Below are 57,671 nucleotides of genomic sequence, written 5' to 3'. Positions count from 1 at the left end.
GTTGTTCATCCACCAGTTCTGGCACATTCCCTTTCCGCCGCCGGACATCCTACAACTGTTGCCGTCGAGGACGAACGAGGCGGTGCTGCGCGGGATGCTCGGCAACGATCTCGTCGAATTTCAGATCGAGCGCTACGTCGCGAACTTCATCGATTGCGTCGCCCGCTTCGTGCCCGAGGCGCGCATCGACCGCGCGACCCAGGTCGTGCACTTTCGCGATCGCGCGGTGCACATCGGCGCGTTTCCAATCAGCATCGACGTCGCCCATTTCGAGGAAATGGCCGGCTCGCCGGCGAGCCGCGCGCTCAGCAAGACGCTGCGCGCGCGCCACGCGCCGACGCGCCAGCTGGGTGTCTGCGTCGACCGGATCGACTACACGAAGGGAATTCTCGAACGCATCCGCGCGCTCGACACGCTGTGGACCGAGTCGGCCGAGCTGCGCGAACAGTTCACGTTCATCTTCGTGTGTACGCCGTCGCGCAGCGACGTCCCGGCGTACACGACGCTCGAGCGCGACGTCGTCGACGCGGTGACGTCGATCAACGCCCGCTTCGGCAATCCGCACTGGACGCCGATCGTGCTGATCAGCGAAAACGTCGACGCGGACCTTCTCGCCGCCGTATATCGCGCCGGCGACATGTGCATCGTCTCCTCGCTACAGGACGGCATGAATCTCGTCGCGAAGGAGTTCGTAGCCTGCCAGCTCGACGAGCGCGGCGTCCTCTTGTTGAGCCGGTTCACCGGTTCAGCGGAAGAGATCGACGGCGCCGTGCTGATCAATCCGTTCAACATCGACGGTTTCGTCGCGGCGATCCGGTCGGCGCTGTCCATGTCCCCCGAGGAGAGGCGGCGACGTATGCATCGCATGCGGCGACAGCTTCACAACTCGACCATCTTTGATTGGCTCGAGTCGATTCTCGAGCGTTCCGCCCAGATCATGGGGCTCTGGCCCCAGCCCGAACCCGCGTAAACGATGACAACCCCCGCGCTGCCCGTTCCCATGGATCTCGCGGCGCGCCTAGTTGGAACTCCGCTGCTGTTGTTGCTCGACATCGATGGCACGCTCACGCCGATTGCCGCGACGCCGGCCGCGGCAGTCGTGTCAGAGCACGCACGCGACTCACTCGATGAGCTGACAGTCGCGGGCGGCGTGCACGTCGCCATCGTCACCGGCCGTTCCGTCGAGGACGCGCGACGACTCGTGGGCGTGACGGGCGCGTGGTACATCGGGAATCATGGCATCGAGGCCGCGGCACCCGGTGAAGAACCAAACGTCCCGGGCGAAGTCGCCCAGTTTCGTCATCCGGTGGAGGTCGCGGCGGCACGTCTCGCCCAACTGATTCGCGGCGTCCCCGGAACGATCCTCGAAAACAAGAGGTGGACGCTCAGCGTCCATTACCGGCTGGCCGAGCGCGACGCGCTCCCTGAGCTCGGACACCGCGTGCGGAAGATCGCGCGCGAGCTCGAGCTCGATGTCACCGGCGGCAAAGAGGTTTTCGAGCTCCGCCCGCCCGTTCGGATCAACAAGGGCACCGCCGCTGTCGCGTTGGCCATGCGACTGGGCGCGCTGAACCACGGCGCATCCATACTGTGCGCCGGCGACGATGAGACGGACGAAGACATGCTCCGCGCCGTGCGTGGGCGCGCGCCCACGTCCGTGACGGTCGCCGTCGAACCGGTGCTGCACGCCCGGCCGACGTCCGCCGAGTTTTTCGTCGGATCGCCGAAGGAGATGTTGGAGTTGCTGGACGCCGTGCTTGCGTTGCGCACCGCCGCCGCTCGTCGCGCCTGACTACTTCTTCTTTTTCACCGGCTTCGCCGCTTTGGCCGGCTTCTCGGCTTTCACCGGCTTGACCGCTTTCGGCTTCGCGACCGGAACGGCGGCCTTGGGCGCCGCGGTCCTCGCGGGCGGCGGTGCGGCCGATTTGTTCGTCCCGCTCGGTGCGCCAGGCTTCGCCACGCTCGGGTGAGAGACCGCCGGCGTTTTGCTAATCGGTCTCGCGTAGGGAGCCGCGTGCGCCGCCGCTGATCGCGCGGCGGCTTCCGCTTTGGCGACGGCGGCGCGTTCGGCCGCGAGCTTGGTCGCCGTTGCCTTTCCCTTTTCGCCCGGCGATTTCTTTTCGTGGGCGGCTTCGGCTTCACGGATCAGCCGCTCGCCTTCTTCGGGAGTCATCTGCCCGCGACGTACCATGTATTGAACGAGGTCGCGCGCGCTTTCGATGGCGAATCCCGCGATTCCGGCGGCGCCGCCAATGACGCCCTTCATCGCCGCGGAGACTTTCGTCCCTGCTTCCTGGCTGATCGCCTGAGCTCGTTCCGCCAGCTCCGCCACCGTATCGCGGACGTCCATGCGATGTCCGGGCGCGCGACGAACCGCGGGGAAAGGCGCGTTCGGATCGGAGGGTTCGCCCGGCTGCGATGGATGCGGTTTTTCCGCCATAACAGTGACGTGTCCGTGAGGATCGAGCAGGCGGGCGAGTCGATGATCCGCGAGACTGCTCGTTGTCGCGCGCGGTTAGGCGCGCTAACTTCGGCAGCCGGGGCTTAGAACGGCGGAAGTATATGATTTTGCGTTAGCTATGCAAGACAGGTTCGACCGTACTGAAAGCTGGGCCATCGTCCGCCAGCACTTCCTGTTCGATTGAACCATCTTATAGCTAGTAACACGACACTCACGCGACAGTAATGCTCTCCGGAATCAAAGTTCTGGACCTTACGCGTGTCCTCGCCGGCCCGCTTTGCACCATGCTGCTCGGGGATCTTGGGGCCGACGTCATCAAGGTCGAAAAGCCTGGATCAGGCGATGAGTCGCGGACCTGGGGCCCCCCGTTCGACGCCGAAGGCCGAAGCGCCTACTACCTCAGTATCAATAGAAACAAGCTCGGACTGGCCGCCGACCTCAACCAAGACGCTGGGCGCGAAGACGTCGAGCGGTTGCTCGCGGAAGCCGACGTCGTGGTAGACAACTTCCTCCCGGGTGTCCTCGACCGGCGCGGGCTGGGGGCGGCCGAGTGGTGTGAGCGGAGGCCGGAGCTCATTTGGTGCACGGTGACAGGGTTCGGTCCGGGTACTCGCCGGCCGGGCTACGATTTCGTGGCGCAAGCCGAAAGCGGGTGGATGGCGATCACGGGAGAACCGGACGGCGACCCGATGAAAGCGGGCGTCGCCCTGGCCGACGTGCTTGCGGGAAAGGACGCGACGATCGCCGTCCTCGCGGCGCTGGTCCGCCGCGGAATGACGGGGAAGGGCGCTCGGCTCTCGATCTCTCTCATCGATTCAGCGCGCGCCGCGCTGGTGAACGTCGCCCAGAACTCACTCGTCACGGGTCACGAGGCTCGGCGCTGGGGAAACGCGCACGCGAATTTGGTTCCTTATCAGATGTTTCGGGCGGCGGACCGGCCGATTGTCATCGCGGTGGGCAGCGACGCCCAGTGGGTCGGGTGCGCGCGCGCGCTGGGGCTCGATCGTTTTGCCGACGATCCTTCGATGTCGACCAACGCGGGTCGACTCCGGCAGCGGGAACGGATCGTCGCCGCATTCGCCGAGCAGTTGGCGACGCAGCCCGCGGCGCATTGGGGCAGGCGTCTGGACCGCGCGGGCGTGCCGAACGGAGTCGTTCGAACGGTTCTCGAGTCGCTGCGCGACACAAACGCTTCGGCGCTCACCGGCGTGTCGCCGAGCGTGCCGGGGCGAGTGAGATACCCTCCTCCCGCTCTTGGTGAACATTCCGGTATTATTCGGCGCTTCGGCTGGGATGTGTTCAAAAACGTTACACCCTTGCCGGCCGACGGCGCATCGTCGTGATACAGCCGAAGCTTGATTACAGAGTCTCGCGACTTTACCCGCGAGAATTCGTTGCAACCCTTTGTTACCCTTGCCGAGGTGCTTCGTCTTGATCACGTGGCGACCCTTCTGGAGCAGCGAAGCGGAGCTCGCGCACTGTCCGAAGCGCGGCAACCGAATTACTCTGTTGTCGTGAAGACGACGGAGGCGGTTCTGCGGGCTGATCAAACCGTCGTTGATCAGGAAAACACTGATCAACTCGTGATCCAGCGTGTTCTGGCCGGCAACCGGGACGCGTTCAAGATCCTGATCACGCGATACAGCGATCCGCTGTACCGACATGCGCTTTGCATGACGGGAAGCCCCGACGTTGCCGAAGACATCCTGCAGCTCAGCTTCATCAAAGCGTACCAACACCTCGCGGAGGTGCGCGGACGTTTCGATGCTTGGGTATTCAGGATAGTCGCGAACGGCTGCAAGGATTGGCTCAAAAACATTCGTCGGTCTCACCTGAGCTACGACGAAGACGACCAGCCTTCTGCCTATGCGACGCCCGATGAAGAGTTGGATCGGACGGAGCTGCGCAGTGATCTGGACCGCGCGTTGACGACGCTTCCCGCGTCGCTTCGCGAGGCATTCGTGATGAAGCACGTCGAAGGCCGCTCCTACGAGGAGATGGCCGACCTACTCGGTACCACAGTTGGAGCGCTTAAGATGCGCGTTCATCGTGCGCGCGAGGCACTCCAGGCACTCTTAGAGGAGAAGTACGCTTAATGATTGACGATCTCCGCTCCGACGACGGCCTCAGCGGGTTCGACGGACACTTTCACGATCGCGCGCGGCGACGCACCGAAGAGGAGCGTCCACTCGCCGATAGAGAGGTGCCGCTGGGTCATCAGGAAACCGATGCTCGTGTGCTCGCTCCGGCCGTGCACGCGTGGCTAGATGGAGAATTGCCCGAAGCAAGCGTGCGGAAGGGCGAAACCGGTCGCGACGTCGAGTTCTGGAAGCAGATCAACGTCGAGGTCGAGCGCCGTCGCCGCATGCGCACCCCGGCGTACGTCGAAGCGCGCATCATGGATGCGCTGCCCCAGACGGCCCCGGTCGTGATCACGCCATGGTACCGCCGCGAGTTCGTCGTGACGCCCAAGTTCGCGCTCACGACCGCGACCGCCATCGTCGTGGTTGCCGCCGCGGTGACGATCACCGTAATGATGATCGCGCGCTGACGGTCCAATCCGTTCCCGAACGAAAGGCCGGCCCACTCGGGCCGGCCTTTCTCTTTTGTAAGGGCCGACCTCGGACTACCGAACCCGCGTCCAGGTATGCAGTTTGCTCGGCGGGCTCATGTAGCATGCTCGCCCGAATGGCGGCTTTTCGTCCGGGTTTCGCGGGGGCTGAATGTCCCAGGAAGAGCGATTCGAGCAGTTGCTTCGCGAATTTCAGCGCGTCGGCGTCGATCCGAACGCGCTCAGTGCCGGGCTCGCCGTCAGCGAGAACGACGTCCGCCAAGTGCTGGCGGCGCTGCCGGACGGTGCGGGACCGACGGCATTTCTTCACCGCCTTCGCGTCGTCATGACGCAAGCCTCCAAGCAATAGATTCTCCGACGTGAGGTCGATCACCCGTCGAGCCGCGACACGCGCGTGGCTGGTCGCGAGCGTTTTGGCGCACGCGCTCGTGCTGGCGACACCCGCAATCGCCACGGCGCGCGCCCAGCGCGCGCCCGATTCCAGCTTCGCCGCGCTCGTCGCGCGGCTGTCCGAGAGCGCCGGCTACTTCGATTCGGACAACATCATCTCGAACGAGGAGTCGTATCTCCAAATCACGACTCAGCTCGCGAAAGTCGGCACGCACGGCGGCGTCTACGTCGGCGTCGGACCCGATCAGAACTTTTCGTACGTCGCGCTGATCCGGCCGTCGATCGCGTTCATGCTCGACATCCGGCGCGACAACCTGCTCGAGCATCTGCTCTTCAAGTCGCTGTTCGCGCTTTCGCGTAATCGAATGGAGTTCCTCTGCCGCCTGTTCGGGAAGCCCGTTCCGTCCGACGTCGACAAATGGACGGGCCGCCAGATCGGCTCCATCGTCGCGTACCTGGACCGCGCCGGGACCGATTCCGCCGCCGTCGCCGAGACGCGCCGGCTGAGCAACGAGCGGATCACGAGCTACGCCGTCCCGCTCGACTCGCACGACCGCGCGATGATCGACCGCTATCGCAGCGAATTCATCGCCGACGGTCTCGACACGCGCTACTCGAGCATCGGCCGCAACAATCGGATGGACTATCCGACGTTCCGGCAGCTCATGCTCGCCACCGACCGCACCGGCCGCGCGGCGAGCTACCTCGCCGAGGAAGAGCCGTTTCACTTCGTGCGATCGATGGAAGCGCGCGATCTGATCGTGCCCGTCGTGGGCAACGTCGCCGGCGACAGGGCAATCAAGGCGATCGGCCAGTACGCCACCGAACACCATCTCACCATCTCCGCGTTCTACCTCTCGAACGTCGAGCAATACCTCTTGGGCCGTGACGGCGGCTTCGAGGACTGGGCCCGGAACGTCGTGGCGCTGCCGCGAGACAGCGCCAGCGTGATCATTCGCAGCTATTTCGGGCGACTCGGCATGGTCCATCCCCTGTACGTGCCCGGCCCCGGAAACATCAGCACGTCGATGATCGAGACGATCGACTCGTTCGCCAAGCGCTACGCCGGCGGCGAGGTGCGCGGCTACGCGGATCTGGTGTTCGGCGGCTACGTGAAGCCATGACGCACCCGACACCGTCCGGCGGGGGTGGGGACGCGAGCGCGAGAATTCTGTCGTTGGGGGATTCGTACACGATCGGAGAGTCGGTGTCGTCGGACGACCGGTGGCCCGTCGTCCTCGCGTCGATCCTTCGCGCGCACGGCACCGATGTCGCCGATCCGCAGATCATCGCGCGCACCGCGTGGACGACACGCGATCTGGGAGCGGCGATCGACGAAGCGCGCCCGCGCGGGCCGTTCGACCTGGTCACGCTGCTCATCGGCGTGAACGACCAGTACCGCGGACGCTCTCCCGAGGAATACCGGCCGCAGTTTCGGCTGGTGCTGAGCCGCGCGATGACCCAAGCCGGAAAACGCCCCGAATCGGTCATCGTCATCTCGATCCCCGATTGGGGCGTCACTCCCTACGCCCAGGGTCGAGACCGGCGCAAAATCGCTATGGAAATCGACGCGTTCAACGCCGTCAACCACGACGAAGCCTTGGCCGCCGGAACGCACTACGCCGACATCACCGCGCTGTCTCGTCTCGCGGGCGCGAATCGGGGTCTGGTCGCCGCGGACGGACTCCACCCCTCGGCCGCGATGTACGTGCAGTGGGCCCACGCCATTTTTCCGCTGGCCGTGGAGATTCTCAGCCACCGGGACACCCCCCCCCCGCCGCCCCCGCCGGCGGCCCCGCCCCAGCGCTGAGTCTTTTCATCCGCCGCGCCGGCGCGCATGTTGTTAACAACTTCGAATTGGCGGACACATGCGGCGCGTGGCGCTGTTGATTCTGCTCGGCGGGTGCGCGAGCTCCGGCAGCACTCCCGAAGGGTACAATCCAAAACCGGCGGTCATCTACGCCGGCGATCAATCGAACGCGCGGCTGGAGGCCGAGAGGCCCCATCCGTCGACGGTGACCATCGCGGCCGATCCCGCCATCGTGTGGGCGGCCGCCAAGCAGGCGTACGCCTCGCTCGAGATTCCCCTGGGCATCGAGAATCCGACCGCCCATACGCTCGGCAATCAGAATTTCTATAAGTCCCGCACCTTGGCCGGCGAGTCGATGACGCTCTTCGTCGACTGCGGCCAGGGAATGACCGGCGCCAAGGCGGCGAGCTACCGCATCTACATGTCGCTCATCACCAACGTCTCGGGCGACGGAAAGGGCGGCACCACCGTACAGGTCACGTTCAGCGCGCTGGGGCAGGACGTGACGGAAGGAAGCACCGACCGCATCCCGTGCGGTTCAACCGGCCACCTCGAGCAGCTCGTGCTCGACAAGACCAAAGCGGGAGTGGCGCTTCGTTAGCGCGACGTTCGATAGCCCGGGCCGCGCAGCGCACGGCCGGGCGTGGCGCCGGTGTGCTTGCCGTCGCGCAGCACCTGGACGCCGTTGACCCACACGTCGCGCACGCCGACCGACAGCTGCTTCGGCTGCTCGTAGGTCGCGCGGTCGGCGATCGTCGCCGGATCGAACACGACGACGTCGGCGTACATGCCGGGCTTCAGCAATCCGCGGTCGTTGATCGACAGCCGCGTCGCGACGGCTGACGTCATTTTTCGCACGGCGTCCTCGAGCGGAATCACCTTCTCGTCGCGCACGTACTTGCCGAGGATGCGCGGGTAGTTGCCGAACGTGCGCGGGTGCACGAGCGCGCGAACGCTATCCGGGTCGGGGCCGCCGGCATCCGTTCCGATCTTCATCCACGGCTGCCGCAGCTGGAGCTTGACGTTGTCTTCGCTCATCAGAAAGTACGTCGTCTCCACGCGACTGTGCTCACTGAGGATGAGATCCATCGCCGCGTCGAGATAGTCCTCGTTCTTCAGTCGCGCGATTTCATCGAGCCGCTTGCCGATGTACTGCTGGTTCTCCGGCTTGCGCAGATTGGTGATCAACACGCCGCTCGGCGACGCGAGCTCGCAGAGGTTCTCCCACTCGCTCGTCGGATGCGCCACTTCTTCGTGGATCTTCGCGCGGATCTCGGCGCTCGCGAGGTTGTCGAACAGCTTGCCCTCGGCCGAATACGACGGCGGCAGGCACGACGAGAGACCCGTCGCGCCGGCAGTGTACGGGTACATGTTCGCTTGCACGTCGATCCCCGCGGCGCGCGCCGAATCGATCTTGGCGATCATCGGCGCTTCCTTGCTCCAGTTGCGGGTGCCGGCCGCCTTGAGATGGTAGATCTCGCCCGGCACGCCGCCGTCGCGCGAAATACGAATGACCTCGTCGACCGCCTCGAGGAGATGGTCGGCCTCGGACCGCATGTGCGAGATGTAGACACCGCCGTACGGCGACATCGCCTTCGATTCTTCGACCAGCTCCTCGGTCGTCGCGAACGTGTTGGGCGGATAGATCAGCGCGCTCGCCATGCCGAACGCGCCGTCTTCCATCGCGCGCCGCACCGCCGCGCGCATCGAGTCGAGCGTGGCGCCCGTCGCCGCGCCCATGCGCTCCGCCATCCCGTATTGCCGAATCGTGCCGGCGCCGACGAACGACCCGACGTTCTGCGAGATGCCGTGCGCCTGCATCGCGCTCAGCCATGCGTCGAACCCGTGCGGCTGCGCGAAACGCCGCTGAAGCTCGCTCGCGTCGGGCGGAAGATTCGCTGGATTCAATGGGGCGGGGGTCGAGCCCTCGCCGAGGATTCCCGTCGTGACGCCCTGCGTGATCTTGCCGAGTTGGCGGCCGTCGCCGAGCAGCAGTTGGCCGCCCGATTGATCCTGAATGTCGATGAAGCCCGGGGCCACGATCATGTTCCGCGCGTCGACGCGTGTCGCAGCGGACGCGTTGTGCAGGAGTCCGCGCGGCATGACCGCGGCGATCCGGTCGCCGCGAATTCCCACGTCGCCGTAGAACCACGCGGCGCCTGTTCCGTCGACGACGCGTCCGTTCTCGATGATGACGTCGAACCGCTCGCCCGGCACCGGGGTTGGATTCGTCGTCGGATGTGTGCACGCCGAGAGAGCCAGCGTCGCGGCTGCGGAGAGAGCGATCGCTTTCATTTTCATCGAGAGGGCTGGGGCCGCGTCAGAGCGGCAGGCGAGACAACGTGAGCGCGACGCCGTCGCGGTAGAAATCGGGGATGCGCGCTTCCTGCTTGAAGCCGTGATGCCTGAGCAGCGCCACGACGGTGCCGAGCGCGGGATCGTCGGGGAGCTCGGCCAGGAGATAGGTCGCCCCGTCGGCGCGGGCGGCGTCGGCGACGGCCTTCAGCAGCCGGTCGCCCACGTCCTCGGAATCGACGCCCGGCGCCAACACGGCGACGTGCAGCCGCATGCCGTGCGCGGTGCCGGCGATCGGACCGAACAGCGCGAGTCCGGCAACCGTTCCGTCGCGCGCGATGACGAGCGCTTTGTGCTCAGGATCATGACCGCGCTCGGCGAGTGCGAGCACTTCGATCGCGCGATCGATGTATGGCGTGACGCCCAACGCACCCATGAGAAGGGTGCGTGTTCCCTGCGAGTCCTCGGGAAGCAGCGGGCGCGGCGCGAGCGCGAAGTAGCCGGTCACGACCTCAGATCTGCAACGCGCGCCCGAGCGTCGCAAGCGCCGCTTCCTTCGTTACCTCGGACAGGGTGGGGTGCGCGTGGATCGTGACCCCGATGTCCTCCGACGACGCCCGGTACTCGAACCCGAGCACGACCTCGGCGATGAGTTCCGATGCGCTTGGTCCCACCATGTGGGCGCCGAGCAGCTCGTCGGTCTTGGCGTCGGCGACGAACTTCACGAAGCCAGCCGTTTCGCCCATCGAACGCGCGCGTCCGTTGGCCGAGAATGGGAACTTGCCGGTCCGGTAGTCGCGGCCGCTCTCTTTGACTTGCCGTTCTGTAAGGCCGACGGCGGCGATCTCGGGCCAGGTGTAGACGACGTTCGGGATCGCCTTGTAATGCATGTGCGACGGCTGCCCCGCGATGACTTCCGCCGCGACGACGCCTTCGTGCTCGGCTTTGTGGGCGAGCATGAGACCGGGGACGCAGTCACCGATCGCGTAGACGTTGGGAAGGTTCGTGTGCAGCTGATCGTCGACCAGGATTTCGCCGCGCTTGCCGACGTCGAGCCCCAGCGTTTTGACGTCGATTCCGTTCGTCGACGGCCGGCGTCCGACGGAGACGAGGACGTGATCGCCCTCGATCCGTTCACGCTTTCCGTCGCGCTCGACTTCGATGAAGGCGCCGTTTTCCGTCGCGCCGCCGTTCACGACTTTCGTGTTGGTCCGAATGTCGAGCCCCTGCTTCCGGAAGACGCGCTCGGATTCTTTGATGACGTCGTCGTCCATGCCGGGGAGGATGGTCGGCATGAGCTCGACGATGGTGACCTTCGCGCCGAGGCGGTTCCAGACGGAGCCCAGCTCGAGGCCGATCACGCCGCCGCCGACGACGACGAGGTGGTCGGGGACTTTCGGGATCGTGAGGGCGCCGACGTTCGAGAGGATCCGCGTTTCGTCGAATTTGAGGAAGGGGAGCTCGATCGGTACGGAGCCGGTGGCAATGATGACGTTCTTTGCCTGGTACGTGGCGATTTTTTCAGCGGGGGGGCCCCCCGCCGCCCCCGCGCCGGCCGACTCCACCTCAACGACATTCCCCGCCCGCAACACTCCGCGCCCCTTCGCCCACGTGATCTTGTTCTTGCGAAACAGGAACTCGACGCCGCGCGTGTTTTGCCGCACCACCTCGTCCTTGCGGCTCAGCATCGTCGCGAGGTCCAGCGTCAGGTCGCCGACCCCGATCCCGTGGGCGGCCGCCGCGTGCTTCATGAAATCGAAGTGCTCCGTCGACGTCAGCAGCGCCTTGGACGGAATGCACCCGACGTTCACGCATGTACCACCAAGCGTCTTGTCCATCTCGACGCACACGGTGGAAAGCCCGAGCTGCGCGGCCCGGATCGCGGCGGTGTATCCGCCCGGTCCACCGCCGATGATCACCACATCCGCGGGCGTCGGTCCGGCCGCGGTCGCATTCGATGACGTGCCCATGTCGATCAACTCACCAGCATCGATGCCGGATCTTCCATCAGCTCCTTCACACGCACGAGGAACTGCACCGCGTGCTGGCCCTCGATGATCCGGTGGTCGTACGAGAGCGCGACATACATCATCGGGCGAATCTCGACCTTGCCGTTGATCGCCACCGGGCGATCCTGCGTCTTGTGCAGGCCGAGGATTGCCACCTGGGGGTAGTTGATGATCGGCGTCGAGATGAGTGAGCCGAACACACCGCCGTTGGTGATCGTGAACGTGCCGCCGGTCAGGTCTTCCATCGTCAGCTTCGTGTCACGCGCGCGCTTCGCCAGTTCTCCGATCTCGCGCGACACTTCGACCATGCCCTTCCGGTCGGCGTCCTTGATGTTCGGCACGACGAGCCCCGCGTCGACCGCCACGGCGATCCCCATGTTCACGTAGTGACGGTAGACGATGGTGTCGCCGTCGACGAGCGCGTTCACGGTTGGGAATTGCTCGAGCGCGATGCACGCCGCCTTCACGAAGAACGGCATGAACGAGAGCTTCACGCCGTGTTCCTTCTCGACGCGTTCCTTCAGCCGTTCACGGAGCGAGACGACGGTCGACATGTCGATCTCGTTGAACGTCGTCAGGTGTGCGGTGGCCTGCTGCGACTGGAGAAGATTTTCCGCGATGCGCTTGCGGCGCGTCGTCATCTTCTCGCGCGTTTCGCGCTGTCCCCCTCCGGTCGCGCGTCCGTCGCCCACTCCCGGTAACACCGCGCTCGGCGCGGTCGGCCGAACGACGTCCACCTGCGGCTGTTGCATCGGCTGCGGGCGCGGCGCGGGCGGCGGCGGTTGCTCCGCGCGCTCGATCACGTCGGGCTTGCTGACGACTCCACCACGTCCCGTCCCCTGAACTGTTGAGACGTCGATGCCTCGCTCGGCGGCCACGCGTTGGGCCGCGGGCGACACCCTGACGTCCTGCGCCGCGGGTGCCTTGGGTGGAGCGGGAGCCGCGGGCGGAGGTGCTGCCTTTGGCGGGCTCGCCGACGCGGCGGAAGCCGCTGCGGGAGCCGCTGCGGGGGCCGCCTTCGCCTGCGGAGAGGGGGCCGCCGCCGCGGCCGTTGTGGGCACGGCGTTCTCATCGATCTCGGCCAGAAAATCGTCAACCTTGACCACGTCCCCCTCCGCGTGCGCGCGTTTCGTCAGCACGCCGGCCATCATCGCGGGGACTTCGACCGTGATTTTGTCCGTGTCGAGCTCGACCAACGTCTCACCGACCGCGACCGGATCGCCCTCGTTCTTCAACCAGCGCGATACCGTTGCCTCAGTGATCGATTCACCCAGCGGAGGAACTTTGATGGCGGTCATGCGGTGGACACGGGACGGTGGAACTAACTTGACGGACGGCTTCAATATAACGCCGTCTATTACCGACCCTTCTGCATGCGCGCGCTGACGATCTCGGCACACGGCGGACTCGATCGCATCGAGGTGCGCAGCGATCTCGCGCCGCCGGAGATCCAGCGGCCGGCCGACGTGCGCATTCGCGTCCGATCGGTTGGGCTCAACCACCTCGATCTCTTCGTCGTCGAGGGCCTGCCGGGCGTGACGATCAAACCGCCCTGGATTCTCGGTGGCGACGCCTACGGCGTCGTCGAGTCGGTCGGCGACGCGGTGAAGTCGGTCGTGCCTGGCGATCACGTGGTCGTGAACGCGGGCTTGAGCGATCGCACATGCGAGTACTGTCGCGCCGGCGAGCAGCCGCTGTGTCCGCGCTTTGGGTTGCTCGGCGAACATCATCCCGGGACGCTCGCCGAGCTGCTGGTGGTGCCCGACACGAACGTTCGATCGATTCCGCCGACAAGCGCGCCGGCCGAGGCGGGCGCGTTCACGCTGGCCGCGCTCACCGCGTGGCGCATGGTCGTGACTCGGGCGAGGGTGCAGCGTGGGGAGAACGTGTTGATCTGGGGCATCGGCGGCGGCGTCGCGCTGGCGGCGTTGCAGATCTGCAAGCAAATCGGGGCGCGCGTGTGGGCCGTCTCGTCGAGCGACGAGAAGCTCGAACGCGCCGCGACGCTCGGGGCCGACGAGCTGCTGAATCGCGAGCACGCCGAGGTGGGACGCACCGTTCGCGAGCGCACCGGCAAGCGCGGCATCGACGTCGTCATCGACAATGTCGGAAAGGACACGTGGTCGCAGTCGCTGTTCGCTCTCGGGCGCCGCGGGCGTCTCGTGACCTGCGGAGCTACGTCGGGGCCGATCGTCGAGACCGACGTGCGGCGCCTCTTCTGGAATCAGTGGTCGATCCTCGGGTCGACGATGGGCAACGACGACGAGTTCGACGCGGTGGTCGCGGAGTTTCGCGCCGGCCGGCTGCCGCCGGTCATCGACAGCGAGTTCTCTCTCGACGACGGGCGCGCGGCGTTCGAGCGTCTGGGCGCCCCGGCGCGCTTCGGAAAGGTCGTGGTGCACGTCTCGTGACCGACCAGTCGGCCCGCTTTGACCCGGAAGAAGAGCGCGTCCTTCGCGCGCGGTTCGCGGCCGGCGAACCTCTCGTCTGCCCACGCGACGGCGCCACGATGACGGCCCGCAAAATCGGCGGTGGGTCGTTCGGACTCGGCTACGCCCGAAGCCGCGAATGGCTGATCTGTCCTGAGTGCCGCCGGAGCGTCCTCTTCGACGTAAAACGCGGCACGCGAAACTGAGGCGTCGGCGCGCGCAAAAGGCCGCTCTCTCGCCGTGACCGGTCCACCGGTCCGACGGTCTCCCCGTCCACCCTTTCGTGACGGCCGAGTCGGCTCCCGGTAGATTGGTAGCGCCAATGCCACAACCCCAGCAACCGGACACCTCGAACCTCAGCGACCGACTCCACGGCGCGGTGAGCGACCTTCTCGGTCAAACCGTGCCCGCGATGTTCGGCGCGCTGGTGATTCTCTTCGCCGGCTATCTCCTGGCGAAGCTGCTCGAGAAGGCCGTCGAAAAAGGGCTGCGCAAGATTCGGTTGAACCAGCTGCTCGTGCGCGGCGGGGTGATCCAGGCCGTCGAGCGCTCGGGCACGCACGTGAATCCCGTGCGTGTGCTGGCGAATCTCGTTTTCTGGCTCGTGATGTTCACGGTGATCCTGCTCGCGGCGAAGGCGCTCGGGCTCGACTCGCTGGCCAACGTCGTCTCGACGCTCGTGAGCTACATCCCGAGCGTGATCGCGGCGATCGTGATCATCCTCGTCGGCATCGTGCTCGGCGGATTCGTCGGCGGTTTGATCGCGGCGTCGGCCGGCGCCGTGCACGGCGGCCGCGCGCTCGCCCGGCTCGGACGCGGGGGCGTCATCGTCCTCGCGATCTTCATGGCGCTGCAGCAGCTCGGCATCGCCACCGACATCGTCACGACTGCGTTCGCGATTCTGTTCGGCGCGATCGCGTTCGCGCTCGCTTTGGCGTTCGGGCTTGGCAACCGCGACCTCGCCGCCGAGATCACGCGCGAATGGTACGAGCGCTATCGTCGCGAGCGGGCCGAGGCGATGGCGCGCGAGCGCGAGGAGAACGCGGAAGGCGAGGCGGAAATTCGCGCCGAAGAGGCGGCGGAACGGGCCCGGAAGACGCCGCAGGTGAATCAGGCCGTGCCGCCGAACGAACCGAAGAGCTGACGCTCGGCGGTCCGTCGCTGGCGCCCCTCTCTCGACCCGCAAAACCGAGCGACGGTCCATCCGAGTAAGTCGTTGTGCTCGAACGGCTTATGGGACACGCGGCGCGTTGATTTTCGCAGGGTGTTCGGGTAGCTTTCAGAGTCTCCCGAAAAGCCCCTGACATCGCGCCGTCGCTGTTCGTTTCGACGGTCGAAACCGCCTACCGGCCCGCACGGTTTTCCATGACCGCTCCGAACAATCGCGAACGCATTCTTCCGCGCCTGATCGACGACGAGATCAAAGAGTCGTTCATCAACTACTCGATGAGCGTCATTGTATCGCGCGCGCTCCCCGACGTGCGCGACGGTCTCAAGCCGGTGCATCGGCGCGTGTTGTACTCGATGTGGGAGAACGGGCTCGTACCCGGACGTCCGTACAAGAAGTGCGCGACGGTCGTCGGCGACGTGTTGGGCAAGTATCACCCGCACGGCGACTCGTCGGTGTACGACGCGCTCGTTCGGATGGTGCAGGATTTCTCGCTGCGCTATCCGCTGATCGACGGCCAGGGCAACTTCGGCTCGGTCGAAGGCGACGGCGCGGCGGCGTACCGCTACACCGAGTCGCGCCTGATGGCGCTGGCGTTGGAGCTCGTCGCCGACATCGACAAGAACACGGTCAACTTCGGACCGACGTTCGACGACTCGGACACCGAGCCGAGCGTGCTCCCCGCGGGAATGCCGAACCTGATCGTGAACGGGTCGTCGGGGATCGCGGTCGGCATGGCGACGAACATTCCGCCGCACAACCTGCGCGAGATCGTCACCGCGATCATCCATCTCATCGACAACCCCGAGGCGACGCCGGCCGACCTTCGCAAGTTCATCAAGGGTCCCGACTTCCCGACCGGCGCCTACATCTACGGCCGCGCGGGCGTCAAGGACTACTTCGATACCGGACGCGGACGCATCGTCATGCGCGCCCGCGCGGTGATCGAGGAGAAGGAATCCTCGAACAAATCGCAGATCGTCGTCACCGAAATCCCGTATCAGGTGAACAGCGCGAAGCTCGTCGAGAACATCGCCGAGCTGGTGCGCGACAAAAAGCTCGAGGGCATCTCCGACCTTCGGAACGAGTCGAACAAGGAAGGGATGCGCATCGTCATCGAGCTGAAGCGCGACGCGATTCCGCGCGTGGTGCTGAACCAGTTGTACAAGCACACCGCGATGCAGTCGACGTTCGGCGTGATCATGCTCGCGCTGGTTCCCGACGCGCAGACGGGCAGCCTCGTGCCGAAGGTGATGCCGGTCAAGGAATGCCTCGAGCATTACATCACGCACCGCCACGAAGTCATCGTTCGCCGAACGCAGTTCGACCTCGACAAGGCACTCGAGCGCGAGCACATCCTCGAGGGGCTCAAGATCGCCGTCGACAGTATCGACGCGGTCATCAAGGTCATTCGCGGCGCGTCGGACACGCCGGTCGCCAACACGCAGCTCCAGAAGCGCTTCAAGCTCACCGAGCGTCAGGCCGAGGCGATCCTCAACATGCGCCTCGCCAAGCTCACCGGTCTCGAGATCGAGAAGCTGGACGAGGAGCTGAAGGAAGTGCGCGCCGTCATCAAGGACCTGCGCGCGCTGCTCGACTCGCGCGACAAGCGGATGAGGGTGCTCAAGGACGAGCTCACGGAGATCGCCAAGAAATTCGGCGACGAGCGACGCACCGAAATTACGAGCGACGAAGGTGAATTCACGATCGAAGATCTCATCGCCGAAGAGGAGATGGTCGTCACCATCTCGCACTCCGGCTACATCAAGCGCACCTCGGTCTCGACCTACAAGCGCCAGCGGCGGGGCGGACGCGGCAACAACGGCGCGACGCTCAAGGACGAGGACTTCATCGAGCACCTGTTCATCGCGTCGACGCACGACTACGTGCTGATCTTCACCGACGACGGGCGCTGTTTCTGGCTCAAGGTTCACGAGATCCCGCAGGCGGGACGCGCCGCCAAGGGCAAGCCGATCGTCAACATGATCAACGTGTCCCCCGACACGACGGTCTCGGCCCTCGTGACCGTGCGCGACTTCCCCGAAGATCAGTTCCTGCTCTTCGCCACCAAGCTCGGAACGGTGAAGAAGACGTCGCTGGCGCAATACTCGAATCCCCGTGCCACCGGCATCAAGGCGATCAAGATCGACGCCGGCGACGAGCTGATCGACGTCCAGGTGACCAGCGGGACGAACGACATCGTCCTCGCCACCCAGCATGGCCTGTCGATCCGGTTCCACGAGCAGGACGCCCGTGAGATGGGACGCGATACGACCGGAGTGAAAGGCATCGAGCTGGCCAAGGACGACCGGCTCATCGGTATGGTCGTCATCAAGCGCGAGGCGAACCTGCTGGTCGTCACCGAGCGAGGGATGGGCAAATGTTCGCCCATTGACGAGTACCGCGTCCAGAAACGCGGTGGCAAAGGAATTATCACCGTCCACCGCACCGACAAGACCGGCGACGCCGTCTCGATCAAAGAAGTTTTGCCGGACGACGAATTGATGCTCATCACCAAGCAGGGAATCGCCATCCGCATGCCGGTCAAGGGCATCCGGGTCGCGGGACGCAACACGCAGGGCGTTCGGCTGGTCAATCTGGATGCCGACGATCTGGTGATGGACGTCGCGCGCGTCGTCCCGGACGACGACGAGGAAGCCGGCGAGGACGCCGAGACCGCGATCATCGGCGGCTCGGACGCCGAATAACCCCGGCCCGCGAGAAGCGCGCGCATGACAGCGCGAAAAGTGCGTGGAACAACTCGTTCCACGCACTTTAGCTTTCCCCGATACAACCTCATCCGTAGCTTACACGACCCGGCGACGAATCCGTGATCACAACGCAGTTGGTCGGTCTCGACGAGATCCAGGAAGCCGCGCGAGTCCTCGCGCCGGCGATCGTGCGCACGCCGCTGCTTCGTGCCGAAGCAGTCGCAGAAAAAACCGGCGCGCCGGTGTGGGTCAAACCCGAAATGCTGCAGCGCGGCGGCGCGTTCAAGTTCCGCGGCGCGTTCAATTTCCTGTCGCAGCTCGATCCGCACGCACGCGAGCGCGGCGTCGTCGCGCCGTCGTCGGGCAACCACGCGCAAGCGGTCGCGCTGGCGGCGAAGATCTACGGCGTGCCGGCGACCGTCGTCATGCCGACGACCGTCACACCCGCGAAACGCGCCGGCGCCGAGCGACTCGGCGCGCGCGTCGTACTCGCGGGAAAGACGACGACGGATCGGCTCGAGCGGGCCAAAGAGCTCGTCGCGGAGGAAGGGATCACGCTCGTGCCGCCGTACGACCATCCGTGGATCATCGCGGGGCAGGGCACGGTCGGCCTCGAGATCGCCGAGGATCTCCACGACGTGGACACGGTGCTCGTTCCCGTCGGCGGGGGCGGATTCAGCGCCGGCGTCAGTGCCGCGATCAAGCTCACGCTGCCGAACGCGCGCGTGATCGGCGTCGAGCCGACGAGCGCGCCGAAGCTCACGCGCGCGCGTGAAGCCGGCCACCCGGTGCGCATCGAGCACACCGGCGGCCTCGCTGACGGACTGCTCTCGATCCAGATCGGCACGCTGACGTTCGCGCACCATGAGCGCTTTCTCGACGACGTCGTCACGATCGACGACTCGGCGCTGCGCGGCGCGATGCGGCTGCTGATCGACCGATTGAAGCTCGTCGTCGAGCCGAGCGGCGCCATCACGGTGGCGGCACTGCTCGAGGGAAAGGTCAAGCCGCGAGGCGGTGGCGCGACGGTCGCCGTCTTGAGCGGCGGCAACATCGAGTGGGAAGGACTGCGTGAGCTCCTCGGGTGATACGCCCCCCCCCGTTCACGCCACGCCGAAAGGCTCGCGCGTCGTCGTCGCCGAGCGTGATCCGGTCGTTGCCGGCACGATCTCGTGGCTGCTTCGCGAGCATGGGTTCTCCGTCTCGACGGCCACCGATCGCGCCGAACTGTTCAAGCTGATCGAAGACGCCGCGCCCGATCTCATCGTTCTCGACGGGAGCGTGGCGCAGCGCGACGTCGGCGTGTTGTCCGACCTCCGCGCCGACGAACGATGCAACGACGTGCGTGTCGTCGTCACGACGCCATGGCCCGCCGCCAACGCCGACGAAGGACTTCCGCTCGGCGCCGACGATTGGGTGAGCAAGCCGCTCCGCGTCCCCGAATTGCTCGGCCGCGTTCGGACGCAGCTGCGAGCAAGCGACCAGCTTCGCGCGGCGCGCTCGGCGCTACAGGACACGACCATCGAGTTGGAGCGTGTCCGTGAAGACGCGGCCAACAATCGCCGTCTCGTCGAGATCCTCCACGAGATCACCGGCGAGCTCGCGGCGTCGGAGATCTACCGCGTCCTCGCGCGCCGCATCGCGCGCGCGCTCGGACTGCCCCGTTGCGTGATTCTCCTGGCGCGTCCGAATGAAGCGACCGGGATGCTCGCCGCGGCGCAGGGCGAAACGGTTCAAGGTCCCGAGGTTCGGCTCGAGCTCTACCCGGAGGTGGCGACCGCGATCTCCTCGGGAAGATCGCTGCTGATCGAGGATGGACGCGGCCACCCGCTCTTCCAAAAGCTCGCCGGCGTGCCGGGCGCCAGCCGTGAAGGCACGCGCGCCGAGATCCGGTCGTCGGCCGCCGTTCCGTTCGCGATTGACCGCTGGCGTTCGGGCGCACTGCTTCTGCGGACGCTGCGCGAAGAGCGCGCGCTCAACGCGGAAGACGTTTCGTTCGTCGAGGCGGTCATCCGCGCCGCCGTCGCGGTCATCCGCCGCGCGCAGGCGCTCGAGACTACACGGGCCGAGAATCGTCGGCTCGAGGCGCTCGCGACGACGGATCCGCTGACGCGCATGCTCAACCGACGTGCGCTCCTCGATCGCCTCACCGCCGAATGCGACCGCGCCCGCCGCTATGATTCGTCGCTCGCGCTCTTGCTGGTCGACATCGACCACTTCAAGGAAATCAACGACACCGCGGGGCACCTCGCCGGCGACAGCGTGCTGCGCCAGTTGGGCGCGCTGCTCGCCGACGCGATGCGCAAGGTCGACGTGCTCGCCCGGTACGGCGGTGAGGAGTTCGTGGCGATGCTTCCGGAGACGTCGATGGACGGCGCGGCCGTGTTCGCCGAGCGTTTGCGGGAACGAATCGCGGCCCAGGTGTTCGACATCGGGGGGCAGCGGTCGGTGCGGCTCACGGTGAGCATCGGGCTGGCTACGTTTCCCTCGTCCGGAGTGGCGTCGACCGACGACCTGTTCGCGCGGGCCGACGAAGCGCTCTATCGCGCGAAATCAGGCGGGAGGAACCAAGTCAGAACGTGAAGAAGCGCTGTCCGAACTGCGGCCGCGAATACGGCGACGAAGCGAACTTCTGCACGCGCGATGGGACGCGGCTCGTCGTGCCGACGCCGGCGACGCCGGAGCTCGTCGGCCTGATCCTCGACGACCGCTACGAGGTCCAGCGCAAGCTCGGCGAAGGCGGGATGGGCCTCGTCTATCTCGCGGCCGACAAGACGACCGGCGAGACCGTCGCGATCAAGGTTCTGACGCGGGGCTTGGGCCGCGACCCCAAAGCGATGGTGCGCCTGCGCCGCGAAGCGGCGTACGGCATGCGCCTCGCCCACCCGAACATCTGCCACATTATCAGGCTTGGTCAGACTCAGGACGGCGCGACTTATATCGTTATGCCATACGTCGACGGGGAAGTACTGGTTGAGCGGACGCACCGGCTCGGGCAGATTCCGCTCGACGAAGCCGTTCGGCTCGTGAACGACATGGCCGCCGGTCTCCAAGCGGCGCACGACAACGGCATCGTGCACCGCGACCTCAAGCCCGAGAACGTGATGGTGCGCACCGGCAACGGCGGTGTACACGCGGTCGTGATGGATTTCGGTTTGGCGAAAGCGCACACCGCCGGTAAAGAGCTCGAGAAGCTCACCGCGACCGGTATCGTGCTTGGCACGCCCGAGTTCATGAGCCCGGAGCAACTCCGCGGCAAGGAGCTCGACCGCCGGTCCGACGTCTACGCGCTCGGACTCGTCGCGTACGAGATGCTCACCGGCAAGCTGCCCTTCGAGGGCCGAACGCAGCAAGCGCTGATGATCGCGCGGCTCAAGCAGGATCCCACGCCGCTCTACGAGTCGCGCCCCGATCTCAAGTTTCCCCGCCAGGTGAACATCGTGCTCGACAAGGCGATGCGCCGAGAGCCGGCGGAGCGTTACCAGACGGCGGTCGATTTCGCGAAGGCGTTCGCCGCGGCGGCGAGCGAACCCCGATGAGGCGCGCCGGCGAATGATGACTCGGGCGAAGCTCGTGGGCGCGTTCGCCGCGGCGATCTGCGGCGGCGCCGCCACGCGAGCGGCGTCTGCGCAAACCGCCGCGTACCGCCCAGGATTTCACGTTCGCCACTACGACATCACGCTCGACGTCCCCGATTCGGGCGCGAAGATCCACGCGGATGCTACGCTCACCATTGAGCGCACGGCGCCGCGCGACACGCTCGTCTTGGACCTGCTCGATCTCACCGTCGCTCGCGTCGTCGTGAATGGCCGCGGCGCGGTCTTTCGCCAGACGGCGGAGTCAGTCGTCGTCGTGTTGCCGAACGCGAAAGTCGGAGACACGACGCTCGTCGAGGTCGAGTACGGCGGGGCCGTGACCGACGGACTCATCGCGCGGCACGACAGCGCGGGACGGTGGACGTATTTCGGCGACAACTGGCCGAACCGCGCGCGGCATTGGATTCCGAGCCTCGATCATCCGAGCGACAAAGCCACCGTCACGTGGCGCGTGCGCGTTTCTCCCCGCCAGAACGTCGTCGCGAACGGCGCGTTGGTGTCGACGCGGCCGCTGGCCGACGCTCGTGACGGCCAGCGCACGGAGTGGGTATGGCGCGAGTCGCAGCCCATTCCGGTCTACCTGATGGTGATCGCCGCGGCGCCGCTCGATCGGTACGACTTGGGCCAGACGGCGTGTGGATTGGGTTTCGACAAAAAGTGCGTTCCACAGTTCGTGTACACCGCGCCCGAGCAGAGCAAGACGATGCCAGGCCCGTTCGCGCGCGCCGGCGACATCGTCGCGTTGTTCTCGCGGCTCGTCGGTCCGTTCCCGTACGAGAAGCTCGCCCACTTGCAATCGTCGACGCGCTACGGCGGCATGGAGAACGCGAGCGAGATCTTCTACGCGGACGGTGCCTTTCGCCGCGGCACGATGAACGACGAGCTCATCGCGCACGAGACCGCGCACCAGTGGTTCGGCGACGCCGTGACCGAACGACGGTGGCCGGACGTTTGGCTCTCCGAAGGATTCGCGACCTACTTCTCGGCGCTCTGGGTGCGTGAAGCGCGCGGCGACTCGGCGTTCCGCACGCGCATGCGCGCCATTCGGACCACCGTGCTGCGGGATTCGGTGTCCGTGACGCGACGCCCCGTGATCGACACGATCGAGACCGCGCTCATTCAGCTGCTGAATCGCAACAGCTACGAAAAGGGCGGCTTCGTCCTGCACATGCTTCGCTCGCAGCTCGGCGACTCGGCGTTCTTCCGTGCGCTGCGCGCTTATTACGCCGACCATCGAAACTCGACGGCGCTTACGGCCGACTTGCAGGCGGCGATGGAGACCGCGTCGGGGCAGAAGCTCGACTGGTTCTTCGACCAGTGGCTGCGCCGCCCAGGCTACCCGGAGATCGACGCGCGCTGGCGATACGACACGCAGACGCACGAAGCCGTGATCGACGTGCGGCAAGCGTCTCGCTTCGGCGCGTACCGGGTGCCGCTCCTCATCGGCGTCGTGGACTCCCTGGGCGGCGAGCACCGGGCAATGCTCCCACTTCCGGCGGATACCGAGGTACATTCGATCCGCATCGGCTCACCGACGACGCCGTCGGCGGTGCTGCTGGATCCGAACGTCACGCTCCTCGCCTCCATGCGAGTCACCCCATCCTCGCAGCGCTGATCGACGTCGCACGAGCGCGTCAAGCGCGCGCGATCGCGTCGCTCTTCCTGCCGCTCTGCGCGGCGCCGCCGCTCGGCGCGCAGGTGCTGCGCGTGCCCGATTCGCTGCTCGCGGCGGGCAACTTGGCTCGGGCTGAATCGGCATACTATGCCGCCACGCGAGCGCGGCCGCGCGATCCGGTCGCCCGTTGGGCACTCGGTCGCTTTCTCGTCCAGCGCGGCGCGACGAGAGTCGGAGCGACGCTGCTCGAAGAGTCGCTGCAATTCGGCGGCGACCCGGTCCTCGTCGGCCGAGAGCTCGCGCGCGCCTATCTGACGGCCGGCGAGTTCGCGCCGCTCGCCGCGCTGCCGGCCGCCTCGCCTGCCCAGCGTGAGCGTGCGCGCTGGTTGACCGCGCACGAGCCTCGGATCATCGCGCCGGACTCGGTCATCGCGATGCCGCTCGCGCGTAGCGACGACTCGACCACGCTCGGCGGCATCGCGGCGCGCGTCAACGGCGTTGCGCTCGTCCTGTCGCTCAGTTCCCAGGCGCAGGGGATCGTCGTGTCGCGCGCGGCCATGGGAGATCGACGCCTTCGAACGTTCGCGGGCGGGGCCGACTCCACCGTCAATGCGGACCTGCTCGCCGTGGCGGACAGCGTGAGCATCGGCCGCCTGACGATGCTCAATCAGCCGGTCACGCTGGCGACCCTGCCGCCGGGAGCCCAGGGTTTGATCGGACTGTCGGCGCTCGGCCGTTTCGCGGCGGCGCTGGACGCCAAGACAGCGGTTCTCTCGCTCCGGGCAGACGGTACTGCGCGAGGAGATTCGCCCGGCGAACGGTTGCCGACCCTCGACCAGCCGATCGGCGTATCGGTGCTGGTTGCGGGCGCCTGGATCGGCTCGCCGGTCGACGTGGCGCGGCTGCTGCGAAATCGAGGTTGGGTGTTCGACGCCAAGCGGGGAACGCTGATCGTCGAGCGGTAGGGGCGCGTTAGCTTTCTGTCCCTCCCCCCCCAATCCCGATTCAAACGGAGCTTTCCTCGACGATGCGAATGCTCGTGCTGGGCGCAGGGCTACAGGGTTCGGCCTGCGCGTACGACCTGCTTCAGGATCCCGACGTCAAAGAGGTTCGCCTCGCAGACCACCACACCGGGCATTTGCCTGAGTTTCTCGCGCCCTTTTCGGGACCGCGGCTTCTCCCGACGACGCTCGACGTACGTGACCACGCAGCCGTTATCGGCGCGATGCGACAGTGCGACGCGGTAATGAGCGCGATTCCCTACTACTTCAACTACGACATGGCGCGCCTCGCGGTCGAGGCCGGTGTGCATTTCTGCGATCTGGGCGGCAACACCGAGATCGTGTTCAAGCAAAAAGAGCTCGACACCTACGCCAAGGAAAAGCGCGTCACCGTCGTCCCCGACTGCGGTCTCGCCCCGGGGATGGTGAACATCCTGGCGCAGCACGGCATCGAGCAGCTCGACCACGTGGACTCGGTGAAGATCTTCGTCGGCGGGCTTCCCCAGCATCCGGAGCCGCCGCTCAACTACATGCTCGTGTACTCCCTCGAGGGAGCGCTCGACTACTACACGACGCTCTCCTGGGTGCTGCGGAACGGCAAGCGCACGCAGGTGAAGGCGCTCTCGGAGCGCGAGCCGGTGAGGTTCGATCAGGTCGGCGAGCTCGAGGCCTTTCACACGGCCGGCGGACTGTCGACGATGGCCTTCCGGTACGAGGGGAAGATCCCCGCGATGGAGTACAAGACGCTCCGCTACCCCGGACACGCGCAGATCATGGAGAACATCCGCTCGCTCGGGCTGCTCGACACCGAGCCGGTGGAGGTGAAAGGCGTACGGATCTCCCCGCGCGATGCGTTTATCGCCGTCGTCCAGCCGAAGCTCACCAAGCCGAAGGGGCACGACCTCGTCGCATTACGAGTCGTGGTGAGCGGCTCCAACAATGGCACGAAGGCGAGCAAGTCGTTCGAGCTCGTCGATCGCTACGACGAGAAGCGCGGCGTGAGCGCGATGATGCGCACCACGGGCTACTCGCTGTCGATCACGGGATTGATGCAGGTGCGCGGACAGATCACGCCTCCCGGCGTGTGCACGCCCGACGAATGCGTCCCCGCGACGACCTACATCAGCGAGCTACGAAAGCGCGGAGTCGAGATCAAGGAGTCCTGACCGGTCACGGGTGTACCGGCCAAGCGGCCCACCGGCCTACTTCCTCACGAACTCCGCCATCGTCGCGCCGATCTGGTCCATCGCCGTCTTCGCGTTCCAGCGATCGGCGCCGTTGTAGATCAGCGAGAAGGCCAGCACCTCGCCGTTCTTGGCCGTCACGAAACCGCCAAGCGCGGCGACGGTGTTCGTCGTGCCGGTTTTCGCGTGGAGGTTTCCTCGCGCCGGCGTCCCGCGCGCGCGCCGCTTGAGCGTGCCCGACTCGCCGTCGACGGGCAGCGCCGCGTGGAACACGGGGCCCCAATCCGCGCGGTGCGCGTACGAGAGAAGGTCGACCATCGAGCGCGGCGTGACGTGGTCGAGTAGCGAGAGGCCGCTGCCGTCCGACACGTCCACCACCGATCCGTTGATCCCGACCTTTCGCGTCATGAACTCGCGAAGATTCGTGAGCCCCGTCTCGGCTGAGCCGGGCTGATTCGTCGCCGAGTGCGCCGCGGCGCGGAAAAGAAGCTCGGCGACCACGTTGATGCTCTCGCGGTCCATCTCGCCGATGATCTGGCCGAGCGGCGGAGAGGCGATCGCCGCGACCTCGACGGCGCCGTCGGGCGTGGCGCCCAACCGAGTCTGTCCGTCGACGGTGATTCCCTGCTTCCGAAGCGACGCGCGCAGCGCGCCGACCACGAAGAGCGGCGGATTGTCCACGACGAGCGAGTATTTGAGCGGGCCGGAACGCGAGCCGATCGTTCCGCGCACGCTGATCGATCCGTCGTTCTGCCGCACGGCGCTGATCCGTCCGCCGCTGCCGCCCACCACGCGAACGTTGTTCTCGACGGGGATCGTCGTGGTCGCCGGCTCGAGGGTCACGACGGCCTTGCCGCCGCTCGGTTCCACGGCGACCCACACGAGATTCTCGTTCAGCGAAAGCGCCGACACGCGCGCAGCGTACGACGCGCCGAGGTAACTGGTCTTCCATCCTTCGGGAACGAGTTTGTCGTCGAACGCGGTCGCGTCGCCGACGAGATCGCCGCGGATGTGCTTGATGCCGGCCGACGCGATCTCGGCCGCGAGCGCGTCCATCGGATTCTGGTCGTGCCAGAAGCGTGTGCTGAGCGACGGATCGCCGACGCCGCGCAGGTACAGGTTTCCGCCGACCGAGCCATCGCTCTCGACGGGCGCGTCGCGAAGCACCGGCGTCTTGAAGCGGAAGTCGGGTCCGAACCGGTCGAGCGCGACCGCCGACGTGTACATCTTGAGCGTCGACGCCGGCTGAAGCATCGCATCGGCGTTCTGCGAGAAGAGCGTGTCGCCTTTCGTGAGCGACACGATGATCGCTCCCCACGTGCCGCCGCGAGTGTGGCTGGCCAGCGAATTGGCGACGGCGGAGGCCAACTGGTCGCTGCCGACGGTCGCCGTCCACGCCGGCTTCGAGGGCTTTTTCGCGGATGGCTTCGCCGCTCGCTTCGACTTCTTGGTCGACGGCGCCGCCGTGATGGCGGCGAACGACGACGATCCCACCGATCCGGTCTGCGCTTCCGCGGCGTACGGCAGGCCCGCGGCGACTACGGCAGCCGCGAGCACGATTCGCTTCACCAATTGCATCGACACGCCGCCGGAGATCGAGAGTCGGGCATTAGACCTTGAAGAAGATTTGCTTTCGGTAGAGCACGTAGAGCAGCGCGTAAAACATCAGGACGAACGTGATCGCGAAAGCCAACGACGCATTCACCGGCGAGAGCCAAGAGGCGAACGCCACTTGGTAGATCGCCGTCTCGAGCGGCACCGACTTGCCCTGGTAGTTCACGTAGATCACTGAATAGATGAAGCGTGCCACCAGGGCGGACCCGGCGAACGCCACCATCGGATTCATGCCGTATATGACGAACGGTTTCGTCCATCGCTTCAGGCCATTCACATCGACGAGCCACATGATCGTGGCGAGCGAAACGCAGGCCATGCCGGCGGTGAACACTACGTAGGAACTGGTCCAGATGCTCTTATTGATCGCGAAGACCCAGTTCCAGACGAGCCCGACCATCATCCCGAGCGCGCCGGCGCCGAAGAGTCCGTTGAGCCGGTCCACTAGCGGCCGCTTCGTCCCGATCCACTGTCCCGCCAGGTTGCCGAGCATCGCGGTCGCGATCGCCGGGAGAGTGGAGAGAATTCCCTCCGGGTCCCAGGTCAGGCTGTTCACCCACGTGTGATTGCCGAGCCCGAATCGAGACCAGTCGAGGAAGAAGCGGTCCCACCACGCCGCCATCGTCCGCGGCCCGTCGTTGAGCGTGAGATAGCCCATCACGCCGCTGTCCGGTACCGGGATGAGAGTCATCACCGCCCAGTAACCGAACAGGAGCACGCCGATCGTGATGATCTGCCGCTTCACCGTTCGGTTCTGCGTGAGCAGCGCGCCCACCATGTACGCCAACCCGATGCGCTGCAGCACGCCCATGATTCGCCAGTGGTACAGGCGGTCGACGACGCGCTGCAGGAACGTCGGGTCGGCGATGCCGTCGACCTGACCCCACGTAAAGAACGGGGAACCGTTGATCAGGAAGCCGATCAGAAAGATGAGTAGGCCGCGCCGAATGATTTGGCGGCGGATCGCCGCATCGTCGTCGCCGCGCACCCGTCGCGATGTCAGCGAGAGGTGCGTCGTGACGCCGACGATGAACAGGAAGAACGGGAAGATGAGATCGGTCGGCGTCCAGCCGTTCCACGCCGCATGCTCGAGCGGCGGATAGATCGCGCTCCACGTGCCGGGGTCGTTCACGAGGAGCATCCCCGCGATGGTAAGACCGCGGAACACGTCGAGCGACAGCAGCCGCTCGCGAGCCGCCTTCGCCGTCCGGGACTTCTCGGGTGCGCGCGCGCTCTGCCCTCCGGGCGGCTCTTGGGAAGCCGGACGGTTATCGCGCTCGGACGTGGTTTTTGTGGATGGGGGCGGCTGAACGGTCGTGGCCACGTGCACCGTCCTGTTGGAAGGAATGCGAAGCGAGCCGCCAGGCGCGTGAGCGCGTGAGACCCATCACTACAGACTAGTATCCTACCACCGAGGTATCGGGAAAGAGCCCTTCATAGCCTCGGATTCTAGCGAATCAGGCCGTGTGCCAGTCGACCTGCGCTCCCGCCCGACTCTCCACACCATCTCGCTGCTGCCAGCGGAAAAACACCACCGAGATGACGGAGTAGAAGAAGAGTCCCCCTGGGATCCACATGATGAGCCCGCCGATCATTTGGTCGCTCATCGGTGTGATCCCCCAGACGCGCGGCGCGGACGCGTAGAGCGGATACAGCACCGAATCGGCGTAGGCGATGTACACCGACACGATCGCCATTGGGATGCTCATCAGGAACAGGTAGAGCATCTGGCCGGGGTAACTGAGCCGCGGCAGCTCCGGTAGCGGGCTGAGAACCGGCCACCACATTATCACGGACGCCGCCAGAAACATCAAATGCTGGAAGATGTGCACCGGGTGGTGCGCCAGCGCGTAGTTGTAGAGCGGTGGCAGGTGCCATCCGGCGAGGACGACGTTGAAGAGCGCGAAGCAGCGGGTGGGTTTGGTGAGCCATCGCGCCGCGGCGCCGACGCCGCGGACTCCGAGGGCCGGGCGGAGCATCTCGCCGGTCACGCCCATCAGCATCAACGGCGCGACGACCAGCGCGAGCATCAGATGCTGCACCATGTGCGCGCTGAACAGATACGAATCGCTCAGGTCGTGCAGCCAGCCGTTCAGCGAAAAGAACATCACGGCGAGCGCGCCGTGAAAAGCCAGTCGGCGCGGCTGCTGCATGGAGCCGGGCGATACGTAGCGGCGCGCGGCCCATTCGTAGACGATCGCCAACCCGGCGATGCCGACGACCGTGCTCGGGTGCACCGAGAAGCTCTTGAGAGAAAGCCGCGCCCCGACGTGAAGGAGCGCGGCTATCGGGAAAGACATCGTCATCCGACCATCGTCCTGCCTCGGGGGGGGGCTTACTTGCCCGAGAACTTCGCGAAGAGGAAGAGCAGCGAAATGAGCGTGGCCATCGCGATCGTCAGCGGGCCGGTGAACAGCGCGCGGAAAATCTTGTGGTCGTACTTGAGGTGCATGTAGAACATCACGACGATCGTGAACTTGGCGACCGACATGATGAGCAGCGTGGGGACGAACAGCGGCGTCTTCGAGAACGGCGTGTAGTAGACCCACACCTCGGCGATCGTGATGACCGTGAGGATGAGCGCTACCCACTTGTATTCCTTCCACGTCGGGTGCTCGTGCACCTCGCCCATCGCGTGGACGTCGACGTCGGCGTTGGTGTGGGTGAACGTGTCGTCGTTGGACATGTGAATCTCCGGCGCGCCCTATTTGATGAGATAGACGAGAGTGAAGATCGCGATCCAGACGACGTCGACGAAGTGCCAATACAGCGCCGAGATGTCGACGAGGAGCGCGTCCTTCGGTCCGAGCCCGCGCCTGACGTCGATCGCGAACAGCGTGAGCAGCCACAGCACGCCGGCCGTCACGTGCGCGCCGTGGAAACCGGTGAGCGTGAAGAACGACGAGCCGAACAAGTTGGTGCGGATCGTCAGCCCTTCGTGCACGAACGACGTGAACTCGAACGCCTGGTAGCCGAGGAACGTGGCGCCGGCGATGGCGGTGGCCATCAGCCAGAACTTGGACGATCCGCGGATGCCCGAGTAGCCCGGTTTGCCCTTGTTCTCCACGGCCTCGAGCGCGAGCACCATGAACAGCGACGACATGAGCAGCACGAACGTCGACTGCGAGGTCACCGGGATGTTGAGGATCGCGTTCAGATGCGTCGCGCAGCGCGGCGGATCGCACGCCTCGTGCGGGAACGGCCCGACGATGCTGCGGCCCTTGTAGATCAGGTACGTCGAGATGAGCGACGCGAACAGCATGCACTCGGATCCGATGAACGCCCAGATCGCGATCTTGCGGTGATCGAGCCCGGTGCTGGTCGGCGGATGCGCGTGAGTAGCGACGGCAGTGGCCATGTGTGAGTTCAGGTCGAATCGGCGGCGCGGCGGAAGCGCGTCACGCGTGATGGGGTTCGAGGGGAGCGGTCAGCCACGAGTAGAGGAACGCGGTCATCGTGGAGGCGCACACGATCACGCCGATGATCGCTTCCCGCGTCATGTTCTCGTGGATCAGCACGAGGCTGCCGAACATCAACGTCATGAAGAGCGCGACGAAGAGCGGCTTGATCGTCGGGTAGGGAATCGGAATCCCCAGCTCTTCGGCCGTCTTGAGCGAGACCTTCGTCGACGCCTGCTTGGCGTTCGGATTGACGCCGCCTTCCGGCGTTCCGGCGCTCATGTGGTCGTGCATCGACCCCACACGTCGGCCGGCCACCTCGATGTCGCTGCGTTCGTCGCCGTGCCGGCTGTGCGGCACCTCGGCGACGAGCCCGGGCGCCTTGACGTCCCACAGCGGATAGCGCGACGTCACGGTCGGGATCGTGGCGAAGTTGTATTCCGGCGGCGGCGACGGGATCGACCACTCGAGCGTGCCACCGCCCCACGGATCGTTCCCGGCGAGCTCGCCGCTCTTGCGGCTCTTGAGGATGTTATAAACGCCGATGAGCGCCGCGGCCAGCTGGATGAACGCGCCGATCGTGGCCAACAGGTTGAAAATTTCCCAACCCTGTCCGGCGTCGTAGCGATAGATGCGCCGCGGCATCCCGTACAGACCCGACCAGTGCATTGGCATGAACGTCAGGTTGACGCCGATGAACGTCAGCCAGAACTGCCAGTTGCCGATCTTCTCGCTCATCATCCGGCCGGTGATCTTCGGGAAGTAGTAGTAGATCCCGCCCGAGAGACCCATCATCGAACCGGCGACGAGCACGTAGTGGAAGTGCGCGACGATGAAGTAGGTGTCGGTCTGCTGCAGGTCGGCCGGCGGCGACGCGTGCATCACGCCCGAGATCCCGCCGATCACGAACAAGCCGACCAGCGAGATCGCGTACTTCATCGCCACCGTGAAGCGCAGGTTGCCGCCCCACATCGTGAAGATCCAGTTGAAGATCTTCACGCCCGTCGGAATGGCGATCAGCATGGTCGTAATCGCGAACACGGAATCCGGGATCGGACCCATGCCGACCGCGAACATATGGTGCGCCCACACGCCGAAGCCGAGGAACGCGATCAGGATTCCGGAATACACCATGACCGGATACCCAAAGATCGGCTTGCGGCTGAACGTCGGCAGGATCTCGGACACCAGACCGAACGCCGGCAGGATCAGGATGTAGACCTCCGGATGCCCGAAGATCCAGAACAGGTGCTGCCAGAGGAGCGGGTCGGCGCCCGCCTGCATCGTGTAGAAGTTCGTCCCGAAGAACCGGTCGAACTGCAGGAAGACGAGCGCGATCGTGATGACGGGGAACGCCAGCACGAGCAGGAACTGCACGACGAACGCCATCCACGTGAACATCGGCATGCGCATCAGGTTCATTCCCGGCGCGCGCATGTTGATGATCGTCGTGATGAAGTTGAACGCCGCGGCGAGCGACGACACGCCGAGGATCTGGAGGCCGAGCATCCAGAAGTCGATGTTCAGGCCGGGCGAGTACGCCATCGTCGTGAGCGGCGCGTAGCCGAACCAGCCGCCGTTCGGCGCCATGCCGAACAGCCACGACGAATTCATGAACAACGAGCCGAACAGGTACACCCAGTAGCTGAACGCGTTGAGCCGCGGAAACGCGACGTCGCGCGCGCCGATCTGCAGCGGGATCAGGAAGTTGAAGAACGCCGCCGACAGCGGCATGACGACGAGGAAGATCATCGTCGTGCCGTGCATCGTGAACAGCTGGTTGAACGTCTCGGCCGACACCGCCGTGCCGTTCGGTCCCTTCAGCTGCCAGCGCATGATCAACGCTTCGAGGCCGCCGACGCCGAACCAGGCGAGCGCGGTGTACATGTAAAGCGCGCCGATCCGCTTGTGATCGACGGTGGTGAGCCAGCTCCAGAGACCGCTCTTCGACGCCTCTCCGGCGTGAGCGTAGGCTGGGCTGACGGCGGCGGTTGCCATTTCCTCTATGCCTCCGAGTTCCGCGTTCGTTATTTCAGAGTTTGGAGATACGCGACGATGTCGGCGATCTGCTGGTCGCTCAGCTTGACCAGCGACATCGTCTTCATCCGCGGGTCATACTGGCCCGCCCCGAGCACCGGCATGATCGAGCCCGGCTTCATCGCTTCGGCGTTCTTGATCCACCGCGCGAGGTGCTGCGGGTCGTTCGGATAGAGTCCCGCGGCGATCGTCGTCCGAGTCGCGATGTGAGTGAGGTTCGGACCGATCACGCCGACCATCGACGGCACGCCATTGATCATGTGGCAACCGAGGCACGTGCCGGCGCCGACCATCAGCTTCGCGCCGTTCGCCGCGTCACCTTTGCCGAGCAGATTGTCGTCGAACGTGAGACCGGCGGGGATCGGCGTCTGCGGCACCCCCTCCGGCGGAATCTGCTCGCGCGGGAACGAGATGAACCCCGCCTGGAGCACTTGCGTCGGCGCCGTGGGCTGCGGGGCGGCGGCATTGGCCGTTGCCGCATTCGCGGAGGGCGCGCCGGCGGCTGCCTTGGTCGCTGGCGGAGTCGCGCCCGGCGCCGGCGTGGCCGGAATCGTCGGAGCGGGAGGCTGCGAGCCGGCTGCCGGCTCCGCTTGATGCTTCGCCCAGCTGTCGAAATCGGCAGGGTTCACCACGAACGCCTTGAACCGCATGTTCGCGTGGCTCGCGCCGCAATACTCGACGCACGCGCCGTTGAACGCGGCGGCGGCCGTCGAATCGGGCGTGTACCACAGGTAGTTCGTGTGATCGGTGACCGCGTGCGCCACGACCGGCATCACGTCGCGCTTTCCGGAGAGCGCCGGCACCCAGAACGAGTGGATGACGTCCGCGGATCGCAGGCTGAAATTGACCGTCCGCCCGAGCGGCAGATACACCTCGTTCGCCGTGACGACGTTGTACTGCGGATACCGGAACTCCCACCACCACTGGTGGCCGATGACCTCGACCTGGAGCGCGTCGGACCGAGCCGGCGCCTGCGTCTTGAAGATCGTCGTTATCGTCGGAATGCCGATGATCACCAGGATCAGGAGCGGGACGACGGTCCAGGTGATTTCCAGCGCCGTGTTGCCGTGCACGTGTTCCGGCTCGGCCTGACCCGGACGCTTGCGATACTTGACGAGGGTGTAGACGAGAATCGCTTCGACGAGGACGAAGACGATGCTCCCGGCCCAGATCAGAATTCTGAAAAGGAAATCGACGTCCCGATTGACGTCCGTCCGCTGATGAAAGATCGAATCGGGATGGTTCTGGCCACACGCGGCGAACAACGCCACGAGGCCGACCGTCAGCGCGGCCGCACCCGCTTTGCGGATGCCCGGCCGGCGCAGGCGGGCAAGAAAAGGCATGTCGTGTCCTTGTACCGGCGTTCTGAGCTCGCCGCCCGACCAGCGGCAACGCGCTCGATCGAAATTGTTTGGGTGGAGCAAGCGGGAACCTACCGGCTCGCAGGGGTCAAATCAAGCGAGTAAATGCCCGACTAGACGCTGATTGCACAGCAGGTTACGCGTCGCGCGCGCGCTCTAGTGCGCCCTCTCCGGCCCCGCGTCGTCAGGCTTGTCGCCGTCCTTCACCTGATGCCGTTCCTTCGTCTGCGTCATGGCGATCTCGAGCGCTTGTTTGATCTGCGCCACGCCTTCGCGCAGCGCGCGCACGCGCTGGTTCTCGCTGGATCCGCGGCTCGCCGCCAAATTCAGCGACGTCACTTGCTCCGACACCATGCCGAACTGGGCCTTCAAGTTCGCGGCGAGCGTCGGCAGCTGACGCCGAATGTTCATCGAAAAGACCGATGCCGGCTGATTGCGCTTCACCGCGATCGCGTACTGCTCGACGATGCCGTGGATCCGCTGCACGTGCAGCAGCGCTTCGTCGAGCGTTTTCATCTTGATGAGCCCAGCGGAGTCGAGGCGAAGGCCGGCCATCCGATACTCTCGCTCGGCTAGAGACGGCCGCCGGTCATCGACTCGGGGTCGAGCACCCGGTCGAGTTGCTCGCGGGTGAGCAGGCCGCGCGACATGACGACGTCGTACACCCCTCGGCCGGACTCCAAAGCCTCTTTGGCGACGGCCGACGCCTGCTCGTAGCCGATCGCCGGCAGGAGCGCCGTCACGATTCCTATGGAATGCTCGACGAACTGGCGCATGCGCGCCGGATTCGCCGTGATCCCCGTGACGCAACGCTCGCGCAGAACCGTGCACGCGTTCTTCATCGTCTCGATGCTGCGCAGCAGGCGATACGCGATCACCGGCTCGAATACGTTGAGTTGCAGTTGTCCGGCCTCAGCCGCGAGCGTCACGGTGACGTCGCCGCCGATCACGTCGAAGCACACTTGGTTCACGACCTCGGGGATCACCGGGTTCACTTTTCCCGGCATGATCGACGATCCCGGCTGCATCGGCGGCAAGTTGATCTCGCCGAGTCCCGCACGCGGGCCCGAGCTCAAGAGGCGAAGATCATTGCAGATTTTCGAAAGCTTCACGGCGCAGCGCTTGAGCACCCCCGACATTTGTACGAACGCGCCCGTGTCCGACGTCGCTTCCACGAGATCGGGCGCCGTGATCAGCGCCAGTCCTGTGATCCGCGACAACTCTCGGCGAATCGTTTCCGCGTAGCGCGGCGGCGTCGTGATTCCCGTACCGATCGCCGTCGCGCCCATGTTGATCTCGCGGATCAGCGCCTGCGCTTCACCCAGCCGGTCCACGTCCTCCTGCATCGTGTGACCGAACGCGGCGAATTCCTGACCGAGCGTCATGGGGACGGCGTCCTGCAGCTGCGTGCGTCCCATTTTCACGAAAGCCGAGAATTCGCTGCCTTTGGCGAGGAACGCGTCGACCAATTTCCGCATCGACTCGCGCAGTTCTTCGATCGCGTCGTGCAGCGCCAGCTTGACGGCGGTCGGGTAGACGTCGTTCGTCGACTGGCTGAGGTTGACGTGGGTGTTCGGGTGTACGCTCGCGTAGTTGCCGCGCTCCTTGCCCATCAGCTCGAGCGCGCGATTGGCGATGACTTCGTTCGCGTTCATGTTCGTCGACGTCCCCGCGCCGCCTTGGATCATGTCGACGACGAAATGCTCGTGATGCCGCCCCGCGCGAATCTCCTGCGCGGCACGCTTGATCGGATCGGCGATCGACGCGTCGAGCAGCCCGAGCTCCGCGTTCGCCCCCGCCGCCGCCTCTTTGACCGCCGCCAGCGCCTGGATCAGCGCCGGGAATTCTCGCAGGGCGATCCCGGTGATCGGAAAGTTCTCGAGCGCGCGCAGGGTCTGAACGCCGTAGAGCGCGTCCTCGGGCACCTCGCGCTCGCCGAGCAGGTCGTGCTCCTTGCGCGTCCGCGATCCGGTGAAACCCAGCGTGCGCTTGTGCCCGACGAGCGTCGCATCGGTCGCCGCGAGCCGCTGCGAGATCGATCTCGCCGCGCGCCCCACGAGCGCGGCATACAGCGCGGGCTGCTCCTTCACCATCTCCTGTACCTGCGCGATGGTGAGTTGATACGCCTCCGTCCGCTGCAACGTCCGCGCGCTCGTCCCGTGCGGCAGATCGTCGAGCAACAGCCCTTCGCCGAGCGCCTGGCCGGCTCCGAGCGTCACGAGCCGCACCGGCTTTCCATTCATCCCCTTCTCGATCGCCACGGCGCCCGAGACGAGGATCGACATGAAGTCGCGCGCCGACCCTTCATGAAAGAGCACCGCGTCGGCTTCATATGTGACGGGCGCGACGACCTTGGCGAGCTGATGGATCGCCGAGTCGGTGAGCCCCTCGAGGAACTGGGTCTGGCGCAGTCGGTCGCGGACGGTGGCTGACATTGTCGGTCAAGATAACTCACCGCTGTGACCGCCGCGTCGCAAAAGACGCAACGACGTTCTGGCTGACGCCTCCGCGCTCCAAGCGCCGTCGCATTGACGACCGCACCCCATCACCGCCCGCGCTCGCGCGGCGGCGTGGCACGTAACTCCACGCTGGCGCCGGCGCGAACGAGGAGTCGGATCAGCCGCTCGAGCGAGAATCGATCGAGCGGGCCGCGACGCAGCTCGCGGATCCGCTCGCGTTCCACGCCGATGAGAGCCGCGGCCTCGCGGGTGCTCCATCGTTCGATGATGGGAACGAGCGCGGATGGGAACGAGCGCGCGCGCCGCGTGCTGCTTCAGGGCCGGGATCGGGTCTGCATGCTTCACGAGGAAACGCTGGCTCGCCATCCGGTCGAAGCGTGTCATCGTTTTCGTCCGCGCGAGCTCAGTTGAGCGCGACCAAGCGAGTCTCACGCGCACGACTCCGCCTCGGTCCGGCGCAACCAGAGCGTCGCGCGGTTGGCCCGCGTGCCTGCGCGAGCGTATCATTGAAGCGCTTGCCACTGACTCCTCGTCGGAGACCGATGATGACCGTCTCGCGTCGTGACTTTCTCGGTGCCGGTGCCGCGGCTGCCGCCGGCCTTGCGCTTCCCAACCTCGCCGAGGCGATGCCGCGCATCGTCGTGCGCGACCGAGCGGCCCTGCCCACGGAACCCTTCGCGGGTCGACCCGTCATCATCTCCGCCGCAAACGGGTTCGACAAAGACCCGAGCGGCAAGCAGGGAATCAAGGTCGCGTACGACATGATGACGGGCGGCGCCGACCCCCTCGACTCGATCGTGGCCGGCGTGCAGATCGTCGAGCTCAATCCGAACGACCAATCCGTCGGACTCGGCGGTCTTCCGAACGAAGAAGGCGTCGTGCAGCTCGACGCCAGTTGCATGCACGGGCCGACGAAGCGCGCCGGTGCCGTCGGTTGTCTCGAGGACGTCGCCGAGGCGGCCGCGGTCGCGAAGGCGGTCCTGGACAACACGGACCACATCTTCCTCGTCGGCGCCGGCGCCAAGAAGTTCGCGCTCGAGTTGGGGTTCAAGGAGCGCAACCTCCTCACCGAGCAGAGCAGACAGGACTGGCTCCGCTGGAAGTCGCGCCTCAACCCGAACGATGCGTGGCTCGATCAAGGCACGAAGCCGCCCATCCGGCCGGCGCGGCAGGATGACGAGCACGCGAGCAATGCGCACATCGAGTACGACCGATACGGCATTCCGCACACGTATGGCACGATCAACATGAACGCCGTCACGGCGGGCGGAGACATTGCGTCGTGCACGACGACCAGCGGGCTGTCGTGGAAGATCCCGGGGCGCGTCGGCGATTCGCCGATCATCGGGGCGGGGCAGTACTGCGACAACGAAGTCGGCGCCGCCGGCTCGACGGGCCGCGGTGAAGCGAACATCAAGGTGTGCGGCGCGTTCCTGGCCGTGGAATTCATGCGGCAGGGGATGTCGCCCCAGCAGGCGCTCATGAAGGTCATGGAGCGCGTGATCGCGATGACCGAGAAGCGGCTCCTCGCCGACAACGGCAAGCCCTTCTTCCAACTTCAGTACTACGCGGTAAACAAGAAGGGCGAGTACGCGGGCGCCTGCTGCTACGAGGGCTCCAAGTTCGCCGTTGCCGACGCGAACGGCGCTCGTCTCGAAGAGTGCGCCTACATGTACAAGAAGTCGGAGCAGCCTACACCGGCGCTCAGCGGCGTGATGATCAAGCCGTAACGCCTTCGGCGGCGGGGGGCGAAATGCGCGAGATCCGCGGGATTCGCGGTCTCGCGTGGCTGGTCGTCGTCTCCATCGCCCTCTTCCAAGCGTACGCGCAACGATACGTCGTCGGACCGGACGGCGTCGCCTACCTCGACCTGAGCGACGCCGTGGTCGCCGGACATTGGTCCGGCCTCGTGAATCTCTATTGGAGTCCGCTCTACCCGCTCCTCGTCGGGTTGGCTCGGCTCGTCACGCGCGCGTCGCCCGCCGGCGAGGTGGCGCTGATGCACGCCGTGAACGCCGCGGCGTTTCTCGCGACGTTCGCCGCCTACGAGTACTTCCTGTCGCCGATTCTGCGCCTCGCCGCCGGGACGCGCCATTCTTTGTTGGGCGGTCGATGGGGGTGCCCGGTCGCCTACGGTTTGTTCATCTGCGTCGCGTTCACGTTGACGCCGATCGAGCTCACGACACCCGACCTGCTCGCCGCCGCCAGCATTTTTACCGCGTTCGGCGCGCTGCTTCGGTTGCGAACCTCGCCGAATGACGCCGTCGCAGCCTTGGTCTTGGGCGGCGGCCTCGGACTCGGCGGACTCGCGAAGTCGTTCCTGATTCCGTGGGCGATCGTGTGCTTCGTCGTCCTCGCGGTCGCGCTCCGTGGAAAAGGATTCAAGGCGCTCGTGAGCGCAGGCGTCGTCTGGCTCGTGTTCGTCGGCCCATGGATGGCGCTGCTTTCGCGCGCCGCGGGGCGGGTCACCTTCGGAGACACCGGGCGGCTCACGTACGCATGGTTCGTGAACAACCGCGACACGCCATCGCTGGGCGGCGTGCCGATGGGTGCGCGCACGGCAAGAACCGAGGCGATCCTCCCGCAAACGGGAGTCACCGGCGACGCGCCGGGGACCGACCCGATGTGGTTCGATCCCGAACGGTGGAGCGGTGGCCTCAAGGCGCAATTCGACGTGCATGATCAAGTGGCGTCGCTGCTGACGTCCGGTCGGTTCTACGTCGAGAATCTCGCGCCTTTTCTCTTTTTAATTCTGTTAATCGCCGTCGCTCCTGCCCGGTCGCGGCGCGATGCATGGCGCCTTGGATGGATCGTGCTCGTCCCGGCGGCGGCGGGAATGTTCGGCTATGCGATGGTGCTCGTGACGGCGCGCTACTTCATGCCGTTCGTTCTCGTGGGAACGCTCGTGCTTCTGGCCACGCTCCCCGTGCCGCGACGCGTGCATCCGCTCGCGCTGTTCATCGGACTCGCGATTCCGATCGCGCTCGAGTCGATCGACGACCGCAGCGCGGTCGCTCTCGCCCTCGTCGTGTCCATCGTCGGAGCGATGGTCGCCGGCGGCGCGCTCGGACCCCTGGATCGATGGACCGGCGGACGCAAACTCGTATGGGCGCTCGGGGTGCTCCTCGCCGCCGGCCTTACGCACGTGATTCTTCCCGCCGCCTTCCCCGGCGTTCTCATGCTCGGCGGCGCCGCCCTCACCGCCGTGCTCTGGGCAATGTCTCGCGCGGCGGTCCGGACCTGCCACACCGTGCGGTTCGCCCGCGGAGCCAGCGCAGCGCTTGCGCTGGTGATCTCGACGCTGCTCCTACTGCGTTTCGCCGGCCGCCTCGGCGACGACCGCGCCGCTCTCGATCGGGCCGCGTCTCCGCGTTGGGGGAATCTCTCGGCGAACATCGCCGCCGACCTCGCCACGCGTGGCATCGGTCCCGGAACGCGCATCGCCGTGATCGGCCCGCACGCCGACTCGTACTGGGCGCGGACCGGCCGCCTCAAGATCGTCGCCAGCGTCCCGCGGCCGGTGGCCCCGAAGTTCTGGCGCCTGTCGCGTGCCGGCCAAGATTCTCTGCTGTTCGCCTTCGCCGCCGCAGGCGCGCAAGTCGCGATCGCATCGGTCGGCCCCGATTCCACTCTGCCGCCGCCCGACAGCAGCTGGACTCCCGTCCGCTATCGCGGCTGGATCCGCCCTCTCGTCGCGCCTCGTTGATCTTTGCGTTCCGCACCGTAATCGCGGCCGGACTCGGGCTGGTACGATGAGCCGGCATCTACGAAACGATACGGCGGCAGATCTCGCGGAAGAAGCGGATTGCGCGGAGAAGCCGTCGCGCGATCCCGCGGACTATGCTTCGAGGGGCTTGTTGACGCGAATGGCGCTGACGCCGCGGGGCGTGGGGCGCATGACCGGCATCTGCGACATTCCACCCGCCGGCGGACCGTTCGACCCGTCGTTGTCTTGCGGCGCCTGCTCGAGGCGGAGGTTCGACACGAGCAGCGTGAGGCGCTCGGCGGCGCCGGAGAGCGTGCCAGCCGCGGCGGCGATTTCTTGCGTGCTCGCGCTCTGTTCCTCGCTCGACGCGGCGACTTCCTCCATGGCGGCTGCGAACGAGTCCGTGCCGGCGGCGAGCGTGTCGAGCTTACCGCGCATGTCGCGAACCAGGCTCCCGGCAGCGCTGACCGCGTTCTCGATCGATCCCGTCCACGTGTCGGCTTCGGCGACCGCCTGCTCGATCTGGCCGAACGAGCGCGAACCCTGCTCGGTTGCGTCGCGCACGGTGCGGACCATCTCGACCGTGCGGCCGCTCGACGATCGCGACTGCGCGACGCCGCGGAGCACTTCACCCACGACGCGTTCGGTCCGTTCGGCGGCATCCGACGACATCGCCGCGAGGCGGCGGACTTCTTCGGCGACGACCGCGAAGCCGTGACCGTGTTCGCCGGCGCGGGCGGCTTCCATCGCCGCGTTGAGCGCCAGAAGCTTGGATTGCCGCGCGAGTTTCTGCACGAGCGTCACGAACGTGCGGACCTCTTCCGACGCCGACGCGAGTTGCTCGATCGCCGCCGCGCTGGCTTCGACGTCGCCGCTCAGGGTGGCGAGTGAACGCGAGCTATCGTCGAGGCGCGCGCGATTCTCGAGCGCCAGCGCGCGGAGCCGCGCGTTGCGCTCGACGCCCTCGTGCGCGCCGGCGTCGAGCGTCGACGCCACACCGACGAGATGCTCCGACGACGCCGCCAGAGCTTGGATCGTTTCGGCCATGAGCGCCGACTGCTGCGAGAGGTCTGACGCCGTGTGCGCGATCTGGCCGGCCGACGCCGCCATCTCCTCGGAGCTCGACGTGATCTCGACCGTCATGTTGCCCGTTTCGGCGGCTGATTCGTTGAGCGCCGTCGCGAGACGACGCAGCTCGAGCATCATGGCGCCGATGGCCTTGGCGAGACGTCCGATCTCGTCATCGTCGCCCATGTCGGTGATCTGCTTCGACAGGTCGCCCGCGGCGACCGCCTCGGCCGCCACCGCGAGCTCGCGCGCCGGCCCGGTGATGCGCCGTTCGATGAACTTCCCGACGAGCGACAGCGACGTGACGATCAGGCCCAACATCACGGCGAGGCCGATGAGGAGTCCCCACCGCGCTTCGGAGTATGCGCGCGTGGCGTCGGCGTGACTCATGTGCGCGACCACTCGCCACCGCCCTGCGTTGGTAGCGAACACCGAACCGCGCCGGCGGACCGAATCCGCGGCGAAGTTGAAGACGCTGCCCGGGTCCTGCGTGGTAACGGTCGAGAAACCGGCGAGTGGCTTGAAGCGCGCCGCCCGTCCCGAGCTGGCGATGACCTTGCCCGCGGAGTCGACGAGATCGACACGCATCGTGCTGCCGACGTTGCTCCCCTGGGCGAGGACCGAGTCGAGCATCGAGAGGCCGAACTTGACCTTCACGACGCCCACCCGCGCGTTGCCGTCGCGGACGACACCCGCGAGCTCGACGACCGTCCGGCCCATCACGGGGTCGACGGTCGCCTGCGCCGTGGTCATGCCGTTCCCCCACGCCGCTTGCCACCAGCCCTCGTCGCTCTGGACGAAGTCCGAGGACAGGGAGGTCGTCACCGCGTTGTAGCCGAATTCATCGGTGAGCATGACTTCGGCGATGTCGAGCTTGGGAAGCAGGCCGTTCAGGTAATGCAGCGCGTTGTCGTCCACCTGCTGCGACCGCGGGCCCTTGAACATCTGTTCGAGCTCGTCGATCGAATGCTTCTCGAGTCCCTTCGACCGCGACAACTCGGTGCCCTTCTTGGCGGCCGCGATGACGCCCGGCTCGGACGCGATGAGCTGGACCTGGCGCACCCGCTCCGAGAGAAGCCGCTGGACGAGCTGCTCCGAGAGCGACGCCGAGTTCACGATGCGTGCGTCCTCGTCACCGGCGATCGACTTCTGGAGCACGAGCAGACCGGCGTAGGCGACGATACCGAGCACGAGGACCGACCCGGTGCCGGCCAGGCTCAGGAAGCGCCAACGGAGCGATCGCGCGGAGCGCGTCGCTCCGCGCGAATCCGAGATCGCGAACACGCTCTTGCTGTTACGGGTACGGGGACGGGGACGGGGATTCATCGACGCCTTAGATTCCGTTATAACTCCGCACATCATGACAGAACCACTGGAACCAACCTCGGCCACCGAGCCGGGGGGCTACGACCCCGGCGCTATCGAGCGAAAGTGGCAGGAACGCTGGGAGGCTCGAGGGACGAACAGCACGGACATCGACGGGGGCATGCGGCCGTTTTACGCCCTCATGATGTTCCCGTATCCGTCCGCCGAAGGACTTCATGTCGGCAACCTCTTCGCGTTCACCGGCAACGACATCTATGGACGATTCCAGCGTTTACAGGGCCACACGGTCCTGGAGCCGCTGGGGTTCGACGCTTTCGGCATTCACTCCGAGAATTTCGCGCTCAAGGTCGGGACCCATCCCGCGACACTCATCCCTAGAAACATCGACAACTTCCGGCGCCAGCTTAAGCGCGGCGGGTTGATGATCGACTGGGACCGCGAGCTGTCGACGACCGACCCGCGGTACTACAAGTGGACCCAGTGGCTGTTTTTGCAGCTTTTTCGACGCGGGCTGGCCTACAAGAAGCGCGCGGCCGTCAACTGGTGCCCGAACGACAAGACCGTCCTCGCCAACGAGCAGGTCATCGCCGGCGAGTGTGAGCGGTGCGGCGCGCGGGTCGAACAGCGGTTCCTGGAGCAGTGGTTCTTCCGGATCACCGACTACGCCGGGCGGCTTCTGGCCAACCTCGATTATTTGGATTGGTCCGAGTCCACCAAACAGGCGCAGCGCAATTGGATAGGCCGCTCGGACGGCGCCGAGGTCGTGTTTCGCGTCCAGGATCTCGAGGAGCTCACCGGCACGGCGACAACCGAGATCGGGCTGAGCGGCGAGTATGTGCTTCGGCCGATCGATATTCGCGTCTTCACCACCCGGCCGGACACGATTTTCGGCGCGACGTATCTGGTCGTGGCGCCGGAGCATCCGTTGCTCCAGAGTCTTACGTCCGACGAGCAGCGCGACGCGGTCGAGAGCTACGTCGCGCGCGCGGCGAAGCAAGACATCGTTTCGCGCAAGGTGAGCAAGGAAAAGACGGGCGTCTTCACGGGCTCGTATGCCCTCAACCCCGCGACCCAGCGGCCGATCCCCGTCTGGGTCGCCGACTACGTGCTGATGGAGTACGGCACCGGCGCGATCATGGCCGTGCCCGGTCACGACGAGCGCGACTTCGAGTTCGCGAACACTTTCGACCTACCCATCGTGCGCGTGGTCGCCGGTCCCGGACCGCAGGCTTCGCACGGGCGGCTCGATCAGGCGTACACGGAGACGGCGGGCGCGCGGCTCGTGAACTCCGACGAGTTCTCGGGCAGCTCGATCGAGGACGCGAAGCGCGAGATCACGAATTGGCTGAACGTGAGAGGCCACGCACGCGCGGTCGTGAACTACCGTCTGCACGACTGGTGCATCTCTCGGCAGCGGTACTGGGGTCCACCGATCCCGATCATCTACTGCGACAAGTGCGGCACGGTGCCGGTGCCGGAGAAGGACCTGCCGGTGGAACTGCCGTTCGTGGAGGACTTCAAGCCCGACGACACGGGCGTCTCGCCGCTGGCGCGCGTGGAATCGTGGTATCGCGTGAAGTGTCCGCAGTGCCATGGGTCCGCGCGCCGCGAGACGGACGTGTCGGACACGTTCCTCGACAGCGCGTGGTATTTCCTCCGCTACCCGAGCACCGAGCGCGACGACGTTCCGTTCGATGCCGCGCGCACCGAGAAGTGGCTCCCCGTGGAGTCGTACATCGGCGGCAACGAGCACGCGGTGTTGCACCTGCTGTACTCGCGATTCACCACGATGGTGCTGCACGACGCTGGTCTGCTGCGCTTCGAGGAACCGTTCAAGCGGTTCAGGGCGCACGGGACGATCGTGCGCGACGGCGCCAAGATGTCGAAGAGCCGCGGCAACGTGGTGATCCCCGACGACTACGTCGAGCGCTGGGGCGCGGACACGTTCCGCACGTACCTGATGTTCCTCGGACCCTACGAAGAGGGCGGCGACTTCCGCGACCAGAGCATCGCCGGGGTTCGGCGGTTTCTCGAGCGCCTCTGGGCGTCGGTCGAGGGCGCGGTTCCGCTCGGCAGCCCCGATCCGCTGGTCATGCGAAAGCTTCATCAGACGATCCGCAAAGTATCGTCCGAGATTCCGGTGCTCAGCTACAACACGGCGATCGCCGCGATGATGGAATACATCAACGTGGTGCGCCGCGACGAACGGACCCCGCACCGCGCCGAGGTCGAGCCGCTGGTCCAGCTCGTCTCACCCTTCGCGCCGCACATTGCCGAAGAGCTCTGGGAGCGCCTCGGTCACACCGAGAGCGTCTTCGATTCCGGCTGGCCGTCGTTCGACCCCGCGATCGCCGCCGAAGATTCCGTGACGATCGCCGTTCAGGTGAACGGCAAGACCCGCGGCACGGTGCAAATCCCGGTCGGCTCCGGCCAGGACGCCGCCCAATCCGCCGCGCTCGCCGATCCCGCCATTGCCAAGTTCGTCGCCAGCACCCCAAAGAAAATCATCTTCGTCCCGGGGCGGTTGCTCAACATCGTCGTTTGAGCTTTGCGGCAACTGCAACTACAACTGCAAAAGCAAACTGCTCAACGCAGAGACGCAGAGGACACGGAGCGCCGCAGAGAAACGGCGAAACTCCTTTGTAGAACGACCTCGCGGTGCCACATCGTGGCCTCCCGAGGTCGTAAGCCAAGAGTCCCTTCGCGGTCTGTTCTTCCTCTGCGTCTCTCTCTGTTTCTCTCCGTGCTCTCTGCGTCGAGCAGTTGCAGTCTCGGCGGTCGCGAAACGCGGGACTAGGCCACGAGCCTCGCGAGCCACTCGCCCACGAAGTAGCCGACGACTGCGACGCCGAGGCCGACGACGAACATGTCGAGGCCGGAGCGGAAGACGCTGCGGCCGGTAAATACCGAGCGTGCCGCGCCGACGATCCAGTGAGATGCCATCGACACCACGAAGGCCAACACCACGGCCGTCGTCCCGGACCATAAGAGAAATGGAAAGACCGGGATGAACGCGCCGACGGCGGTCGCCAGGCCGGTGACCCAGCCTTCCCGCAACGGCGACATGTGCGGTTCGCCGATTCCGAGCTCCTCCTGCACCTGCTCGTCGAGCATCCGCTTCGGATCGGCCATCACCTCGGTCGCCAGCGCCAGCGCGGAGTCGGCCGACATGCCCTTGGTCTCGTAGATCAACGCGAGCTCGTCGCGCTCCACCTCGGGCATGAGCGCGATCTCGTCGCGCTCCATCGCGATCTCGTTCGCGTACACTTCCTGTTCGCTCTTCGCGGCCAGGAACCCGCTCGAGCCCATCGACAACGCGTCGGCGATCAGTCCCGCCACCCCGGCGACGATCACCGTGTGATGAGCGGCTGCCGCCGACGCGCCGATCACGCCCGCGACCAGACCGAAGTTCGCCGTCAGACCGTCGTTGAAACCGTAGACGACGTTCCGCAGAAAGCCGCCGGATTCCGTGCGGTGCCACGGCTCGCCGCTCCGCCCGGCGATTTGAGTGAGCGTCGTCGCGTGCTCGGCGGATTCGCGCGCGAGCTGAAGCGACTCGGAGGCGCCGGGGGCGCCGCGCGCCGTCCGTCGATGCATGTCGAGGTAGCTCTTGACCTCGCGTCCTTCCTCCGACAGCAGCATCGGGAGCAGAAACCCCGGGCCGAGCATCTTTCCGAGGCTGGCCAGAAGTCTCGTGCGCGCACTGGGCCGGAACGCCCCAGGGTCGCCGCCGTGCTCGCGCAGAAGCCGCGCCCAGATCTCGACGTGTCGGTCCTCGACTTCGGCCAGCCGCCGATACAAGTCGCTCTTCTTCGGATCCTTTTCGGCGCCGGCGAGCAACCGGTACAGGTAGGCCGCGTCGGCCTCGTCCTGCCAATGGTGATGGAAGGTGTGGAGGTCGACGGCCCGGCTGACTGAGTCCTGCGTGCGAGCCATGCCTCAAGCTAGGCTCGTAAACCCTCCTCGGCCATCGCGGTGACTCACAGGTCGCACATCAACGATTTCACGAGGGTTTATGCGACTGATTGCTTTGAGCCCGGCGCTGCTCGTCGCGGGTACGCTCGCCGCGCAAAATCCGCCTGCCCCGCGTGCCTTGCGCATCGAGCCGGGTGGTCCGTACAGAATGATGTGGACCGGCCAGCCACAGGCGGTCATTGGGATTACGACCTCCGGCGCCGCTTCCAACCGCGACACGCTCGGCGTACTGGTCAACTCGGTGACCACCGGCAGCCCCGCTGACAAAGCCGGGATCGAGGAAGGGAACCGGATCGCGTCGATCAACGGCGTGAGCCTCAAGCTCAACCCGGCGGACGTCGGCGACGAAGACATGGCCGGCGTGATGACCCGGCGTCTCACGCGAGAGATCGACAAGCTCAAGCCGGGTGACGACGTCGACCTGCGCGTGTACACCGGCGGACAGACCAAATCGGTGAAGGTGAAGACGGTGTCGTCCGATTCGCTCTACGAAACGTTCACGCGTCGCAATTTCGAGGAGCGCGCGACGCTCGGTCTCCAGCTCGCGAGCACCGGCAGCCGCCGCGACACGATCGGCGTATTCGTGATCGGCGTCGACGAGTCAGGGCCGGCGGCGAAGGCGGGAATCGAAGAGGGAAGCCGCATCGCGTCGATCAACAACGTCGACGTGCGCGCGCGCGCCGGTGACGAAGACGATTCGTTCTTCCGATCGTCGAACGTGTCGCGGCTCGAGCGCGAGGTGTCGAAGCTCAAGCCCGGCGACGACGTCACGCTGCGCGTTTACTACAACGGCCAATACAAGAACGTCACGGTGAAGGCGATCAAGGCCTCCGACCTGTCGCGGCACGGTCACTCGATGACGATCATCGGCGGCGACAACATGGTCCTCCCCTCGGTGACGAGAATCCCAGGCGGCCGCGTCGAGATCAACGGCGAAGACGTCGGCGACAAAGTTCGCCGCGCGCTCGACGGGGCGCGGATCGCGACCAACGCGGCCGTGAGCGGCGCGCTGAGCGGATTCGGACGCGGGTTCATGTTCGGCAACCGCGTCTCGTGGTGAGGCCTTCGCAACTCCTGGGCGGTGGAAGAGCCGCGGGATACTGAAAAGCAAAAACGGTTGCACTGAAACAAAAAGAACTGGAACTGAACCTTTTGGGGGCCTCGGTCAGCTGGCCGTTGGCCGATCGAGGCCGTTCCCAAAATGGCTTACCGTTTTGTCTTTCGGTTCAACCCGTTTTGCGGTTCTGTTCCGGCGACTGCCCGCGTACATCCACTCTCGCGAAACGGTCAGAACTCGACCTGCGCTCCAAGCTCGACGACGCGGTTCGGTGGAATGCCGAAGAATTCGGTCGCCGACCGCGCGTTCCGCGACATGATCACGAACAGCTTTTTTCGCCAGCGCGACATCGTCGGCAGCGGAATGCCTTCGGGCGGGCGACGCGACTCGGTTCTCGATTTGCCGTCGGCGACGATCACGCGCTCTCGCCCGAGATAAAACGTCGTGTCGTTCCGCTTCGCCTTGATTCCGAAGTCGCGCGCGTGCTGGAGGATTTCCGGTACGTTGGGCGACTCCATGAACCCGTAGCCCGCGGTCACTCGATAGAAGCCGTGATCCAGCTTCTCGACCGACACGCGATCCGCGGCGTGCACTTCGGGAACCTCGTGCGTCACGACCGACATGAGGATCACCTGCTCGTGCAGCACTTTGTTGTGCTTGAGGTGGTGCAGCAGCACGACCGGCACGGCCTCGTTCGACGACGTCATGAACACTGCGGTTCCCGGCACGCGCGGCGGCTTGCGCCGCGCGACGTCGCCGAGGAAGAGATCGAGCGGCAGCGCGCCGGCGTTGAGCGTCTTCGTGAGCAGATAGCGGCCGGTCTTCCACGTGCTCATCAGCGTGAACACGCCGATGGCGATCGCGATCGGCACCCACCCGCCGTACCAGATCTTGATGACGTTCGCCGCGAACAGCGAAATGTCGATCGTCAGGAACGCGAGCATGATCGGCAGGACGTGGGCGAGCGACCAGTTCCAGCGCGATCGCGCGACGACCGCGAAGAGGAGTGACGTGATCGCCATCGTTCCGGTGACCGCGATGCCGTACGCCGCGCCGATCGCCTGCGAAGATCCGAACGCGACGACGAGGACGATACATCCGATCATGAGAATGTTGTTGATTTCCGGCACGAAGATCTGGCCGGCTTCGCTGCGCGACGTGTGCAGGATCGTGACGCGCGGCGAATAGCCGAGCTGCACCGCCTGCCGCGTGAGCGAAAACGCACCCGAGATCAACGCCTGCGACGCGATCACCGCGGCCGTCGTCGCCAGCACGACCAGCGGGATGAGCAGCGAGCGCGGGGCGAGGAAGTAGAACGGATTCGCTACCGCCGCCGGATTCCGCAGCAGGACCGCGCCCTGGCCGAAATAGTTGAGGAGCAGCGCCGGCATCACGAGCGCGAACCATGCGAGGCGGATCGGTCGCTTGCCGAAGTGGCCCATGTCCGCGTACAGCGCTTCGGCTCCGGTCACCGCGAGCACGACCGCGCCGAGCGTGAGGAATCCGACTCGGCCGTTTTCGACGAAGAAGCTCAACCCGTGAAGCGGATTGAGCGCGGCGAGAATGCGCGGCTCCTTGGCGACTTCCCAGATTCCCAAGCCGCCGATCGTCAGGAACCACAGACACATGATCGGGCCGAACGCGGTTCCCACGCGCCCCGTGCCAAAGCGCTGGACCAGGAACAACAAGAGCAGCACGAGCACCGAGATCGGCACGATCATGCTCTGGAAGGCCGGCGTCACGACGTTGAGGCCTTCGATCGCGCCGAGCACTGAGATGACAGGCGTGATCATGCCGTCGCCATAGAGCAGCGCCGCTCCGAAGAGCCCGAGCCCGACGAGAACGATCCGTCGCCGCGACATCGAGCGTCGCTCCTGCTGCAGCAGCAGCGCGAGCAGGGCGAGGATACCGCCTTCGCCGCGGTTGTCCGCGCGCATGATGAACACGAGGTACTTCACAGCCACGACGAGCACGAGCAGCCACACGATCAGCGAGAGCACGCCGTACACGTTTGCCGTCGTCGGCGGAATCGTGTGCTCCTTGGACGTGAAGCACTGCTGAAGCGCGTACAGCGGGCTGGTGCCGATGTCGCCGTACACGATGCCGAGCGCGGTCAGCGAAAGCAGCGCGAGCCGCTTGCCGCGCGGATTCGGATCGACCGGATGCCGCTGCGGAATCGGCGTCGCGTGAAAGCCCGTAGTCGTGCCCGCGACGGCCGGCGCGCTTCCGGGGAGCGGTAGCGGCGTCGTGCCCTGACCACCGGGAACGGAGGTAGGGGCCTGGCCCGACGAAGGAGCGGCTTGTTGAGGGCTGGCTGGCGAACCGGACACGGAGCGCGCGGGCGGAGGATCGCTCGCGGCACTTCCTTCCGGTCGAGGGTGAGAGGTCATGAAGGGTGCTTCAGCGACGAACGCGTCGTTCCAGTGTCGCACCGGAGACGACCCGTCTGAGACTACGCAAAAATGGGTCGCGGAAGAGGATCCGCGACCCATCATGGGAATCTAGCGCTCGCCGCGGGTGTTTCCAGCGATCGGGGCGCTCTTGTAACTACTCAGCGGGTGGGGGAGCGGGCGGCGCCTGTTTCGTGGCGGCCTCGACCTCGTCGGCTGCCCGTCGGATGATGTCGCGGAGGCGCTCCAGCGTCTCTTTTTCGCCAAGATGGCTCGTAGCTGTCTTGTAGGTGGTGCGAGCAAGCCGTTGAAATGCCTGGTTGAGCTCCATCATCGGGGTGTCGGTGAACCCCTCAACGAACCGCGCGATCCGCTCGAAGATGTCGTCGACCGTCGTGCTATGCTCGGCGAGATATTTTCGCCCCTCGTCCGTGATCTCGTAAACTTTCTTTCCACCCTCCTCGGGGATGGCACGGGCGTAGCCCATGTCCTCGAGCATGGTGAGGGTCGGGTAGACGGTGCCCGGGCTGGGCACGTAAGAACCGCCAAATCGCCCCTCGAGCTCTTTGATGACCTCGTAGCCGTGGCGCGGCTTCTCCTCGAGGAGCCGCAGGATCACGTACTTGAGGTCGCCCTGCTCGAATAGACGGCCCCCACGCCCCTTCCAATGGCGTCCACGAGGCCCGCCGCCGCCGCCCCAGCCGCCAAAGGCATCCCAGCCCCAACGGGCTCGTCGTTCACCACAATGGCCCGTCTGAACGCGAAAAATGAATGGCTCCCACATACAAAACTCTCCTTAGAGCGATATATCGAGATGATCGATACGATATAACGGGAGATATATCGCGTCAAGGCCTGGGCTCCTGGGCTCCTGGGCTGGCGGCCGCTAGGTCGCGGGCTGCGGGACCGGGGGGGGCCGCGGTGCCGGCCGCCTGCCTAGTCGCCCACCCAAAACGCGCCCGGAGCGGAATCCGGGCGCGTCTCGAGTTCGGAAGTCGCGGTGAACTGGGTCGCTACTCGTAACGCAGCGCGACGATCGGGTCGAGCACCGCCGCGCGGCGCGCGGGCCACACCCCGAACGATAGACCGACGAACGCCGAGAAGGCGAATGCCATGACGATCGCCGCCGGCGATACCTGCGTAGACCACCCGGCGGTACGACTCATGACCGTCGCGCCGCCGGCTCCGAGCGCGATCCCCATCATGCCGCCGAGCAAGCAGAGCACGACGGCTTCAATGAGGAACTGAAGAAGAATGTTCGCACGCGTCGCGCCGAGCGCTTTGCGGATGCCGATCTCGCGCGTGCGCTCCGTGACCGACACGAGCATGATGTTCATGATGCCGATGCCGCCGACGAGCAGCGACACCGCCGCGATGCCCGAGAGCAGATACGTCATCACCTGCGTCGTCTCCTGCGTCGTCTGCAGGATGTCGGCCTGGTTGCGGATCTGGAAATCGTCGGGCAGACCCTGACGGATCTTGTGTTGGCGACGCAGCACGCGCTGGATCTCGGCCATCGCGTCCGGAATCTCGTCCTCCGACTCGGCGAGAGCGCTGATCGACGCGAGCCGGTCGGAGCCGTTCACGCGGAAGCGTGCCGTCTGAATCGGAACGAGAATTTCGTCATCCGGATCCTGGAACGCGTTCGCCTGTCCCTTCGGCGCCATCACGCCGAGGACCGTGAACTGCGTGCCGCGAATGCGCACCGTCTCGCCGACGATCGCTTCGGGGGACGTCAGGCCGAGGTTGTTGACCACGGTGTTGCCGACGACCGCGACTCGCTGACGGCCTTCGTCGTCCGCCGCGGTGAACATTCTTCCAACCGCCATCGTGTACTTACGGACCTCGAGATAGTTGGGCGTCGTCCCGATGATCTGCGTGCTCGCGTTCTTGTTGCCGAACACGATCTGCTGCATCGAGCGCATCTCGGGTTGCACTCCAAGCAGATGCATCGCGTGCTCGTCCACCGCCTTCGCGTCTTCGACGGTGAGCCGCTGTTGCGCGCCGCCGATCGCGACCCCTTGTCCGCGCTGCTGGCCGGGGTTCACGGTCAACAGGGTGGTGCCGAGCGCCGCGATGCGGTCTTTCACGGCCTGCTGGGCGCCCGTGCCCAGCGCGACCACCGCGATGACCGCGCCGACACCGATCACGATGCCCAGCATCGTGAGAAGCGAACGCAGTTTGTTGGCTCGCAGCGCGCCGAGCGCGACACTGATGATTTCGCCGATCAGCATCTAATCAGCCTCCGCGCCCACCACCACCACCGCCGCCGCCGCGCGGACCACCGCCGCCCGGCCCGGGGCCAGGTCCCTGCTGTCCGCCAAGCGGACTCGCGTTCTGGCGGAGACGGTCCTGCTGCGCCTGTCGCTGCGCCTGAAGCGCGAGTGCACCGAGCATCACGACGCGTTCACCCTCTTTGAGACCGCTCACGACCTCGGTGTAGTCGAGATTGCCCTGTCCGAGCTGCACGATGCGCGGAGCGAAATGCGTCTTCGCGCTGTCGGAGACGAACACGAGACCGGTGCGCTGGCGCACGGGACGCGACGCTCCCTCAGGCGACGGCGTGAGCGCACCCTGACCGCCACCACCCCCGCCACCCTGCGTGCGACCGCCGCCGGCGTTGGCCTGCGTTCCAGCCGACGCACCCGCGGCGCGACGAGCGCATGCTCCGGCTGTGCGAGCGTCGATGTTGAGCGTTGTGTAAATCGTGCGCATCTGCTCGTTGATGGCCTGCATCTCCGGGCTGCCGCGGAATCCACCACCACCACCACCACCACCGCCGCCGTTGAATCCACCGCCGTTGCCACCGCCACCATTGGCGCCGGCGCCGCCATTGCCACCACGGCGACGCTGTCCGGTCGAATCACCACGCTGGCGGAAGCCGCCGGCGGAATCGCCGCGCTGACGGGTGCCGCCGTTGAAGCCACCACGGCCCCCGTTGTTTCCGGCGGGACGAAGCGCCTGCAGCTTCACGCGAAGATCGTCGAGCTGTTTCTTCTCTTTCGGGTGCGCCTTGAGAACGTCGTCGACTTTCTTGCAGTCGGCGTCGGAGACCTGCATGCCGAAGCCGCCCTGGCCGCCCTGCGCGGGCGAGACCGGGTTGCTGGCGAACTGCACGTCGCCGAACGCGGTGCCCGTCGATGCGGTCGCTCCGGGGGTAGCCGCCGCACCATTCGTCGCGCCACCGGGCGCGCCGCCGTTGCCACCGCGGTTGGCGCCACCACCACCGCCATTGCCTCCACGACGACCGCCCCCGAACCCGCCGCGGTTGCCGCCGCCGGTGAAGCCCTGCGCGCGGAGCGACGCCGTCACCGAATCGGCCGAGAGGCCCAGCATGGCGCCGGTCGCCACCGCCTCACGCGGATTCTTGATCGCGTCGTTCGGAACCGCGATGACGTTGTCTACCTCGTCGATGAGTACCGACACCTCCCCGTTCATGCCGGGGCGGAGGAGGCGCTCTTTGTTGTCGAGGTTCACGAGCACAGGGAACATCGTCACGTTCTGCTGCACGACGGCTTGCGGCTCGATCTTCTGCACGACGCCGCTGAAGCGGCGGTCGGGATAGGCGTCGACCGTGACGTTGGCCGGTTCGCCCGGATGCACGTTGCCGATGTCCGATTCGTTGAAGAACGCGCGGATGCGGACGACGCTCAGGTCGGCCATCTGCACGATCGTCGTGCCGCCGCTCACGGAGCTCGTCGCGCCGGCGATGACCGTGCCCTCGGACACGTTCTTCGTGATGATCGTGCCTTCGCTTGGCGCCTTGACCGTGGCGTCCTCGAGGCTCTGTTTGGCGAGGTCGAGGTTCGCCTGCGCGTTCACGACGCCCGATTTAGCGTTCTCGTAATCGACGGCGACCTTCTCGAACTCCTGCGGCGTGATGACGCGCGCCTTGAACATCTCCTCGTTGCGCTTCTTGTCCGCTTCGGACACTTGGAGCTTGGCGTTGGCGGCGTCGAGCATCGCCTTGGCCTGGTCGAACTTGTTCTGCACGTCGCGCGTGTTGATCTGAACGATCAGATCGCCCGGCTTGACGTTGGTGCCGGTCTCGACGGTCATCTTGTCGATGACGCCGGATGCTTTGGACTTGACGTCGACGATGGCGATCGGCTCCATGGTGCCGTTCGCCTGCGCGTCGACGATGATGTCGCGGCGGGTGGCTACAGCGGTCTGCACCGTCGGGGCTTGCGTCTTTCGGGCACAAGCCGCGGCGACGGCGAGCAACGCCGCTCCGACAATTCGTTTCACTGGAAATAGTCTCCTATCGGCCGGGTGGACTGGCCGCGAGCTGTTCAATCTGCCTATTGGAAGTACGCGCCGTAAGGCGAGATCGCTGAAGTCGCCGGGCCATGAAAAAGGGGGCGGCAGCCGTCGGCTTCCGCCCCCTCTGGCCTGTTCGGCTGTGGTCGTTTCTTACTGCGGCAAATCCTTCCCGATGTACGCCTCGATCTGCGCGCGCGCGTTCCGGTAGTTGAGACGCGCCTGAATGAGCTGCTGCCGCGCCGCGACGAGCGCCGATTCCGAGTTCAGCACGTCCAGAAGCACCGACGCGCCGAGGTTGTAGCGCTGCTGCTGCACGCGCAGGTCTTCCTGGCTCGCCTCGACGTTGATCTGTTGGACGCGCATCGTCTCTTCGGCATTCCGAATCGTGGCGATCGCCGTGATGATGTTCTGCTGAGCGCCCAACTGTTGATCCCTCAAGCTCGCCTGTGCGTTCTCGAGGTTGATCTGCTGCGTGGCGATGTTGTTCTCTCTCGTGAAGCGATTGAAGAGCGGATAGTTGAGGCTCACATTGATCGTACGCGTGTAGGGGTAGGGATTGCTGTTGAACCCGTACACCGCGTTTGTGCCGCTGCCGCCGAAGTTGAATCCGGCGGTGACCGTTGGCAGATACGAGGCTTTGGCCGAGCGAAGCGCGGCGGACGTGGCCGTCACCGTCGCCTGCTGCTGGCGAATCCCGGGCCCGTCGAGCGCCAGTGCCAGCACCTGCGCGCTGTCGATCGGCGTCGGCGGGCGCTCGACGGTATCCGCCAGCTGCGCCGTTACGAAGTAAGTCGTGCCGACGAGCCGCGTGAGCGCGGCGCTCGACGTGCGATACGAGTTCTGCGCCTGGAGGAGCGCCAGTTGCGCGTTTCCGACCTGCACGACGCTGCGCAGCGAGTCGGAGACGTTGGCCGCGCCCGCGTTCACTTTGGCGATCGACGTCTGAAGCTGAACCTTGGCGGCATCAAGTTGCGCCACTGCGGCGCCTTCAGACTCCTTGGCCGCGAGGATCAGGTTGTACGTCTGCTTCACCTGAAGGGCGACCGCGAATTCCGTGTTGACCTCGCCCGCCTCGGCCGCCGCAACGTTCGCGTTGGCCGTCCTGATATTGGCGAACATTGCGCCGCCGTCGAACAGCGTCACCGACGTCTGCAGACCGGTGTTGTAACTCCAGGCGGGAACGAAGCTGACGATCTGGTTGCTCTGACCGACGCGATCGCCATAACTCTTGCTCTGCCCCGCGCTGGCGGTCACCTGCGGAATCAACTGCGCGCGCGCGGAGCGAACGGTGTTGTTCGCCGACCGAATGCTGTTGGACGCAACGATGTTCGAGACGTTCTTCTCACCCGCCAGCCGAATCGCTTCCCCGAGCGAAATCGGGTGCAGCGTGGTATCGGTCACTTGCTGAGCGCCGAGCGCCAGAGGCGCGGCGAGCAGCACCATCAATTTGCGGAACATGTTCTCTTGGGCTCCTTCTGGATCTCCGCGTCGCGGCGGGCTTTGAATTCGGCGTCTCGCTCGTCGTACTTCTGCAGCTGCTCGGGCGTGAACACACGCCGGACCTGCGCCTTGAAGGTGGCGCGGATCGAATCGAGCTGCGGCTTCTCCGGCTTGAGGAGCGCGCGAATCGCGCAGTCCTGCGAGAACGCGAGGGAGTCGAGCGTGGTGCGCTGCTGCTCGGAGAGTCCGATCGCGTCGTAGAACTTGGCCCGCGGGCCGTACGACGCGGCGAACTTTTCGTGGCCCAGGTAGCGGTCGGCCGAGAAGCCGAGCGCGCCGCCGACGAGGACGGCCCCGAGCAGGAACATCAGCGCCTGTTGCTTTGAGCGCTGCATGGTGATCTCCGAGCTAGCGGCCGAACAGGAAGCGCAGCCGCGCCCCCTGGTCGTCCTGGTATGCCGGCCGGATCGCGGTCGATACGGGCACGGCGGGTGAAGACAGCATGACGTCGGAGGCGATGTCCGCCTCAGATTGGTGGGCGCGGAACATGGCGACGCCGGCCGACAGGAGCAGGACCGCCGCCGCCGCGAGCGCGGGACGCGCCCAGCGATCCAGCTCGGTCCACCATCCCAACTCCACGTCGGCGACGCGCGCCATCACGCGCGCCTGCAGCTCGTTCCAGTAGGACTCGCCCATCGGCGCGGCGTAGATCGCGCGGAGTCCGCGCGTCACGTCATCGTCGTCTGGAAACAGCCTGAGGTCACTCATAGATCGCTCCGAACGTCCCCGAGAATGCGGCGCAGTGATGCGCGTGCGTGATGCAGGTCAGACCGTGCGGTGCCTTCTGGTATACCCAACATCTCGCCAATCTCGCCGTGCGTGAAACCTTCGACATCATGTAATACGATCACCGACCGTTGTCGGTCAGTCAGTTTCGTGAGCGCCTCGTTCAAACGGCGCCGTAGTTCGTCCGACTCGCCGGGGTCCCGGAACGGCATGGGAACCCCTTCCGGCAGCTCGTCCGCGTCGCGGACTTTCCGCCGCCGCACCAGGTCTAGCGACGCATTGGCCATGATGCGGTACAGCCACGCGCCGAACGGCTGGTCTGGAAGAAACCGGTCCAATGCCTTGAAGGCGTGAAGAAACCCTTCTTGGACCGCGTCCTCCGCGTCTTCGTGCGTGAGCACGATCGCGCGAGAAACCGCATACGCCCGCCGCTGGTGCAGCCGCACGAGCTGCGCGAACGCCTCGCTGCTCCCGCGCTGTGCCGCAATTACGAGCGCCCGTTCATCCGACTTGGCGTCGCTAGACGACGACATGCCGTACACCCTCAATAACGGACGGCCCGATGCAAACGTTGGCAGTCAGCGGGCCGGTTCCTCGGCGGCGGGCGCCGCGGTACTGGCGGTACCGGGGGTCCCGGCGAGTCCGATCGCGTCGGCGGAACGCCGCATGGCGTCGATCACAAATTGGACATGCGGCTCGAGCTCCAATCCGAGCTCCTGTGTTCCGAGGATCACGTCGTCGCGATTCACTCCGCGGGCGAACTCCTTCTTTTTCATCTTCTTGAGGACCGACGACGCGTCGACGTCGTGCACGCTCTTGGTGGGCTTCACCAGCGCCGTCGCCGTGATCAGTCCCGACAGCTCGTCGACGGCGAACAGCGCGCGCGCCATTCGGCTCTCGCGCGGCACGTTGCAGTACGTGGCGTGGCCCATGATCGCTTCGAGGATGTCCTCTGGCCAACCGCGGTCGCGCAACATGCGTACGCCTTCCGCCGGATGCTCCTCCGTGGCCGAGTGCGCGGCGTTTGGAAATCGCTCATAGTCGAAATCATGGATCAGCCCGGCAAGTCCCCAGCGCTCGGGATCCTCCCCAAAGTGTTCCGCGTATGCGCGCATCGCGGCTTCTACGGCGAGCATGTGTTTTCTGAGCGACTCGCTGGCCGTGAACTCATGCATCAACGCGAGCGCATCCGCTCGCGTCGGCAAAGATGGTGACGGGGAAGGCATCATCCAATATACAATTGGCCGCCCGGCTCGCCCCACTCCTCGCGGTCACCCCGCGGCGAACGCGGGGGTTTGGCCGCACTGTGCGGCGACGTCGTCGGAGACCGCGGCCAGCGTCTTCAGGTCGAACGGTTTGAGCAGAACCTTGCATCCGGTTTCCGCCACGAACGACGCCACAGCCGGAGATTCGGCCTCGCCGGTGCAGAAGACCAGCCGGTCGAGCAAGTCGGGCCGGACGCTCTGCAAGGCCGCGTGCAGCTCGATTCCGGAGACCTCGGGCATCTTCACGTCGGAGATCACCAGATCGAACGACTCCGACGGGTCCAC

At 65.9% G+C, this 57,671-nt stretch carries 49 protein-coding genes (1 of these 49 running past the window's edge); 22 read left to right on the top strand and 27 right to left on the bottom strand.

The genetic code is table 11. From position 1 onward, the window contains the following. Both VGQ44_09180 and otsB read left to right on the top strand, forming a co-directional pair. Nucleotides 1-970 carry the 3' portion of a trehalose-6-phosphate synthase gene (locus VGQ44_09180; protein HEV8446983.1) on the top strand. The gene continues 518 nt to the left of window position 1, outside the view, so the window shows 970 of its 1,488 coding nt (coding positions 519-1,488); its start codon lies off the left edge, out of view; it ends in the stop codon at nucleotides 968-970. Nucleotides 971-973: 3 nt separating this feature from the next. Beyond that, complete coding sequence (gene otsB / locus VGQ44_09175) at nucleotides 974-1,792, top strand: trehalose-phosphatase (protein ID HEV8446982.1); 819 nt, start codon at nucleotides 974-976, stop codon at nucleotides 1,790-1,792. Here the strand turns inward: otsB and VGQ44_09170 are convergent, their stop codons facing one another. Then, nucleotides 1,793-2,350: a hypothetical protein gene (locus tag VGQ44_09170; GenBank protein HEV8446981.1), complete on the bottom strand. Its 558-nt coding sequence runs from the start codon at nucleotides 2,348-2,350 to the stop codon at nucleotides 1,793-1,795. A 335-nt stretch (nucleotides 2,351-2,685) separates the two neighbouring features. Between VGQ44_09170 and VGQ44_09165 the strand changes: the two genes are divergently transcribed. The 7 genes from VGQ44_09165 to VGQ44_09135 all read left to right on the top strand — a co-directional run bounded on the left by VGQ44_09165 (nucleotide 2,686) and on the right by VGQ44_09135 (nucleotide 7,834). Further along, complete coding sequence (locus tag VGQ44_09165; protein HEV8446980.1) at nucleotides 2,686-3,804, top strand: CoA transferase; 1,119 nt, start codon at nucleotides 2,686-2,688, stop codon at nucleotides 3,802-3,804. A 51-nt stretch (nucleotides 3,805-3,855) separates the two neighbouring features. Beyond that, nucleotides 3,856-4,557, top strand: coding sequence for an RNA polymerase sigma factor (locus tag VGQ44_09160; protein ID HEV8446979.1), 702 nt, complete (start codon nucleotides 3,856-3,858; stop codon nucleotides 4,555-4,557). Next, nucleotides 4,557-5,012 carry a hypothetical protein gene (locus VGQ44_09155; protein ID HEV8446978.1) on the top strand — a complete coding sequence of 152 codons (456 nt, stop codon included), beginning with the start codon at nucleotides 4,557-4,559 and terminating at the stop codon, nucleotides 5,010-5,012. The genes VGQ44_09160 and VGQ44_09155 overlap by 1 nt, the downstream gene beginning before the upstream one ends. A 172-nt stretch (nucleotides 5,013-5,184) precedes the next feature. Next, nucleotides 5,185-5,382, top strand: a complete 198-nt coding sequence (locus VGQ44_09150; protein HEV8446977.1) for a hypothetical protein — start codon at nucleotides 5,185-5,187, stop codon at nucleotides 5,380-5,382. A gap of 10 nt (nucleotides 5,383-5,392) precedes the next feature. Further along, nucleotides 5,393-6,547, top strand: a complete 1,155-nt coding sequence (locus tag VGQ44_09145; GenBank protein ID HEV8446976.1) for a hypothetical protein — start codon at nucleotides 5,393-5,395, stop codon at nucleotides 6,545-6,547. Further along, on the top strand, nucleotides 6,544-7,233 hold the full coding sequence (locus tag VGQ44_09140) for an SGNH/GDSL hydrolase family protein (GenBank protein HEV8446975.1): 690 nt from the start codon (nucleotides 6,544-6,546) through the stop codon (nucleotides 7,231-7,233). The genes VGQ44_09145 and VGQ44_09140 overlap by 4 nt, the downstream gene beginning before the upstream one ends. A 58-nt stretch (nucleotides 7,234-7,291) precedes the next feature. Continuing rightward, nucleotides 7,292-7,834, top strand: a complete 543-nt coding sequence (locus tag VGQ44_09135; protein HEV8446974.1) for a hypothetical protein — start codon at nucleotides 7,292-7,294, stop codon at nucleotides 7,832-7,834. Here the strand turns inward: VGQ44_09135 and VGQ44_09130 are convergent. The 4 genes from VGQ44_09130 to odhB are packed head-to-tail and all read right to left on the bottom strand — an operon-like array spanning nucleotide 7,831 to nucleotide 12,835. After that, nucleotides 7,831-9,534, bottom strand: a complete 1,704-nt coding sequence (locus tag VGQ44_09130) for a D-aminoacylase (protein ID HEV8446973.1) — start codon at nucleotides 9,532-9,534, stop codon at nucleotides 7,831-7,833. The genes VGQ44_09135 and VGQ44_09130 overlap by 4 nt on opposite strands. 19 nt (nucleotides 9,535-9,553) lie before the next feature. Continuing rightward, nucleotides 9,554-10,036: a GNAT family N-acetyltransferase gene (locus VGQ44_09125; GenBank protein ID HEV8446972.1), complete on the bottom strand. Its 483-nt coding sequence runs from the start codon at nucleotides 10,034-10,036 to the stop codon at nucleotides 9,554-9,556. Between the two features lie 4 nt (nucleotides 10,037-10,040). Beyond that, the gene (gene lpdA / locus VGQ44_09120) at nucleotides 10,041-11,498 is read right to left on the bottom strand and encodes a dihydrolipoyl dehydrogenase (GenBank protein ID HEV8446971.1); all 1,458 of its coding nucleotides are present in this window, start codon (nucleotides 11,496-11,498) and stop codon (nucleotides 10,041-10,043) included. Between the two features lie 5 nt (nucleotides 11,499-11,503). Beyond that, the gene (odhB, locus tag VGQ44_09115) at nucleotides 11,504-12,835 is read right to left on the bottom strand and encodes a 2-oxoglutarate dehydrogenase complex dihydrolipoyllysine-residue succinyltransferase (GenBank protein HEV8446970.1); all 1,332 of its coding nucleotides are present in this window, start codon (nucleotides 12,833-12,835) and stop codon (nucleotides 11,504-11,506) included. A gap of 75 nt (nucleotides 12,836-12,910) precedes the next feature. Between odhB and VGQ44_09110 the strand changes: the two genes are divergently transcribed. The 9 genes from VGQ44_09110 (at nucleotide 12,911) to VGQ44_09070 (ending at nucleotide 25,223) form a co-directional block, all read left to right on the top strand. Then, the gene (locus VGQ44_09110; GenBank protein ID HEV8446969.1) at nucleotides 12,911-13,948 is read left to right on the top strand and encodes a zinc-binding dehydrogenase; all 1,038 of its coding nucleotides are present in this window, start codon (nucleotides 12,911-12,913) and stop codon (nucleotides 13,946-13,948) included. 340 nt (nucleotides 13,949-14,288) lie between these two features. Continuing rightward, the gene (locus VGQ44_09105; protein HEV8446968.1) at nucleotides 14,289-15,110 is read left to right on the top strand and encodes a hypothetical protein; all 822 of its coding nucleotides are present in this window, start codon (nucleotides 14,289-14,291) and stop codon (nucleotides 15,108-15,110) included. A 221-nt stretch (nucleotides 15,111-15,331) separates the two neighbouring features. Continuing rightward, nucleotides 15,332-17,842, top strand: a complete 2,511-nt coding sequence (gyrA, locus tag VGQ44_09100; GenBank protein ID HEV8446967.1) for a DNA gyrase subunit A — start codon at nucleotides 15,332-15,334, stop codon at nucleotides 17,840-17,842. Nucleotides 17,843-17,964: 122 nt separating this feature from the next. After that, the gene (locus VGQ44_09095; GenBank protein ID HEV8446966.1) at nucleotides 17,965-18,933 is read left to right on the top strand and encodes a threonine/serine dehydratase; all 969 of its coding nucleotides are present in this window, start codon (nucleotides 17,965-17,967) and stop codon (nucleotides 18,931-18,933) included. Continuing rightward, a complete protein-coding gene (locus tag VGQ44_09090) occupies nucleotides 18,917-20,428 on the top strand; it encodes a diguanylate cyclase (protein HEV8446965.1) in 1,512 nt (503 codons plus the stop codon). The genes VGQ44_09095 and VGQ44_09090 overlap by 17 nt, the downstream gene beginning before the upstream one ends. Further along, nucleotides 20,425-21,384: a serine/threonine-protein kinase gene (locus VGQ44_09085; protein ID HEV8446964.1), complete on the top strand. Its 960-nt coding sequence runs from the start codon at nucleotides 20,425-20,427 to the stop codon at nucleotides 21,382-21,384. Before VGQ44_09090 ends, VGQ44_09085 begins: the two co-directional genes overlap by 4 nt. Before the next feature lie 13 nt (nucleotides 21,385-21,397). Then, nucleotides 21,398-23,056, top strand: coding sequence for a M1 family metallopeptidase (locus tag VGQ44_09080; GenBank protein ID HEV8446963.1), 1,659 nt, complete (start codon nucleotides 21,398-21,400; stop codon nucleotides 23,054-23,056). Between the two features lie 92 nt (nucleotides 23,057-23,148). Continuing rightward, nucleotides 23,149-24,021, top strand: a complete 873-nt coding sequence (locus tag VGQ44_09075; GenBank protein ID HEV8446962.1) for a hypothetical protein — start codon at nucleotides 23,149-23,151, stop codon at nucleotides 24,019-24,021. A gap of 62 nt (nucleotides 24,022-24,083) precedes the next feature. Next, nucleotides 24,084-25,223, top strand: coding sequence for a saccharopine dehydrogenase C-terminal domain-containing protein (locus VGQ44_09070; GenBank protein ID HEV8446961.1), 1,140 nt, complete (start codon nucleotides 24,084-24,086; stop codon nucleotides 25,221-25,223). 36 nt (nucleotides 25,224-25,259) lie between these two features. On the opposite strand, the gene dacB is transcribed toward VGQ44_09070, so the two are convergent. From dacB to VGQ44_09020, 10 genes are all read right to left on the bottom strand, one after another. Then, complete coding sequence (dacB, locus tag VGQ44_09065; protein HEV8446960.1) at nucleotides 25,260-26,819, bottom strand: D-alanyl-D-alanine carboxypeptidase/D-alanyl-D-alanine-endopeptidase; 1,560 nt, start codon at nucleotides 26,817-26,819, stop codon at nucleotides 25,260-25,262. A gap of 31 nt (nucleotides 26,820-26,850) precedes the next feature. After that, complete coding sequence (locus VGQ44_09060; protein HEV8446959.1) at nucleotides 26,851-28,179, bottom strand: DUF5009 domain-containing protein; 1,329 nt, start codon at nucleotides 28,177-28,179, stop codon at nucleotides 26,851-26,853. Between the two features lie 133 nt (nucleotides 28,180-28,312). Continuing rightward, nucleotides 28,313-29,155 carry a cytochrome c oxidase assembly protein gene (locus VGQ44_09055; protein ID HEV8446958.1) on the bottom strand — a complete coding sequence of 281 codons (843 nt, stop codon included), beginning with the start codon at nucleotides 29,153-29,155 and terminating at the stop codon, nucleotides 28,313-28,315. Between the two features lie 35 nt (nucleotides 29,156-29,190). Beyond that, on the bottom strand, nucleotides 29,191-29,541 hold the full coding sequence (locus tag VGQ44_09050) for a cytochrome C oxidase subunit IV family protein (protein HEV8446957.1): 351 nt from the start codon (nucleotides 29,539-29,541) through the stop codon (nucleotides 29,191-29,193). Between the two features lie 18 nt (nucleotides 29,542-29,559). Then, nucleotides 29,560-30,213: a cytochrome c oxidase subunit 3 gene (locus VGQ44_09045; protein ID HEV8446956.1), complete on the bottom strand. Its 654-nt coding sequence runs from the start codon at nucleotides 30,211-30,213 to the stop codon at nucleotides 29,560-29,562. Nucleotides 30,214-30,253: 40 nt separating this feature from the next. Next, nucleotides 30,254-32,251 carry a cytochrome c oxidase subunit I gene (ctaD, locus tag VGQ44_09040; GenBank protein HEV8446955.1) on the bottom strand — a complete coding sequence of 666 codons (1,998 nt, stop codon included), beginning with the start codon at nucleotides 32,249-32,251 and terminating at the stop codon, nucleotides 30,254-30,256. Between the two features lie 29 nt (nucleotides 32,252-32,280). Continuing rightward, nucleotides 32,281-33,633, bottom strand: a complete 1,353-nt coding sequence (gene coxB, locus VGQ44_09035; GenBank protein HEV8446954.1) for a cytochrome c oxidase subunit II — start codon at nucleotides 33,631-33,633, stop codon at nucleotides 32,281-32,283. Between the two features lie 174 nt (nucleotides 33,634-33,807). Beyond that, entirely contained in the window at nucleotides 33,808-34,206 is a 399-nt protein-coding gene (locus VGQ44_09030; GenBank protein ID HEV8446953.1) for a hypothetical protein, read from the bottom strand. Nucleotides 34,207-34,223: 17 nt separating this feature from the next. Further along, nucleotides 34,224-36,086, bottom strand: coding sequence for an aspartate ammonia-lyase (gene aspA, locus VGQ44_09025; protein HEV8446952.1), 1,863 nt, complete (start codon nucleotides 36,084-36,086; stop codon nucleotides 34,224-34,226). A 110-nt stretch (nucleotides 36,087-36,196) separates the two neighbouring features. Beyond that, complete coding sequence (locus VGQ44_09020; GenBank protein HEV8446951.1) at nucleotides 36,197-36,376, bottom strand: XRE family transcriptional regulator; 180 nt, start codon at nucleotides 36,374-36,376, stop codon at nucleotides 36,197-36,199. A gap of 279 nt (nucleotides 36,377-36,655) precedes the next feature. Between VGQ44_09020 and VGQ44_09015 the strand changes: the two genes are divergently transcribed. Next, nucleotides 36,656-37,840, top strand: a complete 1,185-nt coding sequence (locus tag VGQ44_09015; protein ID HEV8446950.1) for a N(4)-(beta-N-acetylglucosaminyl)-L-asparaginase — start codon at nucleotides 36,656-36,658, stop codon at nucleotides 37,838-37,840. A 23-nt stretch (nucleotides 37,841-37,863) separates the two neighbouring features. After that, nucleotides 37,864-39,816, top strand: a complete 1,953-nt coding sequence (locus VGQ44_09010; protein HEV8446949.1) for a hypothetical protein — start codon at nucleotides 37,864-37,866, stop codon at nucleotides 39,814-39,816. 132 nt (nucleotides 39,817-39,948) lie between these two features. Here VGQ44_09010 and VGQ44_09005 read toward each other — a convergent pair whose 3' ends face one another. Next, nucleotides 39,949-42,168 carry a methyl-accepting chemotaxis protein gene (locus VGQ44_09005; protein ID HEV8446948.1) on the bottom strand — a complete coding sequence of 740 codons (2,220 nt, stop codon included), beginning with the start codon at nucleotides 42,166-42,168 and terminating at the stop codon, nucleotides 39,949-39,951. A gap of 76 nt (nucleotides 42,169-42,244) precedes the next feature. Between VGQ44_09005 and leuS the strand changes: the two genes are divergently transcribed. Continuing rightward, nucleotides 42,245-44,755 carry a leucine--tRNA ligase gene (gene leuS / locus VGQ44_09000; GenBank protein ID HEV8446947.1) on the top strand — a complete coding sequence of 837 codons (2,511 nt, stop codon included), beginning with the start codon at nucleotides 42,245-42,247 and terminating at the stop codon, nucleotides 44,753-44,755. Nucleotides 44,756-45,003: 248 nt separating this feature from the next. Here leuS and VGQ44_08995 read toward each other — a convergent pair whose 3' ends face one another. Next, on the bottom strand, nucleotides 45,004-46,146 hold the full coding sequence (locus tag VGQ44_08995; protein HEV8446946.1) for a VIT1/CCC1 transporter family protein: 1,143 nt from the start codon (nucleotides 46,144-46,146) through the stop codon (nucleotides 45,004-45,006). Nucleotides 46,147-46,225: 79 nt separating this feature from the next. Between VGQ44_08995 and VGQ44_08990 the strand changes: the two genes are divergently transcribed. Further along, on the top strand, nucleotides 46,226-47,245 hold the full coding sequence (locus VGQ44_08990; GenBank protein ID HEV8446945.1) for a PDZ domain-containing protein: 1,020 nt from the start codon (nucleotides 46,226-46,228) through the stop codon (nucleotides 47,243-47,245). Nucleotides 47,246-47,472: 227 nt separating this feature from the next. Here the strand turns inward: VGQ44_08990 and VGQ44_08985 are convergent, their stop codons facing one another. The 10 genes from VGQ44_08985 to VGQ44_08940 form a co-directional block, all read right to left on the bottom strand. Next, entirely contained in the window at nucleotides 47,473-49,572 is a 2,100-nt protein-coding gene (locus VGQ44_08985) for a potassium transporter Kup (protein HEV8446944.1), read from the bottom strand. Nucleotides 49,573-49,789: 217 nt separating this feature from the next. Beyond that, nucleotides 49,790-50,416: a PadR family transcriptional regulator gene (locus VGQ44_08980; GenBank protein ID HEV8446943.1), complete on the bottom strand. Its 627-nt coding sequence runs from the start codon at nucleotides 50,414-50,416 to the stop codon at nucleotides 49,790-49,792. A gap of 229 nt (nucleotides 50,417-50,645) precedes the next feature. After that, nucleotides 50,646-51,866, bottom strand: coding sequence for an ABC transporter permease (locus tag VGQ44_08975; GenBank protein ID HEV8446942.1), 1,221 nt, complete (start codon nucleotides 51,864-51,866; stop codon nucleotides 50,646-50,648). A 4-nt stretch (nucleotides 51,867-51,870) separates the two neighbouring features. Continuing rightward, nucleotides 51,871-53,880, bottom strand: a complete 2,010-nt coding sequence (locus VGQ44_08970; protein ID HEV8446941.1) for an efflux RND transporter periplasmic adaptor subunit — start codon at nucleotides 53,878-53,880, stop codon at nucleotides 51,871-51,873. A 165-nt stretch (nucleotides 53,881-54,045) separates the two neighbouring features. Continuing rightward, nucleotides 54,046-55,353, bottom strand: a complete 1,308-nt coding sequence (locus VGQ44_08965; GenBank protein ID HEV8446940.1) for a TolC family protein — start codon at nucleotides 55,351-55,353, stop codon at nucleotides 54,046-54,048. Further along, nucleotides 55,338-55,730, bottom strand: coding sequence for a hypothetical protein (locus VGQ44_08960; GenBank protein HEV8446939.1), 393 nt, complete (start codon nucleotides 55,728-55,730; stop codon nucleotides 55,338-55,340). Before VGQ44_08960 ends, VGQ44_08965 begins: the two co-directional genes overlap by 16 nt. A gap of 13 nt (nucleotides 55,731-55,743) precedes the next feature. Continuing rightward, complete coding sequence (locus tag VGQ44_08955) at nucleotides 55,744-56,103, bottom strand: hypothetical protein (GenBank protein ID HEV8446938.1); 360 nt, start codon at nucleotides 56,101-56,103, stop codon at nucleotides 55,744-55,746. Beyond that, nucleotides 56,100-56,654, bottom strand: coding sequence for a sigma-70 family RNA polymerase sigma factor (locus tag VGQ44_08950; GenBank protein HEV8446937.1), 555 nt, complete (start codon nucleotides 56,652-56,654; stop codon nucleotides 56,100-56,102). The genes VGQ44_08955 and VGQ44_08950 overlap by 4 nt, the downstream gene beginning before the upstream one ends. A 45-nt stretch (nucleotides 56,655-56,699) precedes the next feature. Beyond that, nucleotides 56,700-57,296: an HD domain-containing protein gene (locus VGQ44_08945; protein HEV8446936.1), complete on the bottom strand. Its 597-nt coding sequence runs from the start codon at nucleotides 57,294-57,296 to the stop codon at nucleotides 56,700-56,702. Nucleotides 57,297-57,392: 96 nt separating this feature from the next. Continuing rightward, the coding region (locus VGQ44_08940) for a response regulator (GenBank protein ID HEV8446935.1) at nucleotides 57,393-57,671 on the bottom strand (279 nt) is incomplete at its 5' end.

It is taken from the genome of Gemmatimonadaceae bacterium (assembly GCA_036003045.1).
In the GTDB taxonomy this organism is placed as follows: domain Bacteria; phylum Gemmatimonadota; class Gemmatimonadetes; order Gemmatimonadales; family Gemmatimonadaceae; genus JAQBQB01.
The sequence above is the reverse complement of the archived record's forward strand: the minus strand, read 5'-3'. Positions and strand labels throughout refer to the sequence as shown.

Excerpts from the sequence above, each read along its gene's own strand:
- otsB (HEV8446982.1), top strand. The coding sequence starts at position 974 with ATGACAACCCCCGCGCTGCCCGTTCCCATGGATCTCGCGGCGCGCCTA.
- VGQ44_09170 (HEV8446981.1), bottom strand. The coding sequence starts at position 2,350 with ATGGACGTCCGCGATACGGTGGCGGAGCTGGCGGAACGAGCTCAGGCG.
- VGQ44_09165 (HEV8446980.1), top strand. The coding sequence starts at position 2,686 with ATGCTCTCCGGAATCAAAGTTCTGGACCTTACGCGTGTCCTCGCCGGC.
- VGQ44_09155 (HEV8446978.1), top strand. The coding sequence starts at position 4,557 with ATGATTGACGATCTCCGCTCCGACGACGGCCTCAGCGGGTTCGACGGA.
- VGQ44_09150 (HEV8446977.1), top strand. The coding sequence starts at position 5,185 with ATGTCCCAGGAAGAGCGATTCGAGCAGTTGCTTCGCGAATTTCAGCGC.
- VGQ44_09140 (HEV8446975.1), top strand. The coding sequence starts at position 6,544 with ATGACGCACCCGACACCGTCCGGCGGGGGTGGGGACGCGAGCGCGAGA.
- VGQ44_09135 (HEV8446974.1), top strand. The coding sequence starts at position 7,292 with ATGCGGCGCGTGGCGCTGTTGATTCTGCTCGGCGGGTGCGCGAGCTCC.
- VGQ44_09130 (HEV8446973.1), bottom strand. The coding sequence starts at position 9,534 with ATGAAAATGAAAGCGATCGCTCTCTCCGCAGCCGCGACGCTGGCTCTC.
- lpdA (HEV8446971.1), bottom strand. The coding sequence starts at position 11,498 with ATGGGCACGTCATCGAATGCGACCGCGGCCGGACCGACGCCCGCGGAT.
- odhB (HEV8446970.1), bottom strand. The coding sequence starts at position 12,835 with ATGACCGCCATCAAAGTTCCTCCGCTGGGTGAATCGATCACTGAGGCA.
- VGQ44_09110 (HEV8446969.1), top strand. The coding sequence starts at position 12,911 with ATGCGCGCGCTGACGATCTCGGCACACGGCGGACTCGATCGCATCGAG.
- VGQ44_09105 (HEV8446968.1), top strand. The coding sequence starts at position 14,289 with ATGCCACAACCCCAGCAACCGGACACCTCGAACCTCAGCGACCGACTC.
- gyrA (HEV8446967.1), top strand. The coding sequence starts at position 15,332 with ATGACCGCTCCGAACAATCGCGAACGCATTCTTCCGCGCCTGATCGAC.
- VGQ44_09080 (HEV8446963.1), top strand. The coding sequence starts at position 21,398 with ATGATGACTCGGGCGAAGCTCGTGGGCGCGTTCGCCGCGGCGATCTGC.
- VGQ44_09070 (HEV8446961.1), top strand. The coding sequence starts at position 24,084 with ATGCGAATGCTCGTGCTGGGCGCAGGGCTACAGGGTTCGGCCTGCGCG.
- dacB (HEV8446960.1), bottom strand. The coding sequence starts at position 26,819 with ATGCAATTGGTGAAGCGAATCGTGCTCGCGGCTGCCGTAGTCGCCGCG.
- VGQ44_09055 (HEV8446958.1), bottom strand. The coding sequence starts at position 29,155 with ATGTCTTTCCCGATAGCCGCGCTCCTTCACGTCGGGGCGCGGCTTTCT.
- VGQ44_09050 (HEV8446957.1), bottom strand. The coding sequence starts at position 29,541 with ATGTCCAACGACGACACGTTCACCCACACCAACGCCGACGTCGACGTC.
- VGQ44_09045 (HEV8446956.1), bottom strand. The coding sequence starts at position 30,213 with ATGGCCACTGCCGTCGCTACTCACGCGCATCCGCCGACCAGCACCGGG.
- ctaD (HEV8446955.1), bottom strand. The coding sequence starts at position 32,251 with ATGGCAACCGCCGCCGTCAGCCCAGCCTACGCTCACGCCGGAGAGGCG.
- coxB (HEV8446954.1), bottom strand. The coding sequence starts at position 33,633 with ATGCCTTTTCTTGCCCGCCTGCGCCGGCCGGGCATCCGCAAAGCGGGT.
- VGQ44_09030 (HEV8446953.1), bottom strand. The coding sequence starts at position 34,206 with ATGGCCGGCCTTCGCCTCGACTCCGCTGGGCTCATCAAGATGAAAACG.
- aspA (HEV8446952.1), bottom strand. The coding sequence starts at position 36,086 with ATGTCAGCCACCGTCCGCGACCGACTGCGCCAGACCCAGTTCCTCGAG.
- VGQ44_09015 (HEV8446950.1), top strand. The coding sequence starts at position 36,656 with ATGACCGTCTCGCGTCGTGACTTTCTCGGTGCCGGTGCCGCGGCTGCC.
- VGQ44_09010 (HEV8446949.1), top strand. The coding sequence starts at position 37,864 with ATGCGCGAGATCCGCGGGATTCGCGGTCTCGCGTGGCTGGTCGTCGTC.
- leuS (HEV8446947.1), top strand. The coding sequence starts at position 42,245 with ATGACAGAACCACTGGAACCAACCTCGGCCACCGAGCCGGGGGGCTAC.
- VGQ44_08995 (HEV8446946.1), bottom strand. The coding sequence starts at position 46,146 with ATGGCTCGCACGCAGGACTCAGTCAGCCGGGCCGTCGACCTCCACACC.
- VGQ44_08990 (HEV8446945.1), top strand. The coding sequence starts at position 46,226 with ATGCGACTGATTGCTTTGAGCCCGGCGCTGCTCGTCGCGGGTACGCTC.
- VGQ44_08980 (HEV8446943.1), bottom strand. The coding sequence starts at position 50,416 with ATGTGGGAGCCATTCATTTTTCGCGTTCAGACGGGCCATTGTGGTGAA.
- VGQ44_08975 (HEV8446942.1), bottom strand. The coding sequence starts at position 51,866 with ATGCTGATCGGCGAAATCATCAGTGTCGCGCTCGGCGCGCTGCGAGCC.
- VGQ44_08965 (HEV8446940.1), bottom strand. The coding sequence starts at position 55,353 with ATGTTCCGCAAATTGATGGTGCTGCTCGCCGCGCCTCTGGCGCTCGGC.
- VGQ44_08960 (HEV8446939.1), bottom strand. The coding sequence starts at position 55,730 with ATGCAGCGCTCAAAGCAACAGGCGCTGATGTTCCTGCTCGGGGCCGTC.
- VGQ44_08955 (HEV8446938.1), bottom strand. The coding sequence starts at position 56,103 with ATGAGTGACCTCAGGCTGTTTCCAGACGACGATGACGTGACGCGCGGA.
- VGQ44_08950 (HEV8446937.1), bottom strand. The coding sequence starts at position 56,654 with ATGTCGTCGTCTAGCGACGCCAAGTCGGATGAACGGGCGCTCGTAATT.
- VGQ44_08945 (HEV8446936.1), bottom strand. The coding sequence starts at position 57,296 with ATGCATGAGTTCACGGCCAGCGAGTCGCTCAGAAAACACATGCTCGCC.